We start from the raw sequence: 57,671 nt of genomic DNA on the forward strand, positions 1-57,671 counted from the left end.
CACACGCTGCTGGCCAGCAACGCATTCTCCCGTGGCATGCCGGAGCAGGGCGGTATCGCCCTGGCCGATGAGCTGCTGAAGTTGATCGAACTGCACGACGCGTCGAACATCGCGGCGGTCTTCGTTGAACCGATGGCCGGTTCCGCTGGCGTACTGGTTCCGCCTCAGGGTTACCTGAAGCGTCTGCGCGAGATCTGCGATCAGCACAACATCCTGCTGGTCTTCGACGAAGTGATTACCGGTTTCGGCCGCACCGGCTCGATGTTCGGCGCCGAGAGCTTTGGCGTGACCCCGGACCTGATGTGCATCGCCAAGCAAGTCACCAACGGCGCGATTCCGATGGGCGCAGTGATTGCCAGCTCCGAGATCTACCAGACCTTCATGAATCAGCCGACTCCGGAATACGCGGTGGAATTCCCCCACGGCTACACCTACTCGGCCCACCCGGTGGCGTGCGCCGCTGGCCTGGCGGCACTCGACCTGCTGCAAAAGGAAAACCTGGTGCAGAGCGTGGCCGAGGTTGCACCGCATTTCGAAAATGCCCTGCACGGTCTGAAAGGTTCGAAGAACGTCATCGACATCCGTAACTACGGCCTGGCCGGTGCGATCCAGATTGCGGCCCGTGACGGCGACGCCATCGTGCGTCCATTCGAAGCCGGCATGGCCCTATGGAAAGCCGGGTTCTACGTACGCTTCGGCGGCGACACCCTGCAGTTCGGCCCAACTTTCAACAGCAAGCCGCAAGACCTCGATCGTCTGTTCGACGCGGTTGGCGAAGTGCTGAACAAGCTCGACTGATTTTTCCCTCTATATATACCTGCGAATAACAGGCGCCCCATGCGGGCGTCTGTACACAAGAATTCAGGAGTTTTCGATGAGCGTTATCCCGCATTTGATCAATGGCGAACTGGTGACCGAGAACGGTCGCGCGGTTGATGTGTTCAACCCGTCCACCGGTCAGGCGATCCACAAGCTGCCGCTGGCCACCCGCGAAACCATTCAACACGCGATCGACGCCGCCAAGGCTGCGTTCCCGGCATGGCGCAACACCCCTCCGGCCAAACGTGCCCAGGTGATGTTCCGCTTCAAGCAACTGCTGGAGCAGAACGAAGCGCGTATCTCGCAATTGATCAGCGAAGAACACGGCAAGACCCTCGAAGACGCCGCCGGTGAACTGAAGCGCGGTATCGAGAACGTCGAGTTCGCCTGCGCCGCCCCGGAAATCCTCAAGGGCGAATACAGCCGCAACGTCGGCCCTAACATTGACGCCTGGTCGGACTTTCAGCCGCTGGGTGTGGTGGCCGGCATCACGCCATTCAACTTCCCGGCGATGGTCCCACTGTGGATGTACCCACTGGCGATCGTCTGCGGCAACTGCTTTATCCTCAAACCGTCCGAGCGTGACCCAAGCTCGACGCTGCTGATCGCCCAACTGCTGCTGGAAGCCGGTTTGCCGAAAGGCGTGCTGAGCGTGGTGCATGGCGACAAGACTGCAGTGGACGCGCTGATTGAAGCGCCGGAAGTCAAAGCGCTGAGCTTTGTTGGTTCGACGCCGATTGCCGAATACATCTATGCCGAAGGTACCAAGCGCGGCAAACGCGTTCAGGCACTGGGCGGCGCGAAGAACCATGCGGTGCTGATGCCGGATGCGGATCTGGACAACGCGGTCAGCGCGCTGATGGGCGCGGCCTACGGTTCTTGCGGTGAGCGCTGCATGGCGATTTCGGTCGCAGTGTGTGTCGGCGATCAGGTAGCGGATGCGCTGGTGGCGAAACTGGTTCCACAGATCAAGGCGCTGAAAATCGGTGCCGGCACTTCGTGTGGTCTGGACATGGGGCCACTGGTGACCGGTCAGGCGCGGGACAAGGTCAGTGGTTATGTTGATGACGGTGTGGCAGCGGGCGCGACCTTGGTGGTCGATGGTCGCGGCTTGAGCATTCCAGGTAACGAAGAGGGCTTCTTCCTCGGCGGCTGCCTGTTCGACAACGTTACCCCTGAAATGCGCATCTATAAGGAAGAGATCTTCGGGCCGGTGTTGTGCGTGGTTCGCGTCAACAGCCTGGAAGAGGCGATGAAGCTGATCAACGATCACGAATACGGTAACGGCACCTGCATCTTTACCCGTGACGGTGAAGCGGCGCGTCTGTTCTGCGACGAGATCGAAGTCGGCATGGTCGGCGTCAACGTACCGCTGCCGGTTCCGGTGGCTTACCACAGCTTCGGCGGCTGGAAGCGCTCGCTGTTCGGCGACCTGCATGCCTATGGCCCGGATGGTGTGCGCTTCTATACCCGTCGCAAGGCCATCACCCAGCGCTGGCCGCAGCGTGCGAGCCATGAGGCTTCGCAGTTCGCTTTCCCTAGCTTGTAAGTAGCAGGGCATGACAAAGGCCGACCTCTAGAGGTCGGCCTTCGTGTTTTCGGGTTTTTTTGACCGATATGACAGAAATGTGAAAAAAGCGGTTGACGGCAGATTCTGGAGGTCTATAATTCGCCCCACTTCCGGCGCAGTCGAAACGGAAAACTCCTTGAGATTCAACGAGTTACGCAGTTTTCGGCAGCGGCTTGCTTCAGTTCATCGAAGCCTGGAAGGAGTTGAAAGAGCGGTGATGTTTGGCTCTTTTGACGGTTCGATCTTCTCGGTCGAAAGCGGAGAAAAAGAGGTGTTGACAGCAGCGTGTAACGCTGTAGAATTCGCCTCCCGCTAACGAGAGATCGGAAGCGCAAGTGGTTGAAGTTGTTGAAGAATTCTTCGAAAACTTCTGAAAATAATCACTTGACAGCAAATGAGGCTGCTGTAGAATGCGCGCCTCGGTTGAGACGAAAGGTCTTAACCAACCGCTCTTTAACAACTGAATCAAGCAATTCGTGTGGGTGCTTGTGGAGTTAGACTGATAGTCAACAAGATTATCAGCATCACAAGTTACTCCGCGAGAAATCAAAGATGTAACCAACGATTGCTGAGCCAAGTTTAGGGTTTCTTAAAAACCCAAAGATGTTTGAACTGAAGAGTTTGATCATGGCTCAGATTGAACGCTGGCGGCAGGCCTAACACATGCAAGTCGAGCGGATGAAAGGAGCTTGCTCCTGGATTCAGCGGCGGACGGGTGAGTAATGCCTAGGAATCTGCCTGGTAGTGGGGGACAACGTTTCGAAAGGAACGCTAATACCGCATACGTCCTACGGGAGAAAGCAGGGGACCTTCGGGCCTTGCGCTATCAGATGAGCCTAGGTCGGATTAGCTAGTTGGTGAGGTAATGGCTCACCAAGGCGACGATCCGTAACTGGTCTGAGAGGATGATCAGTCACACTGGAACTGAGACACGGTCCAGACTCCTACGGGAGGCAGCAGTGGGGAATATTGGACAATGGGCGAAAGCCTGATCCAGCCATGCCGCGTGTGTGAAGAAGGTCTTCGGATTGTAAAGCACTTTAAGTTGGGAGGAAGGGTTGTAGATTAATACTCTGCAATTTTGACGTTACCGACAGAATAAGCACCGGCTAACTCTGTGCCAGCAGCCGCGGTAATACAGAGGGTGCAAGCGTTAATCGGAATTACTGGGCGTAAAGCGCGCGTAGGTGGTTTGTTAAGTTGGATGTGAAATCCCCGGGCTCAACCTGGGAACTGCATCCAAAACTGGCAAGCTAGAGTATGGTAGAGGGTGGTGGAATTTCCTGTGTAGCGGTGAAATGCGTAGATATAGGAAGGAACACCAGTGGCGAAGGCGACCACCTGGACTGATACTGACACTGAGGTGCGAAAGCGTGGGGAGCAAACAGGATTAGATACCCTGGTAGTCCACGCCGTAAACGATGTCAACTAGCCGTTGGGAGCCTTGAGCTCTTAGTGGCGCAGCTAACGCATTAAGTTGACCGCCTGGGGAGTACGGCCGCAAGGTTAAAACTCAAATGAATTGACGGGGGCCCGCACAAGCGGTGGAGCATGTGGTTTAATTCGAAGCAACGCGAAGAACCTTACCAGGCCTTGACATCCAATGAACTTTCCAGAGATGGATTGGTGCCTTCGGGAACATTGAGACAGGTGCTGCATGGCTGTCGTCAGCTCGTGTCGTGAGATGTTGGGTTAAGTCCCGTAACGAGCGCAACCCTTGTCCTTAGTTACCAGCACGTTATGGTGGGCACTCTAAGGAGACTGCCGGTGACAAACCGGAGGAAGGTGGGGATGACGTCAAGTCATCATGGCCCTTACGGCCTGGGCTACACACGTGCTACAATGGTCGGTACAGAGGGTTGCCAAGCCGCGAGGTGGAGCTAATCCCACAAAACCGATCGTAGTCCGGATCGCAGTCTGCAACTCGACTGCGTGAAGTCGGAATCGCTAGTAATCGCGAATCAGAATGTCGCGGTGAATACGTTCCCGGGCCTTGTACACACCGCCCGTCACACCATGGGAGTGGGTTGCACCAGAAGTAGCTAGTCTAACCTTCGGGAGGACGGTTACCACGGTGTGATTCATGACTGGGGTGAAGTCGTAACAAGGTAGCCGTAGGGGAACCTGCGGCTGGATCACCTCCTTAATCGACGACATCAGCTGCTCCATAAGTTCCCACACGAATTGCTTGATTCATGCGTTTGTAAAAGTGCAGAGCTAAATATTCGAATCGAATAATTAGCTCTGATCTTTTTCAGAATCGTTCTTTAAAAATTTGGGTATGTGATAGAAAGATAGACTGAACGTTACTTTCACTGGTAACGGATCAGGCTAAGGTAAAATTTGTGAGTGACTCTTAAGAGTTTTGCGAATTTTCGGCGAATGTCGTCTTCACAGTATAACCAGATTGCTTGGGGTTATATGGTCAAGTGAAGAAGCGCATACGGTGGATGCCTTGGCAGTCAGAGGCGATGAAAGACGTGGTAGCCTGCGAAAAGCTTCGGGGAGTCGGCAAACAGACTTTGATCCGGAGATGTCTGAATGGGGGAACCCAGCCATCATAAGATGGTTATCTTGTACTGAATACATAGGTGCAAGAGGCGAACCAGGGGAACTGAAACATCTAAGTACCCTGAGGAAAAGAAATCAACCGAGATTCCCTTAGTAGTGGCGAGCGAACGGGGACTAGCCCTTAAGTGGCTTTGAGATTAGCGGAACGCTCTGGAAAGTGCGGCCATAGTGGGTGATAGCCCTGTACGCGAAAGTCTCTTAGTCATGAAATCGAGTAGGACGGAGCACGAGAAACTTTGTCTGAATATGGGGGGACCATCCTCCAAGGCTAAATACTACTGACTGACCGATAGTGAACTAGTACCGTGAGGGAAAGGCGAAAAGAACCCCGGAGAGGGGAGTGAAATAGATCCTGAAACCGTATGCGTACAAGCAGTGGGAGCCCACTTTGTTGGGTGACTGCGTACCTTTTGTATAATGGGTCAGCGACTTATTTTCAGTGGCGAGCTTAACCGAATAGGGGAGGCGTAGCGAAAGCGAGTCTTAATAGGGCGTCTAGTCGCTGGGAATAGACCCGAAACCGGGCGATCTATCCATGGGCAGGTTGAAGGTTAGGTAACACTGACTGGAGGACCGAACCGACTACCGTTGAAAAGTTAGCGGATGACCTGTGGATCGGAGTGAAAGGCTAATCAAGCTCGGAGATAGCTGGTTCTCCTCGAAAGCTATTTAGGTAGCGCCTCATGTATCACTGTAGGGGGTAGAGCACTGTTTCGGCTAGGGGGTCATCCCGACTTACCAAACCGATGCAAACTCCGAATACCTACAAGTGCCGAGCATGGGAGACACACGGCGGGTGCTAACGTCCGTCGTGAAAAGGGAAACAACCCAGACCGTCAGCTAAGGTCCCAAAGTTATGGTTAAGTGGGAAACGATGTGGGAAGGCTTAGACAGCTAGGAGGTTGGCTTAGAAGCAGCCACCCTTTAAAGAAAGCGTAATAGCTCACTAGTCGAGTCGGCCTGCGCGGAAGATGTAACGGGGCTCAAACCATACACCGAAGCTACGGGTATCACGCAAGTGATGCGGTAGAGGAGCGTTCTGTAAGCCTGTGAAGGTGAGTTGAGAAGCTTGCTGGAGGTATCAGAAGTGCGAATGCTGACATGAGTAACGACAATGGGTGTGAAAAACACCCACGCCGAAAGACCAAGGTTTCCTGCGCAACGTTAATCGACGCAGGGTTAGTCGGTCCCTAAGGCGAGGCTGAAAAGCGTAGTCGATGGAAAACAGGTTAATATTCCTGTACTTCTGGTTATTGCGATGGAGGGACGGAGAAGGCTAGGCCAGCTTGGCGTTGGTTGTCCAAGTTTAAGGTGGTAGGCTGAGATCTTAGGTAAATCCGGGATCTTAAGGCCGAGAGCTGATGACGAGTTACCTTTTAGGTGACGAAGTGGTTGATGCCATGCTTCCAAGAAAAGCTTCTAAGCTTCAGGTAACCAGGAACCGTACCCCAAACCGACACAGGTGGTTGGGTAGAGAATACCAAGGCGCTTGAGAGAACTCGGGTGAAGGAACTAGGCAAAATGGCACCGTAACTTCGGGAGAAGGTGCGCCGGTGAGGGTGAAGGACTTGCTCCGTAAGCTCATGCCGGTCGAAGATACCAGGCCGCTGCGACTGTTTATTAAAAACACAGCACTCTGCAAACACGAAAGTGGACGTATAGGGTGTGACGCCTGCCCGGTGCCGGAAGGTTAATTGATGGGGTTAGCTAACGCGAAGCTCTTGATCGAAGCCCCGGTAAACGGCGGCCGTAACTATAACGGTCCTAAGGTAGCGAAATTCCTTGTCGGGTAAGTTCCGACCTGCACGAATGGCGTAACGATGGCGGCGCTGTCTCCACCCGAGACTCAGTGAAATTGAAATCGCTGTGAAGATGCAGTGTATCCGCGGCTAGACGGAAAGACCCCGTGAACCTTTACTATAGCTTTGCACTGGACTTTGAATTTGCTTGTGTAGGATAGGTGGGAGGCTTTGAAGCGTGGACGCCAGTTCGCGTGGAGCCATCCTTGAAATACCACCCTGGCAACTTTGAGGTTCTAACTCAGGTCCGTTATCCGGATCGAGGACAGTGTATGGTGGGTAGTTTGACTGGGGCGGTCTCCTCCTAAAGAGTAACGGAGGAGTACGAAGGTGCGCTCAGACCGGTCGGAAATCGGTCGTAGAGTATAAAGGCAAAAGCGCGCTTGACTGCGAGACAGACACGTCGAGCAGGTACGAAAGTAGGTCTTAGTGATCCGGTGGTTCTGTATGGAAGGGCCATCGCTCAACGGATAAAAGGTACTCCGGGGATAACAGGCTGATACCGCCCAAGAGTTCATATCGACGGCGGTGTTTGGCACCTCGATGTCGGCTCATCACATCCTGGGGCTGAAGCCGGTCCCAAGGGTATGGCTGTTCGCCATTTAAAGTGGTACGCGAGCTGGGTTTAGAACGTCGTGAGACAGTTCGGTCCCTATCTGCCGTGGACGTTTGAGATTTGAGAGGGGCTGCTCCTAGTACGAGAGGACCGGAGTGGACGAACCTCTGGTGTTCCGGTTGTCACGCCAGTGGCATTGCCGGGTAGCTATGTTCGGGAAAGATAACCGCTGAAAGCATCTAAGCGGGAAACTTGCCTCAAGATGAGATCTCACTGGAACCTTGAGTTCCCTGAAGGGCCGTCGAAGACTACGACGTTGATAGGTTGGGTGTGTAAGCGCTGTGAGGCGTTGAGCTAACCAATACTAATTGCCCGTGAGGCTTGACCATATAACACCCAAGCAATCTGCATGCTCGAAAGAGACCAGATTGCGGTGTGTGAAGACGCAATGAACCGAAAGTTCGCGATGCTCACAAAACACCTGTATCACATACCCGATTTGCTGAAGCGAGGCCAACCGGTCACGAGTCAGTACCCGAATTTCTTGACGACCATAGAGCGTTGGAACCACCTGATCCCATCCCGAACTCAGAAGTGAAACGATGCATCGCCGATGGTAGTGTGGGGTTTCCCCATGTGAGAGTAGGTCATCGTCAAGATTAAATTCCGAAACCCCAATTGCGAAAGCAGTTGGGGTTTTGTTTTGCCCGCAGGAAAGTTCCTACAGCATGCGGTAGGCCCTTCCGGCTGTCACAGCCTGCCGACAGTGCTAAGGTTCTGCCTTGGCTTTTGTACTTTTCCAAGGAAGCTTTTATGCCGGACGCCTCGTCCCTCAACGCTGCATTCATGGTGGTTCAGAGCAATAGCCTGGACGAGCTGCGCAGCCTGGTGGTCAGCATCATGCGGCGCTACCCATTGGCTCCCTTGGAGAACGAAATCGCTCTGGTCCAAAGCAACGGTATCGCCCAATGGCTCAAGCTGGCATTGGCAGAAGATCCTGAAGAGGACGATCTCGGTGGTTGCGGAATAGCCGCTGCCATCGATGTGCAGCTTCCAGGCAGTTTCATGTGGCAGCTCTACCGTATGGTGTTGGGCCGAGACGAAATCCCCGCCACATCCCTGCTCGACAAAGCTCCCCTGACCTGGCGGCTGATGCGCCTGTTGCCGCAAGTGATTGATCGCCCCCATTTCGAACCGCTACAACGCTTCCTCACCCATGACACCGACTTGCGCAAGCGCTACCAGTTGTCCGAGCGCCTGGCAGACCTGTTTGACCAATATCAGGTGTATCGGGCCGACTGGCTCGAAGATTGGGCCGAGGGCCGGCATCAGTTACGTAATGTTCGAGGCGAGATAAAGCCACTGCCTCCAGTCAGTTGCTGGCAGGCTGAACTGTGGCGTGCTCTTTTGGAAGATGTCGGTGAGCAAGGCATGGCCCAGAGCCGCGCCGGTGTTCATCAACGATTTATCGAGTGCATAAATTCCCTCGAACATGCACCAGCAGGACTACCCTCGCGGGTGATCGTGTTCGGTATATCCTCGTTGCCCGCCCAGGTGCTTGAAGCGTTGGCCGGACTCGCACGTTTCAGTCAGGTGCTGTTGTGTGTACACAACCCTTGCCGACACCACTGGGCCGATATCGTCGCCGACAAGGATCTGCTGCGTCATCAATACAAGCGTCAGAGCCGCAAGAACGGCATGCCGGTCGTACTCGATCCTGAAACGTTGCACCAACATGCTCATCCGCTGCTCGCCGCCTGGGGCAAGCAAGGCCGCGACTATATCAACCTGCTCGACAGTTACGATGACCCCAACAGCTATCGCGCGGCGTTTCGTGACGGGCGCATTGATCTGTTCAGCGAAAATCAGCCACATAACATGCTCAACCAACTTCAGGACGACATCCTCGAGTTGCGGCCACTCAATGAAACGCGTGAGCGCTGGCCTGCCGTTGACTTGACGCAGGATGGGTCGATCCGCTTCCACATAGCCCACAGTGCCCAGCGCGAAGTGGAAATCCTTCACGATCAGTTACTCGCACGCTTCAGCGCCAATCCAGATCTGCGCCCACGAGATGTAATTGTGATGGTGCCGGACATCGACAGCTATGCGCCGCATATCCGGGCGGTGTTCGGACAACTGGATCGACATGATCCACGCTTCATTCCATTTACCTTGGCCGACCAGGGCCAGCGGGGCCGCGATCCGTTGCTGATTGCTGTCGAGCACCTGCTGAAGCTGCCCGATAGTCGTTTCCCGGTGAGCGAGATCCTCGATCTGCTCGACGTCCCTGCGTTGCGCGCCCGATTTGGCGTACAAGAGCGTGATTTGCCTACTCTGCATCGCTGGATCGAAGGAGCAGGCGTGCGCTGGGGAATGAACGCCGGGCAACGTGCCGGCCTGGGCTTGCCGGATGAGCTTGAACAGAACAGCTGGCATTTCGGTTTGCGGCGGATGTTGTTGGGGTACGCAGTTGGCAGCTCCAGCGCCTGTGCCGGTATCGAACCCTACGATGAAATCGGTGGTCTGGATGCTGCGTTGATCGGTCCGTTGGTTGCCCTGCTCGATGCATTGGAACTGGCCCATCACGAACTCACTCAAGTCGCTCAGCCCAAGGTGTGGGGCCAGCGCCTGCAAATCCTGATGCAGCTGTTTTTCAAGGCCAGTAACGAGCACGACGATTATCTGCTCACGCAACTTGAGGAGTTGCGCGAAACCTGGCTGCAGACCTGTGAATCCGTTGGGTTGGTCGATGAATTGCCGCTGACGGTGGTTCGCGAAGCCTGGCTCGCGGGGCTGGATCAGGGGCGTCTGTCCCAGCGTTTTCTCGCCGGCGCAGTAAACTTTTGCACGCTGATGCCCATGCGGGCGATCCCGTTCAAGCTTGTCTGTTTGCTGGGGATGAACGATGGCGATTATCCCCGGGCGCAACCCCCGCTGGATTTCGACCTCATGGGCAGTGACTACCGGCCAGGGGACCGTTCCCGGCGTGAAGACGATCGCTATCTGTTGCTCGAGGCGCTCCTGTCTGCGCGCGATCAGCTGTACATCAGTTGGGTCGGACGCAGCATTCGCGACAACAGTGAACGGCCTGCTTCAGTGCTGATCGGGCAGTTGCGCGATCACCTCGCCAGTGGCTGGCGGTCGCTCGATGAGCATCAGGATCTGTTGACCTCCATGACCGAGGAGCATCCCCTGCAACCGTTCAGTTCGCGCTATTTCCATGAAGGCGATCAACTATTCAGTTATGCCCGTGAATGGCAGGTCTTGCACCAGGTGCATGCGCCACAACATGAGATGGAGCTACTCGCGCCCCATGTTCAGGAGGAGCCGCTGAGTCTGGCTCTTCTGCAGGATTTCTTGCGTAACCCGGTCCGGCACTTTTTTACGCAGCGCCTCAAAGTGTACTTCGAGGCCGCCGAGGCGCCCCTGGCTGACGAAGAACCGTTCGTGCTGGACGCATTGCAACGCTACACATTGAGCGACAGCCTGCTCGAAGCCGCACTCCGGCAGCCGGACAATATCAATCGGGCACTCGAAGATCAGGCGCGGCGTTTGCAAAACAGCGGATTGCTGCCCATGGCCGGCTTCGGCGAATGCCTGCAACGAGAGTTGATCGAGCCGTTACCGGACTTGCTGCAACGTTACCAACACCTTCTGGCGTTATGGCCGACACCATTGACCAGCGCGCTCCCGGTCAGTCTTGAGTTGCAGGGCGTGCGTGTTGAAGGCTGGCTCGCCGGTTTGCATCAACGCGCTGACGGTGGCGTGTTGTCGGTCACGACCATTCCCAACAGCATCGGCTCGATCAAAAGTCGAAAATGGCATCGGTTGATCAAGCCGTGGGTCAATCACCTGGTGGCCTGCGCCAGCGGACTTATCCTGACCACGGCACTGGTGGCGAGTGACGATACGCTGCTGCTTGAGCCGACGGAGAAGGACCGAGCGGTTCGTTTTCTGGGTGATCTGCTGCTCGCCTGGCAGGTCGGCATGCGCCAGCCGCTGCCGATCGCGGTCAAGACGGCCTTCGCCTGGCTTGCGCAGACTGATCCGCTCAAGGCTGAGGCGGCTGCCAGAAAAGCCTACGAAGGCGACGGCCAGACCAGTGACGGTGAGCGCCGTGAAAGCCCTGCGCTGTCACGCCAATTCGCTGACTTTGACGCATTGAGTGCCGACGAAACATTCTCCGGCTGGTGCGACGCGTTGTATCGCCCCCTGTTTGAAGTGCCATGGCGCTCGTTGGCCAGCGAAGGGGCACGCGCATGAGTACCAAAACACCGCTGGCTCTGGCCTTCCCGCTGCACGGCAGTCAACTCATCGAAGCCAGTGCCGGTACCGGCAAGACCTTTACCATTTCTGCTCTCTATCTGCGGCTGATCCTTGGCCACGGCGGCGAATCGAGCGGCTTCGGCCGTGAATTGCTGCCCCCGCAGATTCTTGTGGTGACCTTCACCGATGCCGCCACCAAGGAGCTGCGTGAAAGAATCCGTACGCGGCTGGCCGAGGCTGCACGGTTTTTCCGTGAAGAAACCCCGGCGCCGGATGGCTTGATTGCCGAGCTGCGCGAGCAGTTTGACCCGGCACAATGGCCCGGTTGCGCCAATCGCCTGGACATCGCCGCGCAATGGATGGATGAAGCGGCCGTCTCCACCATCCACAGTTGGTGCCAGCGCATGCTGCGCGAACACGCGTTCGACAGCGGCAGCCTGTTTACCCAGTCCCTGGAAACCGATCACAGCGATCTGCTCGGTGAAGTACTGCGCGATTACTGGCGACTGTTCTGTTACCCGATGCAGGGCGACGCGCTGAACTGGGTTCGCGCTAACTGGGGCGGGCCGGCAGCGTTGTTGCCACGAGTGCGCGGCCTGTTTGGCAGTGAGCGCGACAGTGATGACGGCAAGGTCCCCGCAGAGCTGATCGTCGAGTGTCTGCAAGAACGGCGTGCCGCGTTGCTCGAGCTGAAGATGCCGTGGCGTCAGTGGGCCGATGAGCTGCTGGTGATCTGTCACGAAGGCGTTGCGAGCAAAGCCGTCGACGGACGCAAGATGCAGGCGCGCTACTTCGAGCCCTGGTTCGAGAAACTCAAGGCGTGGGCCGAAGACGAGGCTATGGAACAACTGGACATCGGCACCGGTTTCACCCGATTGACCCCTGACGGAATGGCCGAAGCCTGGAAGGGCCAGGCACCGAGTCATCCGGGTCTCGATGCGATGCCGGGGCTCAAGTCGAGCCTCGACGCGCTTCCCACCCCCGATGCCGCCGTATTGCAACATGCGGCGAGATGGGTGGGCGCGCGTTTTGAGGAAGAGAAGCGTCGTCGTGCGGAAATGGGGTTCGACGACATGCTGTTGCGCCTCGATGCGGCGTTGCAATCCGACAGCGGCGAGCGCCTTGCTGCGGTGATCCGCGAGCAGTTTCCGGTTGCTCTGATCGATGAGTTTCAGGACACCGACCCGGTGCAATACCGGATTTTCGAGAGCATCTACCGCATCGAGGATAACAGTCCGGATACCGGTCTGTTCCTGATCGGTGACCCCAAGCAGGCGATCTACGCGTTCCGTGGCGCCGATATCTACACCTACCTGCGTGCGCGTCAGGCCACTGCCGGCCGCCTGCATACGCTGGGCACCAACTTCCGCTCCAGCCATGGCATGGTCAACGCGGTCAATCACGTATTCGAACGCGCCGAGTCCCGCGAGCAGGGACGCGGCGCGTTTTTGTTTCGGGAAAAAACCGGGGAAAACCCGGTGCCGTTCCAGCCTGTTGAGTCTCAGGGGCGCAAAGAGCGGCTGCAGATTGCCGGGCACGATGTCGCGGCACTGAATGTCTGGCACCTGTCGACGGAGCAGCCGCTGTCAGGCGCGGTCTATCGCCAGCAGTTGGCGGCGGCCTGTGCCAGCGAAATCACCGCGTTGCTCAATGGCGGGCAAGCCGGTGCGGCGGGATTTGTCCGCGACGGAGAAGACTTCAGAGGCTTGCGACCCTCTGACATTGCGATTCTGGTACGCGACGGCAAAGAGGCCCAAGCCGTACGCGCAGAACTCGCGGCCCGTGGCGTGCGCAGCGTTTACCTGTCGGACAAGGACTCGGTGTTCGCCGCCCAGGAAGCGCATGACCTGCTCTCCTGGCTCAAGGCCTGCGCGGAGCCGGATGTCGAGCGCTCTCTGAAGGCTGCGCTTGCCTGCATCACCCTCAATCTGCCGTTGGCTGAACTGGAACGTTTGAATCAGGACGAGTTGGTCTGGGAAGCCCGGGTCATGCAGTTTCGTGGCTATCGCGAACTGTGGCGCAAGCAAGGTGTGTTGCCGATGTTACGGCGCCTGCTGCACGACTTTCACCTGCCGCAGACCCTGATCGCACGCAGTGATGGCGAGCGGGTACTGACCAACCTTTTGCACTTGTCGGAACTGATGCAGCAGGCTGCCGCTGAGCTTGATGGCGAGCAAGCGCTGATTCGTCATCTGGCCGAGCTTCTGGCGTTGTCCGGTCAGGCCGGCGAAGAGCAGATATTGCGTCTGGAGAGTGACGAGCAACTGGTCAAGGTCGTGACCATTCACAAGTCCAAGGGGCTTGAGTATCCACTGGTGTTCCTGCCGTTCATCTGCTCGGCAAAACCGGTGGATGGCAGTCGCTTGCCGCTGCATTACCACGATGCCTCCGGCAAAGCCCAGGTGACACTGAAGCCGACCGCCGAATTGATCGCCCTGGCGGATGACGAGCGTCTGGCCGAGGACCTGCGTCTGCTCTACGTCGCCCTGACTCGCGCGCAGCATGCCTGCTGGCTGGGTGTCACGGACCTCAAGCGCGGTAACAACAACGGTTCGGTGCTTCATCTTTCGGCGCTTGGCTATCTGCTGGGTGGCGGCGCAAGGCTGGATGAGTCAACCGGTCTGAGCCGCTGGCTGCAGGATTTGCAACAGAACTGCACGGCCATCAGTTTGGGGGAGTTGCCTCAAGCCACTCAGGAGATCTACCGGCCCGAGCGCAACGAAGCGATCCTCAGCGCTACATTGGTGCCCAAGCGCAAGGCCAGCGAAAACTGGTGGATTGCCTCTTACAGTGCTTTGCGCATCAGTGACGTGTTGAGCGTGGGCAGCGATGAGGCGCCGGACAGTCCACAAGCGCAAAAGCTGTTTGATGATGAGCGCCTCGACCCGGATGCGCCACGCGAGATCGTCGCCGGTGGCGCCGATATTCATCGTTTTCCTCGCGGTCCGAATCCGGGAACCTTTCTTCATGGTCTGCTCGAATGGGCCGGAGACGAAGGTTTTGCCGTTCCTTTTGAAACGCTCAAGGATGCGATTGGCCGGCGCTGCAACCTGCGTGGTTGGGAGGGTTGGATCACCACCCTGAGTGATTGGCTGCAACACTTGCTCAAGTCGTCGCTGCCAGCAGGTGGCGGACAGCCTCCGGTGGTTCTCGAGCAACTGAAACAGTACCGCGTCGAGATGGAGTTCTGGTTCGCCAGCCACAAGGTCGATGTTCTCAAACTCGATGAGTGGGTGCGCCAGTACACCCACAACGGTGTGGCACGAGTGGCCGCCGAGCCAGTACAGCTCAACGGCATGTTCAAAGGCTTCATCGACCTGACTTTCGAACATGAAGGGCGCTACTACGTGGCCGACTACAAATCCAATTGGCTGGGTGTCGACGATGCGGCCTATACCGAGCAAGCCATGGAGCGCTCGATTCTCGACAACCGTTATGACCTGCAATACGTGTTGTATCTGCTGGCGTTGCATCGACAACTGAAGGCGCGGTTGCCTGACTACGATTACGATCGACATGTCGGTGGTGCGTTGTATGTGTTCCTGCGCGGGACCCGGGCAGACAGTCGCGGCGTGTATTTTGCGCGGCCGCCGCGCGAACTGATCGAGCGCCTGGATCGCCTTTTCCAGGGCAAGCCGGAACCCAAGGCCGAACCCGCATGGGAACAGGGAGTCCTGCTATGAGCCGTACCTTCGCCGATCTGTCATCGGCTATCGACAACCCGTCGAGCCTGGCGCCACTGACCAGTGCCTCGGATCTGCTGATCTTGCTTGATCGCTGGGTCGAGCGAGGCTGGCTTCGTTCGCTGGACAAGGCCTTTATCGGTTTTCTGTACGAACTCGCACCCCAGTCCGATCCACTGGTGTTGCTCGCTGCCGCACTGACCAGCCATCAACTGGGTCACGGACATGTCTGCCTCGACCTGTTCGAAACCCTCAAGGCCCCGGATTTCGCCCTGTCTTTACCTCCTGAAGGCGATGAGCAAAGTGATGTCTTGCTCCTGCCGTCGCAGCTGCTTGAAACGCTGGATGGCGCCCATTGGTGCAAGGTGCTGGCGAGCAGCGCTCTGGTTGCACTGGCTGCGGACAATAGCGAAGCGGCGCATCAGCGACCGTTGGTGCTGTCCGGCAAGCGTCTGTACCTGCGGCGCTACTGGGCCTATGAGCGGCGTATCGATGCGGCGTTACGCACACGTCTGGCCCAAGGCGAAACGCCGCCGGATGACTTGCCCCAGCGTCTCGATGAATTGTTCGGCCCCGCCAGGCCCGGAGCAGTGATCGACTGGCAGAAACTCGCCTGCGCGCTTGCCACTCGGGGAGCCTTCAGCATCATCACGGGCGGCCCGGGAACTGGCAAAACCACCACGGTGGTGCGTCTGCTCGCGCTGCTTCAGGCGCCGGCGGTGGAAGCCGGTCAGCCGTTGCGCATTCGTCTGGCGGCGCCCACGGGCAAGGCTGCTGCGCGGTTGACCGAGTCCATCAGCCAGCAAGTGCAGTCGCTGCAAGTCACCGAAGACGTGCGCGAGAAGATCCCCTGCGACGTGACCACTGTCCATCGTTTGTTGGGCAGCCGGCCCGGCACCCGACACTTCCGCCACCATGCCGGCAACCGCTTGCCGCTAGACGTGCTGGTGGTCGATGAAGCTTCCATGATCGACCTGGAAATGATGGCTAACCTGCTCGATGCGTTGCCGGCGCATGCGCGTCTGGTGTTGCTCGGTGACAAGGATCAACTCGCCTCCGTAGAGGCCGGGGCGGTGCTCGGCGATCTGTGCCGCGATGCCGAGGCAGGCTGGTACAACCCGCAGACCTGGCGGTGGCTGGAGTCGGTCAGTGGTGAGTCATTACAGGACAGTGGCCTGCACGAGGACCACGACGGCTCGCATCCTTTGGCTCAGCAACTGGTGATGTTGCGCCATTCCCGACGCTTCGGTGAAGGCAGCGGCATCGGTCAGCTGGCGCGGCGGGTCAATCAGCAGTTGCCGGAGGAGGCGCGCCAGTTGCTGGCGGCCGGTCACTATGATGACGTGTTTTCCCTGCCGCTCAAGGGCGAACACGATCACACGTTCGAGCGGCTGCTGCTCGACGGTCATGGGGAAGGTCCAAAGGGTTATCGCCACTATCTGAATATCCTGCGCCAACAACGCCCGCCAGCGGAAAGACCGCTGGAGCATCCGGACTGGATCAACTGGGCGCGGGAAGTGCTGCTGGCGTTCGACACCTTCCAGTTGTTGTGTGCTGTGCGCAAGGGGCCTTGGGGCGTTGAAGGGTTGAATCTGCGGATCACCGAAACGCTGGTCAAGGCACGCCTGATCGAGCATGACCAGCAATGGTACGAAGGCCGGCCGGTGCTGATGACGCGCAACGATTACGGTCTGGGTCTGATGAACGGCGATATTGGCATTGCCCTCAAGTTGCCCGAGCGCGAAGGCCCGGACGCCGGCAAACCGGTGCTGCGCGTGGCCTTTCCGCGTAACGACGGGCAGGGCGGTGTGCGTTTCGTGCTGCCGAGCCGGCTCAACGATGTGGAAACGGTGTACGCGATGACGGTGCACAAATCCCAGGGCTCCGAGTTCGCCCACACCGCGCTGATCCTGCCGGATGCCTTGAATCCGGTGTTGACCAAGGAATTGATCTATACCGGTATTACCCGGGCCAAACACTGGTTCACTTTGATCGAACCCCGGGCTGGCGTGTTTGAAGAGGCGGTGCAGCGCAAGGTCAAGCGCCTGAGCGGATTGATGCTGGAACTGGAGGAAGGTGGCAAGGTTCGGGAATGAAATAGCCTGATGTTCGGTGCCGATTACTGACCAACTGGTCAGCAGCTGCTGTCTCGCTGGTGTTACTCCGCTGTGCTATCGTTGCGGCATCATTTCGGTACGATCCAAGAGAATCCCTGCATGAAGGTGGCTGTCTGGGCGACAGAGCGCGTGGTTCGCTGCAAGCACGCATTGCTTGTCGGTCTGCTCTGTTTGCTGACCGGCGCCGCCATGGCGCAGGCACAGACGCCGGTGGGCATGGCCGAGCAGCGCGCCCAGTCGGTGACGCAGGTTGTGCTGGGCATCCTCAGTTACGCGCGCTGGCCGGTGGAACCCGCACAATTGCGCCTGTGCATCGTCGGCCCCACCGAATACACCGATGACCTGGTCAAAGGCACTACGCAAGCCACCGGTCGTCCGGTCGCTGTGCGCCGACTGCTGGCCGACAACCCGGCGATCGTCAGCGAATGCGATGCGGTGTACATCGGCAAACTCACCGCAGATGAACGCAGTCGGCTGTTCACCTCATTGATCGGCCATCCGGTGCTGAGCATCAGCGAAGGGGGCGATCAGTGCACGGTCGGCAGCCTGTTCTGCCTGCGGGTCGGCGATCAGCAGGTTTCCTTCGAGGTCAATCTCGACTCCGTCGCCCGCAGCGGTGTACGCATCCACCCGAGCGTACTGCAGTTGTCGCGCCGCAAACCGGCGGCACCATGAAGCTGTTTCGTTCCAGGAGCCGCCCGACACTGGGCTCGGTCATCGGCCGCGGCCATTTGATTGTCGCGCTGGTGGCCGTGACGATGGCCAGCGTGTCGCTGACCCTGCTGGGCGTTCTCGCGCTGCGGGTGTACGCCGATCACAACCTGCATCTGATTGCACGTTCGATCAGCTACACCGTGGAAGCGGCGGTGGTGTTCAACGATAAGGACGCCGCCACCGAAGCGCTGGCCTTGATCGCGTCCACCGAAGAGGTGGCGGATGCCCAGGTGTTCGACACACAGGGGCAGTTGCTGGCGCGTTGGCAGCGGCCCGAAAACGGTCTGTTTTCCCAACTGGAAATGCAGGCTGCCCGGACCATTCTGGAAAAGCCGATCAGCCTGCCGATCATGCATCAGGACCGTGAAATCGGGCGTATTCTGCTGGTCGGTCACGGCGGTAGCCTGATGCGCTTCTTGCTCAGCGGTCTGGCGGGGATCATTCTCTGCACCGCAATCAGTGCCTGGGTCGCGCTGTATCTGGCGCGCCGACAGCTGCGCAGCATTACCGGCCCGCTTCGCAGCCTCGCGGCGGTGGCCCACGCTGCCCGCAGCGAGCGAGCACTGGATCGCCGGGTACCGCCGGCGCAGATCGCCGAGCTCGACAACCTCGGCAACGACTTCAATGCCCTGCTCGATGAACTCGAATCCTGGCAGACCCATCTGCAAAGCGAGAACGAAACCCTCGCCCATCAGGCCAGCCACGACAGCCTCACCGGTTTGCCCAACCGGGCGTTTTTCGAGGGGCGATTGATTCGCGCCTTGCGCAACGCCGGCAAGCTCAATGAGCGGGTGGCGGTGCTGTTTCTCGACAGCGACCGCTTCAAAGGCATCAATGACAACTTCGGTCACGCCGCTGGCGACGCGGTGCTGGTGGCGGTCGCCAATCGGATCCGCGCGCAACTGCGTGAAGAGGATCTGGTGGCGCGGCTCGGCGGCGACGAGTTCGCCGTACTGCTCGCGCCGCTGCACAAGATCGAGGACGCCGAGCGCATTGCTGACAAGATTCTCGCCAGCATGGACATGCCCATCGCGCTGCCGGGGGATACCAGTGTGGTGACGTCGCTCAGTATCGGCATTGCGGTTTTCCCCGATCATGGCGCCACGCCAGGTGCCTTGCTCAACGCCGCCGACGCGGCGATGTATCAGGCCAAGCGCCTGTCGCGTGGCGCTCAATTCACTGCCGGGTCGGAGAGCCCGGTCGTCAATCTGCAAACCAGGAGCTGATTCCGTGTTCACATTTCCCGCTCGACTGTTTTCCGCCTTGCTGATGATCGCCGTACTGGCGCTGACCGGGTGCCAGACCGCACCGCAGAAAGGCCTGACCCCGGCGCAGATCGCCGTCCTCAAACAACAAGGCTTCGAAGCGACCGACGAGGGCTGGGAGTTTGGCCTGTCCGGCAAAGTGCTGTTTGGCAGCGATATCGAAAGCCTGAACAACCAGAGCACCGAAATCGTCGAACGCATCGGCAAGGCACTGCTCGGCGTCGGTATCGAGCGGGTGCGGGTCGACGGTCATACCGATGCCTCGGGCAAGGAAACCTACAACCAGCAACTGTCGCTGCGTCGGGCCAAAAGCGTGGCCAAAGTGCTGACCACCGTCGGCATGAAGCAAGAGAACATCCAGCTGCGCGGACTGGGCAGCAGCGAGCCGGTGGCGTCCAATGACACTACCGCCGGACGCACCGAGAATCGCCGGGTGTCGATTGTGGTCAGCGCCGATTAATCGGCAAACCGCATCTCGCGGGTCTGCCCCATCAGCAGACCCTGATTACGCTCGGTCACCTCACGGATGTAATCCCACAACAGGGTGATCCGCTTCAATTTCCTGAGATCCTCCCGGCAGTACATCCAGAACTGCCGGGTGATGTCGATTTCCTCGGGCAGCACCGGCAGCAGGCGCGGATCCTGCGCCGCGAGGAAGCACGGCAGAATCGCCAGTGAACGCCCTTGCTGCGCCGCGACGAACTGCGCGATGACGCTGGTGCTGCGCAGGTTTGCGCTGGCGCCGGGCAGCACGTTCGCCAGGTACAGCAGCTCCGAGCTGAACGCCAGGTCATCCACATAACTGATGAATTGATGCTTACCCAAGTCCGCAGGGCGGCGGATCGGCGGGTGTTGGTCGAGGTAGTCCTGGGTTGCGTAGAGCTGCAAGCGGTAGTCGCAGAGTTTGCAGCACACGTACGGGCCGTGCTCCGGGCGTTCCAAAGCGATGACGATATCGGCCTCGCGCTTGGACAGGCTGATGAAGTGCGGCAGCGGCAGGATGTCCACCGAGATCGCCGGGTAGGCGTCGACGAAGTGGCTCAGCTGCGGGGTGATGAAAAAACTGCCGAAACCTTCGGTGCAGCCCATGCGTACATGCCCGGAAAGTGCCACACCAGAGCCCGAGACCTGCTCGCAAGCCATGTGCAACGTGCTTTCAATCGACTCGGCATAGCCCAGCAAACGCTGGCCTTCAGTGGTCAGGACAAAACCGCTGGTGCGCGATTTTTCGAACAGCAACGTACCCAATGCCGCTTCCAGCGAACTGATGCGCCGCGACACGGTGGTGTAGTCCACCGCCAGGCGTTTGGCCGCAGTGCTGGCCTTGCGGGTGCGGGCGACTTCGAGGAAAAACTTCAGGTCGTCCCAGTTCAGCGACCCCAGGGAGGTGATGTTTTTTTGCATGATGGACGGGCTTATATGTGCGTTCTTATTAGAAGTTTGCACATCTATACTCCAAAAACAGTCCGACAACCAATTCGTGACACACGCCTCATCTCAAGGCGAACCCTTTCGCCTTGGCTCCTACGATAAAAACAAGTTTCGGAGACCAGCATGAACGCATCGCTTACGCCCAACGAAACCACGGTCCAGAAGGTCAAGCTGCTGATCGATGGCGAGTGGGTCGAATCGCAGACCACCGAATGGCACGACATCGTCAACCCGGCGACCCAGCAAGTGCTGGCCAAGGTTCCGTTCGCCACTGCCGCTGAAGTCGACGCCGCCATCAGTGCCGCGCACCGCGCGTTCCAGACCTGGAAACTGACCCCGATCGGCGCGCGCATGCGCATCATGCTCAAGCTGCAGGCACTGATCCGCGAGCACTCCAAGCGCATCGCCGTAGTGCTGAGCGCCGAGCAGGGCAAGACTATTGCCGACGCCGAGGGCGATATTTTCCGTGGCCTGGAAGTGGTCGAACACGCCTGTTCCATCGGCACCCTGCAAATGGGCGAGTTCGCCGAAAACGTGGCCGGTGGCGTCGATACCTACACCCTGCGCCAGCCAATCGGCGTGTGCGCCGGCATCACCCCGTTCAACTTCCCGGCGATGATTCCGCTGTGGATGTTCCCGATGGCCATCGCTTGCGGCAACACCTTCGTCTTGAAGCCTTCCGAGCAGGATCCACTGTCGACCATGCTCCTGGTGGAACTGGCGATCGAGGCCGGCGTTCCGGCCGGCGTGCTCAACGTGGTGCACGGTGGCAAGGACGTCGTCGATGGCCTGTGTACCCACAAGGACATCAAAGCCGTATCGTTCGTTGGTTCGACCGCGGTCGGTACGCACGTTTACGACCTGGCCGGCAAGCACGGCAAACGCGTGCAATCGATGATGGGTGCGAAGAACCATGCCGTCGTGCTGCCGGACGCCAATCGCGAGCAAGCGCTGAATGCCTTGGTCGGCGCCGGTTTCGGTGCGGCAGGGCAACGCTGCATGGCCACCTCGGTGGTGGTGCTGGTTGGTGCGGCGAAACAATGGCTGCCGGATCTGAAAGCGCTGGCGCAGAAACTCAAGGTCAACGCCGGCAGCGAGGCGGGCACCGATGTCGGCCCGGTGATCTCGAAGAAAGCCAAGGCGCGGATTCTCGATCTGATCGAAAGCGGCATCAAGGAAGGCGCCAAGCTTGAACTCGATGGTCGCGACATCAAGGTGCCGGGCTACGAACAAGGCAACTTCGTCGGCCCGACCCTGTTCTCGGGCGTGACCACTGACATGCAGATCTATACCCAGGAAATCTTCGGCCCGGTGCTGGTGGTGCTGGAAGTCGACACCCTCGATCAGGCCATCGCACTGGTCAACGCCAACCCGTTCGGCAACGGTACGGGCCTGTTCACCCAGAGCGGTGCGGCGGCGCGCAAATTCCAGACGGAAATCGACGTCGGCCAGGTCGGCATCAACATCCCGATTCCGGTGCCGGTGCCGTTCTTCAGCTTCACCGGTTCGCGCGGTTCGAAACTCGGCGACCTCGGCCCGTACGGCAAGCAAGTAGTGCAGTTCTACACCCAGACCAAAACGGTTACGGCGCGCTGGTTCGATGACGACAGCGTCAACGACGGCGTGAACACCACCATCAACCTGCGCTGAGGACTGGCCATGAAAATCGCATTTATCGGTCTGGGCAACATGGGCGCGCCGATGGCGCGCAACCTGATCAAGGCCGGCCATTCACTGAATCTGGTCGACCTGAACAAGACGGTGCTGGCGGAGCTTGAGCAACTGGGCGGCACTATCCGCGCCTCGGCCCGTGAGGCCGCCGAAGACGCCGAGCTGGTGATCACCATGCTCCCGGCAGCGGTGCATGTGCGCAGCGTCTGGCTCGGTGAGGACGGTGTGCTGGCCGGTATCGGCAAAGGCGTGCCGGCGGTGGATTGCAGCACCATCGATCCGCAAACCGCCCGCGATGTGGCCGCCGCTGCTGCCAAACAAGGCGTGGCCATGGCTGATGCACCGGTCTCCGGCGGCACTGGCGGCGCGACCGCCGGCACGCTGACCTTCATGGTCGGCGCCACTCCGGAACTGTTCGCCACCCTGCAACCGGTGCTGGCGCAGATGGGCCGCAACATCGTGCATTGCGGTGAAGTCGGCACCGGACAGATCGCCAAGATCTGCAACAACCTGCTGCTGGCGATCTCGATGGTCGGTGTCAGCGAAGCCATGGCGCTGGGCGATGCACTGGGGATCGACACCTCGGTGCTGGCCGGGATCATCAACAGCTCGACCGGGCGTTGCTGGAGTTCGGAAATGTACAACCCGTGGCCGGGCATCGTCGAAACGGCGCCAGCCTCGCGCGGGTATACCGGTGGGTTTGGTGCCGAACTGATGCTCAAGGATCTGGGGCTGGCGACCGAAGCGGCGCGTCAGGCGCACCAACCGGTGATGCTCGGTGCGGTGGCGCAACAGTTGTATCAGGCGATGAGCCAGCGCGGGGAGGGTGGCAAGGACTTCTCGGCGATTATCAACAGCTATTGCAAGCCACAGTAACTTGGACATCAATACTTTTTGTGGCAACGGAGACTTTGTGGTGAGGGGATTTATCCCCGATCGACTGTGTAGCAGTCGCAACCACTGAGCCTGCGTTTCAACTGACACAATGCGGGGGGGGCGCTTTGCGCCCATCGGGGATAAATCCCCTCGCCACAAATCTCACAGGCGCCACAACCATTGCGTCAGCCAGAATGCAGTAGGTGTTGCCGGGAAATCACGTCGGGTGGTTTCCCGGCTTTTTTTGCATCAGGCGAAGACGAAATATTTGCGTACGGTCTCGACCACTTCCCAGGTGCCTTTCATCCCCGGTTCAACCACGAAGATGTCGCCGGCTCGCAGGTGGATTGGCGCCATGCCGTCCGGGGTGATGATGCAGTAGCCTTCCTGGAAGTGGCAGTACTCCCACTTCACATAATCGACCCGCCACTTGCCCGGGGTGCAGATCCAGGTGCCCATGATCTTGCTGCCGTCTTCGCTGGTGTAAGCGTTGAGGTTGACGGTGTGCGGGTCACCTTCGAGTTTTTCCCATTTGCAGGCATCGAGTACCGGCAGCGGGTGGGTGTCGCGCAGAACGGTGATGGGGGCGGTCGCGGTCATGAGAACTCCGGGCAGTGGGCGGATGGCAAAGAAACCAACTCGCACCCTATAGCGCCCGGTTGCCGCTCAGTTGTCTGTGCTCGACATCGAGCTGCTCAGAAACGCGCAAACCGTCAAAGGTTTTCCAGCGGGCATTCGACCCGCGCCCGTTCAAGGTCGATTTCGAAACCTTCCAGTTGCGCGTATTGCCGCGTCAGCTCAGCGATGCTGCTGTTGATCTCGCGTTTTTTTGCCTCGATAGCCTGTTGGGCCAGATCCCATGGCATGGCCTCGCCATGATGCGCGGCAAAAATCGTCTGCAATTCCCGGAGCCTGAAGCCCATCTCTTTTGCGCATTTGATGAAGATCAGCAGTTCGATGCTTTGTTGGTCGTAGAGGCGATATTTACCTTGGCGCCGGGGCGTGGGCAGCAAACCGATCGACTCGTAGTGGCGAATGCTTTTGATGGTGGTGCCGGCACGTTGCGCGGCTTGGCCGATGTACATAAAAGTCCTTTTTCAATGTGAAACTGTGCGGCGCATTATCGGCAGACTTAGCGGCGGGCGATAGCGTGCGCCTGTTGCAGCCAGCGCTGGCGCTGCCGGTCGCTGGAGTCAAGCAGCGGGCCGAAGGTCAGCGTGCGCAGGGGGTTGATACCACAGAACTGCAGGGTGGTCTTGCGCACCTGATGCAGTCCCGGCATCCGGTAGATCCAGCGGTAATACCAGAGTGGCGTGTCCATCGTCACCAGCAAATGCGCGGTGCGCCCCTTGAGCAACTGATCGGGAAAGGGTTTGCCTTTTCGGTATTTGAAAGCGAATCCCGGCAGCAACACCCGATCAAAAAAACCTTTGAGCAGCGCTGGAATGCCGCCCCACCAGATCGGGTAGACCAGCGTCAGATGTTCGGCCCAAAGGATGTCGGATTGCGCGCGGCTCAAGTCTTCTTCCAGCGCTTGAACCTGTTGATACCCCTGGCGCAACACCGGGTCAAAAGCCATCTCTCCCAGGCGTAGCTGACGCACCTGGTGTCCGGCATCGAGCGCTGATTGTGCATAGCGCTCGGCGAGTGCGGCGCAGAAGCTCGTCGCGCCGGGATGGCCGAGAATCAGCAGAATGCGTTTGCCCATGGTCATGCTCCTTGCCGTTGAACGCCAAGGATGAAGTCTGCCCCTCAGGGGAGAGTCAAGGCTTGCAGCAAGGCTTTGGCATAACCGGGCAGGGCGCTGAAATCCCGGGCGCAGAGCATCAGCGTGCGGCGCGCCCATGGCTCGTTGAGGGTGATGCTGTTGAATGAGCGCGGCGTCGCGCGTTCAATGGCCGCCAGCGGCACGATGGCGAGGCCGGCGCCTCGGGCGACCATGCGCAGCACCCCTTCGAAACCGTCGGCGCGGATCCGCACCTGCATGCGCGAGCCGCTGTGCAGCGCCTGTTCTTCGAGGTAGATCGCCAGCGCGCTGTCGGTGCTCAGGCCGACAAAATCGTGATGCAGGGCGTCGCTGAAGCTGACTTCGGCGGCGTTGGCCAGTGGATGTTCCCGCGGCACGATCAGCACTAACGGATCATCGCGAAAGGGCTGAGTCTGTAAATCGGAGGTGTCCACTGCATCGGAGACGATGCCGATATCGGCTGCGCCCTGGCGCAAGGCGTGGATGATGCGGGCGCTGGGCAGTTCCTGCAGATCGATGTCGAGGTTGGGATGCTCGCGCAAAAAGTCCGCGAGCACTTCCGGCAGGTATTCGGTGATCGCCGTGGTGTTGCACAACAGTCGCACCTGTCCTTTGACGCCCTGCGCGTAGTCGGCCAGATCCTGCTGCATGCGTTCGGCCTGTTGCAGGAGGATGCGCGCGTGGTGGGCCAGTGCCTTGCCAGCGGGCGTCGGGCTCACGCCACGGCGGCCGCGATGCAGGAACTCGGTGCCCAGCGAGGCTTCCATGGCGCGAATGCGCGCACTGGCGGCGGCGAGCGAAAGATGGCTGCGGGCGGCGCCGGCGGTGATGTTGCCGGTGTCGAGGATGTGCAGGTAGAGGCGCAGGTCGGTGAGGTCGAAGTGCATGGGGCCGCCTGTGGTTGTTGTGGTGTCTGGGCGGGCCTCTTCGCGAGCAAGCCCGCTCCCACAGTGGATCAGTGGTGAATCCAAAACTGTGGGAGCGGGCTTGCTCGCGAAGGGGCCATCAGCCGCAACGCAATTAACAGCCTCTTGTACCGGCAGAGGCAGCCTCAGTATATGGCAGATTTTCAACGCACCCGCCAAAGCGCACAGTAGCGCCATGAACGCATTTGCAGACTTCTATCAAAACCTCGGCTTGGCTCTGTGCCTGCTGGTCATCGCCACTTTCATCATGGCCGGGCTGGTCAAAGGCGTAATCGGCCTGGGTCTGCCCACCGTCGCCATGGGCCTGCTTGGTCTGGCTATGGCGCCGTCACAGGCAGCCGCGCTGCTGATCATTCCGGCGACGCTGACCAATGTCTGGCAATTGGCGTTCGGCGGGCATCTGAAAGGGTTGCTTAAACGCCTGTGGCCGCTGTTGCTGATGATCTTCCTCGGCACCGCCGTCGGCACGTTGTCGATCGGCATGGCAGGCGGGCATTGGGTGGTGCGTGGGCTGGGCGCGGCGTTGCTGCTGTATGCGTTGAGCGGGTTGTTGCTGCCGACCCTGCAGGTCAATCCCCGGCATGAACCGTGGCTCGGCCCGCTGTGCGGGCTGATCACCGGGGTTATCACTTCGGCCACCGGTGTGTTCGTTATTCCGGCGGTGCCGTACCTGCAGGCGCTGGGTTTGAGTCGCGATGAACTGGTGCAGGCGCTGGGCCTGTCGTTCACCGTTTCGACCCTGGCGCTGGCCGGCGGCCTGTTCTGGCGCGGCGCACTGGGCAGTGGCGAATTGAGTGCCTCGCTGTTGGTGCTGATTCCCGCGATGCTGGGCATGTGGTTCGGCCAATGGTTGCGTCAGCGCATCAGCGCTGTGCTGTTCAAGCGGGTGTTCTTTATCGGACTGGGCGCGCTCGGCGCCCATTTGCTGATCAGCGGCTAGCCGACGAGGCGCTGAGCATGTCGATCCGACGGACATCGAAATCACGCTCCAGATACGTCATGCGGTTGTCGAAAAACTCGCGCATGTGCGGCAGATTCGAGTGCACGTCCAGGTGCGCCTGGCTTTCCCAGATCTCGTAGAAGATGAACAGCGTCGGGTCTTCCTTGTCGCGCAGCATGTGGTACTCGATGCAGCCTGGCTCGGCGCGGCTCGGCTCGACATAGGCGCGAAACAGCGCTTCGAAAGCCTCGGCTTTTTCCGGGCGGGTCTTGGCATGCAGGATGAAACCGTGGCGTTCACTCATCGAAACAACTCCTCAAATGCAGATGGCCGGGAATGCTATTGCAACAATCGGCATTCGATTCGTGCTTTTTGATCAAATGTATTTTGCGCCGACGCGGCTTATTCCGCGCGAGATGGATGGTTAACCTGCCGCCATTCGTTTTCCCATCTTTCTCCAGCCCAATGGCTGCGCGAGGCGTTCCGATGAAAAAAGTGTTGTTGCTCAATGGCGGCAAGAAATTCGCCCACTCCGACGGTCGTTACAACGCCACCCTGCACGAAACCGCGCTGAGCGTGCTGGATCGTGGCGGTCTGGATGTCAAAACCACGTTCATCGACGAGGGTTACGACGTCGCTGAAGAAGTGGCCAAATTCCTCTGGGCCGATGTGATCATTTATCAGATGCCGGGCTGGTGGATGGGCGCGCCGTGGACCGTGAAAAAGTACATCGACGAAGTCTTCACCGAAGGCCACGGCAGCCTCTATGCCAGCGATGGTCGGACCCGTTCCGATGCGTCGCAGAAGTACGGCAGCGGCGGCCTGATTCAGGGCAAGCAATACATGCTGTCGCTGACCTGGAACGCACCGCAGCAGGCGTTCGATGACCCGAGCGATTTCTTTGAAGCCAAAGGTGTGGATGCGGTGTATTTCCCGTTCCACAAGGCCAACGAGTTCTTGGGCATGAGCGGGTTGCCGACGTTCCTCTGTGTGGACGTGATGAAGCGCCCGAACATCGAGAATGATGTGGCGCGGTATGAGCAGCATCTGAAACAGGTGTTTGCTCTCAAGGCGTGAAGTGATTTCATGTGGTTACGGTTGTAACTGTGGTGAGGGTTTTAAATGTGGTGAGGGGATTCATCCCCGATGGGTCGCGCAGCGGCCCCCCGATCTTGATCTCGAAAAGCGGGGCCTGCTGCGCAGTCCATCGGGGATAAATCCCCTCGCCACAGGGGTGTTCTCTCTCCACAATGGATTTTGTGCTGACGATCAATAAGGGACACCCGTGAAAGCCAGATCCGATGAGTTGCAGATTTTCGTCTGCGTGATCGAGTGCGGTTCGATTTCCGCCGCTGCCGAGCAGGTCGGCCAGACCCCTTCGGCGGTCAGCCGCACACTGTCGCGGCTGGAAGCCAAGCTCGACACCACGCTGATCAACCGCACCACGCGGCGCATGGACCTGACCGAGGAGGGCAAGTATTTCTTCGAGCAGGCCAAGCTGATTCTCGATCAGATGGACGCCCTCGAAGAGCGACTGTCCTCACGCCAGCAAACCCCGTCCGGGCGCCTGCGAATCAACGCCGCGTCGCCCTTCATGCTGCACGCCATCGTGCCGTACATCGACGAATTCCGTGGCCTGTACCCGGACATCCAGCTCGAACTCAACAGCAATGACCTGATCATTGACCTGCTGGAACAAAGCACCGACGTCGCCATCCGCATCGGCACCCTTGCCGATTCGACCTTGCATGCGCGCTCGCTAGGTTGCAGCCCGTTGCTGATCGTCGCCAGTCCGGCGTATCTGGAAAAGCACGGCGCGCCGCAGCAGGTCGCCGACTTGAGTGACCACACCCTGCTCGGTTTCACCCACAACGAAGGCCTCAACCAGTGGCCTTTGCGCTACGTGCATGGCGACCGTTGGCCAATCACTCCGGCCATCAGCGCCTCCAGCGGCGAGACCGTGCGCCATCTGGCGCTGGAAGGCCAGGGCATTGCCTGCCTGTCGCACTTCATGACCATCGACGACATCCGCGCCGGGCGCCTCAAGGTGCTGCTGGCGGAATTCAACAGCGGTTATCGCCAGCCGATCAACGCGGTGTACTACCGGAACTCGCAACTGGCGCTGCGCATTCAGTGCTTCCTCGACTTCATCCAGAGCAAACTTGCGGCCTACGCCAGCGCCGATTTCAAGGGTTGATTCGTGATCCCTGCGCAACAGTGATTTGGGTGATCGCGGGTTTTTCCACCGGGGTTAGCGGTCGATACTCGCTGCATCACTTATTCACGCAGGGAGTTTCTCCATGAACGTATTCATCACCGGCGCTGCCGGATTCATCGGCGGTTCCATCGCCACCGGTCTGGTTCGGGCCGGCCACACCGTCACGGGTCTGGTGCGTAGCGCCGAACAGGCTGATGAGCTGATAGTACTGGGCATCACCCCGGTGATCGGCACCCTCGAAGACAGCACATTGCTGGCTGAACAGGCCCGCGCCGCCGATGCGGTGATCAACGCCGCCAGCAGCGACCATCGCGGCGCGGTCGAAGCGTTGCTCGATGCCCTGCGCGGTTCGAACAAAGTGTTCCTGCACACCAGCGGTTCGAGCATCGTCGGCGATGCCTCGGGCGGCAAGTCCAGCGACGTCATCTACTACGAAGACAACCTGCCGGAACCCACCGTCGACAAGGCTGCCCGTGTGGCCATCGACAACCTGATCCTCTCTGCCGCACAGGACGGCGTGAACTCGGCGGTGATCTGCAACACCCTGATCTACGGTCACAGCCTGGGCGTCAATCGCGACAGCGTGCAGTTGCCGCGTCTGCTCAAACAAGCGCGCAAAAGCGGCGTGGTGCGCCATGTCGGCACTGGCCAGAACATCTGGTCCAACGTGCACATCGAAGACGTCGTCGCCCTGTACCTGCTGGCGCTGACCAAAAACGTACCGGGTACCTTCTACTTCGTTGAAAGCGGTGAGGCCTCGTTCATCGACATGACCACTGCCATGGCTGAAGCGCTGAATCTCGGCGAACCACAAGACTGGCCACTGCAAGATGCCGAAGCCGAGTGGGGTTACGAAATGGCCAACTACGGCCTTGGCTCCAACAGCCGGGTACGCGGCAAACACGCCCGCGAACTGCTTGGCTGGGTACCGAAGCGTACGTCGGTGGTGGACTGGATTCGTAACGAGATGGTGTGAGCCCGCGCTACACCGTGTGAAGCCATTCGCGAGCAAGCTCGCTCCCACAGGTTGATGACCGCATTCTTGCTGAAGGAATGCAATCAAACTGTGGGAGCGGGCTTGCTCGCGAAAGCGGTGGATCAGTCGGCAGAGATCTTGAATGGGCAGCCGCCATCGCTGGCAAGCCAGCTCCCACAAGTTTTTGTGTTTGCCTGAGAACCATGTAAATCCCACCCCGCGATTTTCATTAATCGCGACAAGACATACCCAACAGCGACACGCCTTACCTCTCCACGAAAATTACTTTCATGGTGTTTGAAAACTCGATCTCGAAATGATTTATGAGTTTCATAACCCATTCGAACGTGACCCTTTCGAGGAGTACCGCATGACGCCTTCCTTCGGCTATTGGCTGCTGATGTATGCCGCCGTCGCCATCATCGCCCTGATCGTGCTGATCGCCCGCTACCGGCTCAACCCGTTCATCGTCATCACCCTGATTTCCATCGGTCTGGCGCTGGTGGCGGGGATGCCGCCGTCGGGCGTGGTGGGGGCGTATGAGGCCGGGGTGGGCAAGACGCTGGGGCATATTGCGCTGGTGGTGGCGCTGGGGACGATGCTTGGCAAGATGATGGCCGAGTCCGGTGGCGCGGAGCAGATGGCCCGCACCTTGATCGAAAAATTCGGCGAGAAGAACGCGCACTGGGCGATGGTCTGCATCGCGTTTCTGGTGGGGCTGCCGCTGTTCTTCGAAGTCGGTTTTGTGTTGCTGGTACCCATCGCCTTCACCGTGGCGCGGCGGGTGGGCGTGTCGATTCTGATGGTCGGCCTGCCGATGGTCGCCGGTCTGTCGGTGGTGCATGCGCTGGTGCCGCCGCACCCGGCGGCGATGCTCGCGGTGCAGGCGTATCAGGCCTCGATCGGGCAGACCTTGCTGTATGCGATTGCCATCGGCATTCCCACCGCAATCATCGCCGGGCCGCTGTACGCCAAATTCATCGTGCCGCGCATTCAGCTGCCGGCGGATAACCCGCTGGAAAAACAATTTCTCGACCGCGAACCGCGCGACAAGCTGCCGGGTTTCGGCATCACCATGGCGACCATTCTGTTGCCGGTGGTACTGATGCTGATCGGTGGCTGGGCCAACCTGATTTCCACGCCGGGCAGTGGTTTCAACCAGTTTCTGTTGTTCATCGGCAACTCGGTGATTGCGCTGTTGCTGGCAACCTTGCTGAGCTTCTGGACGTTGGGCATCGCTCAGGGTTTCAATCGTGAATCGATCCTCAAATTCACCAACGAGTGCCTGGCACCGACCGCCAGTATCACCTTGCTGGTCGGCGCCGGTGGCGGCCTGAACCGGATTCTGGTGGATGCCGGAGTCACCGATCAGATCGTCGGGCTGGCCCACGAATTTCACCTGTCGCCGCTGATCATGGGCTGGCTGTTCGCCGCGTTGATGCGGGTTGCCACCGGCTCGGCCACCGTCGCGATGACCACCGCGTCCGGCGTGGTCGCACCGGTGGCCATTGGTCTGGGTTATCCACACCCGGAATTGCTGGTGCTGGCGACCGGCGCCGGCTCGGTGATCTTTTCCCACGTCAACGACGGCGGCTTCTGGTTGATCAAGGAATACTTCAACATGACGGTCGCGCAGACGTTCAAGACCTGGACCGTGCTTGAGACCCTGATCTCGCTGGTCGCTTTCGCTCTGACCGTCGGCCTTTCTTATTTGCTGTAACCGGAGCCAGCCGCCATGGACATCCTTTATCAGATCCGCGCCCGTCAGGACTCCTTCAGCGCCGGCGAGGGCCGTATCGCCCGACTGATGCTCGACGATGTCGGTTTTGCCGCCTCTGCCAGCCTCGAAGAGCTGGCGCAACGGGCCGAAGTCAGCACCGCCACGTTGTCGCGTTTTGCCCGCACGGTGGGCTGTCGCGACCTGCGTGATCTGCGGCTGCAACTGGCTCAGGCCAGCGGCGTCGGCAGCCGTTTTCTCGACCCGGCGGGCACACCTGAACAGTCGGCGTTCTACGGCCAGATTGTCGGCGATATCGAAACCACGCTGCGCCAGCATCTGGCCGGGTTTGACGAATCGCGCTTCGCCGACGCGGTGAAAATGCTCGGCCAGGCGCGGATGATTCACGCGTTCGGCATGGGCGGCTGCTCGACCCTGTGCAGCGATGAATTGCAGGTACGCCTGGTGCGCCTCGGCTACCCGATTGCGGTGTGCCACGACGCGGTGATGATGCGCGTCACCGCTGCCAGCCTGAACGCCGAGCAAGTGCTGATCGTCTGCTCGCTGACCGGCATCACCCCGGAGCTTTTGGAAACTGTCGAGCTGGCGCGCAACTATGGCGCGCGCATTCTGGCCATCACCCGCGCCGACTCGCCGCTGGCCGAACTGGCCGACATCGTCCTGCCGCTGCAAGGCGCGGAAACCTCATTCATCTACAAACCGACGGCGGCGCGCTACGGCATGTTGCTCGCTATTGATGTGCTCGCCACCGAGCTGGCGCTGGCCAACCCTGAAGACAATCAAGAACGTCTGCGGCGGATCAAACTCGCCCTCGACGAATACCGTGGCGGCGACGATCACCTGCCGCTGGGAGACTGACATGCTGTACGACACGCTGATCCGCGACGCCACCGTCATCGATGGCAACAATACGCCCGGCTACCGTGCCGATGTGGCGATTCTCGACGGGCGCATCGAACGCATCGGCGACTTGCGCGATGCCAGTGCGACCGAAGAAATCGACGCCACCGGCCGCGTGCTCGCCCCGGGTTTCATCGACGTGCACACCCACGACGACACCGTGGTCATTCGCCAGCCGCAGATGCTGCCCAAGCTCAGCCAGGGCGTGACCACGGTGATTGTCGGCAACTGCGGGATCAGTGCTTCGCCGGTCAGTCTGAAAGGCGATCCGCCGGACCCGATGAACCTGCTCGGCAGCGCAGCGGCGTTCGTCTATCCACGTTTCAGCGATTACCGCGCCGCCGTCGAAGCGGCGAACACCACGTTAAACGTTGCCGCACTGGTCGGTCACACCGCACTGCGCAGCAATCACCTCGACGACCTGTTTCGCACTGCCACGCCAGACGAAATCGCCGCCATGCGTGAGCAACTGCGTGAAAGCCTTGAAGCCGGCGCGCTCGGTTTATCCACAGGCCTGGCCTACGCCAGCGCCTTTAACGCCTCCACCGACGAAGTGAAGCAACTGACCGAAGAACTGACCGCATTTGGCGCGGTGTACACCACCCACCTGCGCAGTGAGTTCGAGCCGGTGCTGGAGGCGATGGAGGAAGCGTTCAGCATCGGCCGTCACTCACAATCCCCGGTGATCATCTCCCACCTCAAATGCGCCGGTGTCGGTAATTGGGGGCGCAGTCCGCAGTTGCTCGCGGCGTTGGAGGAAGCAGCGAAAACCCAGCACGTAGGATGCGATTGCTATCCCTACGCGGCGAGTTCTTCGACGCTGGATCTGAAGCAGGTCACCGACGCCCACCGCATCACCATCACCTGGTCGACGCCGCATCCTGAAGTCAGCGGCCGCGACCTGATCGACATCGCCGCCGAATGGAACGTGCCACTGCACGACGCCGCCAAACGCCTGCAACCGGCGGGCGCGGTGTACTACGGCATGGACGAGGCGGACGTCCGAAAAATCCTCGCGCATCCGCTGTCGATGGTCGGTTCTGACGGACTGCCGGAAGACCCATTCCCGCATCCACGACTGTGGGGCGCTTTCCCACGAGTGCTCGGCCATTTCAGTCGCGATCTCGGTTTGTTTCCGCTGCACACGGCGGTACACAAGATGACCGGCCTGTCGGCGGCGCGGTTTGGCTTGAAAGAGCGCGGCGAGATTCGCGAGGGGCACTGGGCGGATCTGGTGTTGTTCGATCCTTTGACGGTGCGCGATGTGGCGGATTTCCATGATCCGCAGCGGGCGGCGCAGGGGATTGACGGGGTGTGGGTCAATGGCGTTTTGAGTTATCGCGATGGGCAGGCGAATGGTCGCCGGGAAGGGCGGTTTCTGGCGCGGGACGGGGATTTGCGCAACAACTTTCGCTGACGTTTCGCGGAGTGCGTCACAGTGGTGGCACATTGCAATTAAAGAAAGCCACCGCCAAGCCGAATTGCTGACATCCAGCCCGTCTACACTTTTGGGCCAAACAAGTCAGGGAGCACCCCATGAGCTTCGGCAAAACCACCCCGATCCTGCGGATCTTCGATGAAGACAAGGCGTTGGAGTTTTACGTCGACTTCCTCGGTTTCAAGATCGACTGGCAGCATCGTTTCGAAGCCAATTTCCCGCTGTATCTGCAGGTGTCCCGTGGCGAGTGCGTGCTGCACCTGTCCGAGCATCATGGCGATGCGACGCCGGGTTCGGCGTTGCGCATCGAGACCGATGAGCTGGAGGCGTTCCAGCAGCAACTGGTGGCCAAGGACTACAAGTTCTCGCACCCACAGATTCAGGCGATGCCGTGGGGCAGTCAGGACATGACGATTGCTGATCCGTTTGGTAATCGGTTGGTGTTTACCAACGCGATCAGTGTTTGAGCTGAGAAGAGCCCCTCACCCTAACCCTCTCCCAGAGGGAGAGGGGACTGACCGAGGTGTCTTGCGCTGTACATCGACCTGAATGATCCGCTGCGATTGTGCATTCACAGCAGTATTTTCAGGTCGGTGTGTCTCGCGAGCATCCCTCGATCGGCCCCCTCTCCCTCCGGGAGAGGGTTGGGGTGAGGGAAAAAGATTCACGCCATACAAAAAAGCCCGCTGCCAAACCACTAAGGTTTTGCCGCGGGCTTTTTCGTTACTCGGTTGGCACTAACTGATCCAGCACCCGATTGACGGCGATTTCCGCCACCATCACCACCTGAGCGATGCCTTGCAGGGTCTTGCGGTGTGAGCCTTCAAGCAGGCCGGCGAAGTCGTTGAGCATCACGGTGGCCGAGCCCAGGGTTTCGCTGGCGTCGGCCAGCAACGGTTCGGTGCCGCTGGCCGGGTTGGCCATGTAGAGACGATTGGGCTGGTACGGGGTGGCCATGATCGCGGGCCTCGGTGGGCCGAGGTAGTGGTCGAGGGCGCGCTCGGCGGCTTCGTGGAATTTCCTTGATTCGGGGGATTCGTAGGGGGAGGCCGCGTCGGTGGGCGGCGGGTTGGGTGTAACTTTGAACATTTGCCAGATCCTCATTGAGGGCTGGCCACCGTTTCCCTACTAAAAGAAATGGAGGCAGCCGTGCGCAGGTTAGTAGACCGGGGATCTGGGAAACCGGCGCGCCCGAGGGCGCCCTGCGCACAGCCACCATAACGTTCAGGCAAAGACCTGACTGTCTGATGAGCGATACGCCCCAAAAACCTCGGGCTACTAAACCCGATCACTGGAAATCAGTGACGGACTCAAGTTACCGACGGCCTCCGGGGCGCACAAGCCGGCGGATTCTGGCTTAGCCGTAGGTAGCGGCGCAAGGAATTGTAGGCAGTAGGGCGTAACACTGAGTGTCTTTAAACAGGCGTGCTGGAAAGTGTTTATTGCACTACAGGAGCGGAGGATTTGTCTGTCGGATTGAGGTGAGGCGACTGGCGCCTTCGCGAGCAAGCCCGCTCCCACAGTGGATCTTCAGTGAATGCAGATTTTGTGTACGACACAAATCCCCTGTGGGAGCGGGCTTGCTCGCGAAGAGGCCAGTCCCGTCATCCCCGATGCATCTGCCGAAACTCCCCGGGCGGCATCCCGCGCCGGCTCTTGAACGTACGATGAAACGACCGCGGTTCGGTAAACCCCAGATACTGCGCAATGTCCTGAATCGGCAACGTGCTGTTGAGCAAGTAATGCTCCGCCAGCTCCTGACGCAAATCATCAAGAATCTGCTGATACGACGTCCCCGCCTGATGCAACTGGCGCTGCAACGTGCGCACCGACACCGCGAGCTGCTCGGCCACCTGTTCCTTGCGCGGTAAGCCTTCCTTGAGCAACTGGCGCAGGATGCTTTTGACCCGTTGTTCCAGCGATGCATCCTCCAGCGTCGCCATCAAGCCCATCGCGTGTTCTTCCAGCGTACGCAGCAATTGCGCATCGGCCTGGCGCAGCGGTAATTGCAGATACGCCAACGGCACGATCAGCGCTGAATAGGCCTGCTCGAACAGCACTGGGCAATCGAAAAAAGCTTCGTACTGGGCTTGTGTGGTGTCAGCAGGACGCGGATGTTCCAGCCACACGGCGGCGGGCGACATCTGCGTGTCGGCGATCCAGCGTGCATATTGCAGCCAGGAGCCGAGGACGTTTTCCACCAGATGCCGGCGAATCCGCGGACGCTCGTAGCGGCAAGTCCAGATCAGGTGTACATGACCGTCCTGCACTTCGGCGCGGCTGACGCCCATGTCGCCCACCAGTTTTTCGAACGGCATGATCCGGCTCATGGCATCGCCCAGGGTCGCGCAGTTCATGGTGATGTAACCGAGCACGCTCCAGGAATTGGGCAGGACGAAATTGGCCGCGTTGAGACCAAACAGCGGATCGCCCGAGTGCTCGCAGAAATAATCGAGCAGGCGTTCATGGGTTTCGCCCGGCAGGCGCAGGCTGTTGTCGCTCAGTTGCTGCGCCTGCAATCCGGCTGCCGCCAACGCCGGCTCGATGGCCATGCCCAGTTGCTCGGCATGGCGCACGTATTTGAGCAGCGGCGGAACCGAGGTGAAGCCGAGCGATTGCATGATCCGAATCCCTTGATCAAGGCCTGCGTGAGCGAATGAATGCCTGAAAGGTAATTTGAAACCCCGACTAAAGTAAATGGCTGGCACTTGCGCGACGTTTGACTCAATTGGCTACTCGAACTGGCCGGATGCGACCGTGACACTTTTTGGCCGCTGACTAGTATGGAGGCCTGCCACATCACTGATCAGACTGCATAAGAAGGACACACGCATGCGACGCTGGAACGGCTGGGGAGAGGCAACCACGGTGGTCGAACTGCCGGCCCAGGGCGCGAGGTTTCTCCATGAACGACTGGGGGCCGGGCAGGTGTTGCCCGATGCCACGCTGGACGCGGCATTGGCGCGGGTGCCGCTCTCGCGGCTGGCGGCGCACACCTTGTACAGCGTCGACGCCCATGACCGTCTGCTGCACGCCCGGGGCCAGAGCCTGCCGGACTGGCTGGCGCTGCGCGAAGGTGCGCTGGGCAACTATCCCGATGCGGTGGCGTTTCCCGAAACCGCCGGGCAGATCCGTCAATTACTGGCGCTCGCCCATGAGCAGGACCTGTGCCTGATTCCCTACGGCGGCGGCACTTCGGTGGCCGGGCACATCAACCCGCCGGATTCGGCGCGGCCGGTGGTGACCGTGTCGCTGGCGCGGATGAATCGCCTGATCGACCTCGACGAGCAGAGCCAACTGGCGACGTTCGGCCCCGGCGCCAGTGGCCCGCAGGTGGAAAGTCAGCTGCGCGCTCGCGGCTATACGCTGGGGCATTTCCCGCAGTCGTGGGAGTTGTCGACGCTGGGCGGTTGGGTGGCCAGTCGCTCCAGCGGTCAGCAGTCGTTGCGCTACGGGCGCATCGAGCAATTGTTCGCTGGCGGCACCCTGGAAACTTTCGCCGGGCCGTTGGAAATTCCGACGTTCCCAGCCTCGGCGGCGGGGCCTGATCTGCGCGAAGTGGTGCTCGGTTGTGAGGGTCGTTTCGGAATCATTTCCGAGGTCAAAGTGCGGGTCAGTCCGCTGCCGGCCGATGAGCGTTTTTACGGAGTGTTCCTGCCCAGTTGGAGCAAGGCGCTGCAAGCGATTCGCCAATTGGCCCAGGCGCGGGTGCCGCTGTCGATGCTGCGCCTGTCGAACGCGGTGGAGACCGAAACCCAACTGGCGCTGTCTGGGCATCCGCAGCAAATCGCCTGGCTGGAAAAGTACCTGAGCCTGCGCGGTGCCGGTGAAGGCAAATGCCTGCTGACCTTCGGCGTGACCGGCAACCGTCGGCAAAACGCGCTGTCGCTGAGCCAGGCCCGCCGGCATCTGAAAGCCTTCGGTGGCGTGTTCACCGGCACCTTGCTCGGCAAGAAGTGGGCGCAGAACCGCTTCCGTTTCCCCTACCTGCGCGAGAACCTGTGGAACGCCGGTTATGTGGTCGACACCCTGGAAACCGCCACCGACTGGAGCAACGTCGACCACCTGCTCAACCTGATCGAAAACAGCCTGCGCGATGCCTTGGCAGCGCAGGGCGAGCGGGTGCATGTGTTCACCCATCTGTCCCACGTTTACGGCGAAGGCTCGAGCATCTACACCACTTACGTGTTTCGCCCGGCGGCGGATTATCCGGCGACGCTGGCGCGCTGGCAGGCACTCAAGCACGCGGCCAGCCAGACCATCGTCGACAACCACGGCACCATCAGCCACCAGCATGGGGTCGGCAAGGATCACGCGCCGTACCTGCCGCGCGAAAAAGGCGCACTCGCGATGGACACCTTGCAGGCGCTGAGCAAGCACTTCGATCCGGCCGGGCGCCTCAACCCCGGCACGCTGTTGCAGGAGTGACGGTCATGCACCCGGACTGGAACGCTGCGTGGCGCCAGCAAACCTTGCCGACATTGGCCGACGAAACCTGGGATCTGATCGTCATCGGCGGCGGCATCAGCGGTGCCGGCATCCTGCGCGAAGCGGCGCGGCGTGGCTGGCGTTGTCTGCTGCTGGAGCAACGGGATTTCGCTTGGGGCACCTCCAGCCGATCGTCGAAAATGGTTCATGGCGGTTTGCGTTACATCGCCAAGGGCCAGTGGCGCCTGACCCGCGATTCGGTGCGCGAGCGTCAGCGTCTGCTCGACGAAGCGCCGGGGCTGGTGGAGCCGATGAGTTTCATGATGCCGCACTATCGCGGTGGCTTTCCCGGGCCGCGTGTGTTCGGTGGCTTGTTGTCGGTGTACGACGCGTTGGCCGGACGCCGCAGCCATCGTTTTCATGACGCGCAGCAACTGCGTTTTCTGGCGCCGGGGGTGAAGGAAAATCACCTGCTCGGCGGCACCTGTTTTGTCGATGCGCTGACCGATGACGCGCGGCTGGTGATGCGCGTGTTAAGCGAAGCGCGAGCCGATGGCGCAGTGGTGCTCAACGGGGTGCGCGTCGAACATTTACTGCGCGAAGACGGCCGGGTGTGTGGAGTTCAGGTCGAAGATTGCGAGGCGGGCGGGTCGTTGCAACTGCGTTGCGGCGTGCTGGCGGTGGCGACGGGCGCGTGGGCTGAGCGTTTGCGTTTGCCCGAGGCACCGCGACAACTACGGCCATTGCGCGGCAGTCATCTGCTGCTGCCGGGCTGGCGTTTGCCGGTGGCGCAGGCCTTCACGTTTCTGCATGAGCGCGACCGTCGGCCAGTGTTCGTTTTTCCGTGGGAAGGGGCGACGGTGGTTGGCACCACCGACCTCGATCATCGCGAGAATCTGGACCAGAGCGCGAGCATCAGCGCTGACGAACTCGACTATCTGCTGGCGGCCTGCACGCAACAATTTCCAGGTGCCGAAGTGACGGCGAGCGATGTGCTGTCGACCTGGTCCGGCGTGCGTCCGGTGGTCGGCAGCACGGCGGGTGAACAGCAAGGCAAACCGTCGAATGAAACCCGTGAACATGTGCTGTGGCAGGAGCCGGGTTGCGTCACCCTGGCCGGCGGCAAACTGACGACGTTTCGCCCGCAAGCCATCGAAGTGCTCAAGGCCTGCGCCGACATGCTTGGCCGCGATTTCGAAGATGACGGCGCAGCGGTTTTTGCCGCTGTAGCGCCACTGCCGATCCCCGGACTCAGCCCGCAACAGGGGCGACGTCTGGCCGGACGCCACGGTCGCGACCTGCCGCGACTGGCGCAGTTGATCGACGAGTCGGGTCACGAAACGGTCGGCAACACCGACACCTTGTGGGCAGAGCTGGCCTTTGCCTGCGAAGCGGAAATGGTGCTGCACCTCGATGATCTGCTGCTGCGCCGCACCCGTCTGGGCCTGTTGCTGGCGCGCGGTGGTGAAGAATATTTCGCTGCCATCCGCCAACTCTGCCAGCCAAGACTGGGCTGGGACGATGCACACTGGCAGCAAGAGCTGCAGCGTTACCGGGCGTTGTGGCAACGCCATCACGGTCTGCCGGATGCCACGCCTTGATGCCCCTTGAAGAGAGCGCCATGGATAACCACTCGAACAAGCGCTACCTGCTGGCGATCGACAACGGCACCCAGAGCGTGCGCGCATTGCTCTTCGATTTGCAGGGCAATCTGCTGGGCAAAGGCAAGGTCGAGTTGCAGGCGTATTACTCGACGCAACCGGGCTGGGCCGAACAGGACCCGGAATATTATTGGGCGAAACTCGGCGAAGCCTGTCAGCAGGTATGGGCGCAAACCGGGATTGATCGCTCGCAGATTGCCGGCGTTTCACTGACCACTCAGCGCGGCACGGTGATCAACGTCGATGCTCAGGGCAAGCCGCTGCGCCCGGCGATTCTGTGGCTCGATCAGCGCCAGAGCGAAGTCGAGGGCGGGATCAAGGGGCCGTGGGGCTGGCTGTTCAAACTGGTCGGCGCGCAGGCCACCGTGGATTATTTTCGTGCTCAGGCCGAGGCCAACTGGATCGCCAGACACCAGCCTGAAGTATGGGCGGCGACCGACAAGTTTTTGCTGCTCTCGGGGTTTCTCACCCATCGTTTGTGTGGGCGCTTTGTCGACTCGGTGGGTTGTTGCGTCGGCTATCTGCCGTTCGACTTCAAGCGCCTGAAATGGGCCGCACCCAGTGACTGGAAATGGCAGGCGCTGGCGGTGCGTCCGGAGCAGTTGCCGACCTTGCACAAACCCGGTGAAACCCTTGGCTACATCAGCGCCGAAGCTAGCCGTCACACCGGGATTCCCGAGGGCTTGCCGCTGATTGCTGCGGGCGCTGACAAGGCCTGCGAAGTGGTCGGTTCCGGCGTGGTCGATGCGAGCACGGTGTGCCTGTCCTACGGCACCACCGCGACGATCACCAGCACCCGCTCGCGCTATCTGGAAATCGTCCCGCTGATCCCGCCGTACCCCTCGGCGGTGCCGGATCAGTACAACTGCGAGGTGATGATTTATCGCGGTTACTGGATGGTCAGCTGGTTCAAGAACGAGTTCGGCCTGCGCGAGATGCAGCAGGCCAAAGAGCAGGGCATTGAACCCGAGCAACTGTTCGATGCGCTGGTGAATGCGGTGCCGCCGGGATCGATGGGGCTGATGCTGCAACCGTACTGGTCGCCGGGGATTCGTGAGCCGGGTGTCGAAGCCAAGGGCGCGATGATCGGCTTCGGCGACGTGCACACCCGCGCGCACATTTACCGGGCGATTCTGGAAGGGCTGGCGTATGCGCTGCGCCAAGGCCTGGAGAACATCGAGAAGCGCTCGAAGGTGTCGGTCAAGCGTCTGCGCGTGGCCGGTGGCGGTTCGCAGAGTGATGCGGCGATGCAGCTGACGGCGAATATTTTTGGTCTGCCGGCGGAGCGTCCGCATGTGTACGAAGCGTCCGGGTTGGGCGCGGCGATCTGTTGTGCGGTGGGGTTGGGCTTGTATGCGGATTTCCCCACAGCAATCGCGGCGATGACGCGAGTGGGCACGGTGTTCACGCCGCAGCCCGAGGCGCAGCAAGTCTATGAGCGTTTGTACAACGAGGTGTACCTGCGCATGTATCGCCAGCTCAAGCCGTTGTATCAGAGCATCCGCAAAATCACCGGTTACCCCGCCTGACCAGACACCAGAAATCCCCTGTGGGAGCGGGCTTGCTCGCGAAGGCGGTGTGTCAGCTTGCACCTGTTTGACTGACCCACCGCCATCGCGAGCAGGCTCACTCCTACAGGGGGCGTGGTGATTCGCACATGGCGCTATCGGAGACTTTTTCTGGTGAGATCGGACAGTGTCAGCGCCGGGGGCGGTTGTTAGGCTCAACCCCCACAGCACCTCCAATAAGAATTAAAAGCAATGAAGCTGACCTTTCTCCTGTTGCTGCTTTGTGCAACAGCCCCGACGGCGTGGGGCTGGTCGAACCACACGGTGGGCAGCTATCTGGCGTTGCAGGAACTGCCGGCGCTGCGCGATGCGCCGCCGGTCGAAGTCGAGCCGCTGGAGCGTTTTCTCGCCGAGCAGTATCCGGCCGTGGTCGCGCTGCTGGAGCAACAGGAAAACTTCGCCCGTGAACACTTCACCCAGTACCCGCCGCGCCCCGACAATCTGAAGCTGCCCGCGGTGCCGGGCGACAATCTGCGCCACGATTTTCTCACGGCGTTGCGGCTCAATCCGCGCATTCATCTGGCGATGGTCATTCAGCCGCTGCCGGGTCAAGACATCCCCGAACGCGAACATCTCAGTGCCGGTCAAGTGATGGTCGAGCAGACGCTTTCGCCATGGAATCGTCAGCGTTTCATTCGCGTGGCGGACGGCGAAAAAGTTGCGCCGCTGGCGGTGCTGGCAAGCGCCGCCGACGAGCCGGATTACGGTCACGACATCAATCTGTTCAGCGACAACCCCGGCGAGGTCGGCGCGCTGTATGGCTTCGGCCCGCAGCCGTTTGGCGATGCGCGTTTTCAGTACAGCTCGCAGGCACCGTTCCACATGGGCTTCTTCCATGAAAGCGCGGTGGTGTATGCCGCTGCCGGATTTCTTCAGCGCAGTTGGCCGGATTGGCGCGCCTATCAGTACCTGGGGCTTGCGCGTTTGGCATTCGCCTCTGGCCATCCCTACTGGGGCTATCGGTTCCTCGGCTGGGGCGTGCATCACGTGCAGGACCTGACCCAGCCGTATCACGCCAAGCCATTGCCCGGGGTCGAACTGCCGAGTCTGTTGCTGCTGGAAGGCAAGGCGCTGGCCGGTTTTGCCGATGATAAAAAAGCCTCGATCGAACGGGTCGCCACCCGCCATATGGAAATCGAGAAGTATCAATCGACCTGGTTGCGCCGCGTGCTACGTGCCGGTCAGGCGCATCCGATGCTCGCGGCCTACGCCGATGTCGCTCAAGACCAACACTATCCGCCGTACTCGGTGGACTACTTGCGCGACGTGGTCAGCGCCGAGTCGGTCGAGGACTCGGCGGCGTTCGATGAAGCCATCGGTCAATGGCTGGAGACGGCTCCGGTGACCAGCGATTTCAGCAGCGGCAACCAGTTGCAGCGCGAGACCTTCGAGCATCCGGCACTCAATCAGCAGCTGTTCAAACTGCTCGGGCATTTCGGCGCGCACAGCCGGATTTATGTCCGTGCGGGACTGGCACCGTAGCCATCGCGGCCACACAAAAACAATAAGAACAAGGAGGAACCCATGATCAACACTCGATTGCGCCTCACCGGCGTGGCACTGCCCGGTGTCGGCCTGGCAGGGCTGCTGCAACTCTGCGCGGTGGATGCGCTGCAGGCTGCCGAGTTCAGCGTGCTGGACAATCAGGTCACCGGCTCGATCGACACGACCCTGTCCTATGGGCGTTTGTGGCGGGTGCAGGGCCGCGACAAGAATAACGATGACGTCAACACCAACGACGGCAATCGCAACTTCGACACCGGGCTGGTTTCCGAGGTGTACAAAATCACTTCGGAGCTGGAGGCCAACTACCAGAACTACGGGATGTTCCTGCGCGGCACGGCGTTCTACGACACCCAGTTGATGGACAAACGCAACGATTACTACCGCAACAACAACCCGTCGCAGCCGAGTCAGAGCTACCCGCAGGACGACCGCTTCACCAGCCAGACCCGCGACATCGCCGGCAGCCGGATCGAGATGCTCGACGCCTATGTCTACGGCAACTGGGACGTGGCGCAGATGCCGGTCACCGCGCGGGTCGGGCGTCAGGTGTTCAACTGGGGCGAGGGGATTTTCTATCGCGGCGGGATCAACACCACCAACCCGGTGGACGCGGCGAAATACCGTTTGCCCGGCGCCGAGGTCAAGGAAGTGCTGATGCCGGTGGAGGCCGTGAGCTTCAACATTGGCCTCAGCGATTCGTTGACCCTGGAGAGCTTCTACCAGACCAACCGGAAGGAAACCCGCATCGACCCGGTTGGCACTTTCTACTCACAGACCGACCTGTTCGCCGATGGCGGCAACACCGGTTACAACAACTTCAGCGGCACCGCGCTCGACACCCCGGTGCCGGGCTTCGGCAACGTTATCGGGCTGTACAGCGCACTGGGCAACAATCCGTTGCTCGGCCCGGCGCTGAAAAGCACCGGCCTGTACGCCAACGGTGTGACCCCGGCCTACGGCAACACGCTGAAAGTGGCGTCGATCGGCAAGGACTACAACGCGCGCAACGATGGTCAGTTTGGCTTTGCGTTTCGCTACATCGCCGAGGAGCTCAACAGCACCGAGTTCGGCCTGTATCTGGTCAACTACCACGCCAAGGAGCCGACCATCGCCGCTGATCTCGGTGGCTACAAAGGCATCGACATGAATGCCCTGACCAACATGCTCTCCAGCGTCGCTGGCAGTCAGGCCGGGGCGCTGGCTAACGGTCTGGCGACGGCCGATGTGATGGGCAACATTCAGGCGCATCGGCGTTATGCCGAAGACATCCGCATGTACGGTTTCAGCTTCAATACCACTTTGGGCCAGGCCTCGGTGTTCGGCGAGATTGCCTACCGGCCGAACCTGCCGATCGGCATCGCCGCGACTAACGACTTGATCGGCGATCTGGCCAACGGTGCCGCTGTGGCGGTGACCGGCAAGGCGATCAACGTCGGCGGGCAGATGGTCACCCTCGACAGCCAGATCAATAACGCCGAGCGCGTGGAGGCGTTCAACACCTCGCTGGGCAGCATCTACAACTTCGGCCCGACGCTGTCGTTCGACTCGATGTTCGGCATCTTCGAACTGGCCTCCGAACACCTGCGCGGCAGCAGTCTGCAATACACCGCCTACGACGGCAGCACGCGTTATTACGCCGGTACCGGCAACACCTCTTATGTCTCCGGCGGTGATCGTGATGATCAGGTCAACCGCAACTCCTACAGCTACACGGTGATGTTCAACGGCACCTGGAACGACGTGTACGCCGGGGTCAACGTCTCGCCTTACGTCGTCTACAAGGACGACTTCAAGGGCAACAGCTATCAAGCCGGCAACACCATCGACGGGCGTAAGGCCTACACCCTGGGGATCAAGGCCAACTACCAGAACAAGCTTGAAGCCGAGGTGCAATACACCAACTTCTGGGGCGGCGGACAGAACAACGGGATTCGCGACCGCGACAATGTCGGGTTCAATCTCAAGTATTTTCTTTGATATCCAGAACACAGGCGCACCCCCTTGTAGGAGTGAGCCTGCTCGCGATAGCGGATTTTCAGTCGCGGTAAATGTTGTCTGACACACCGCTATCGCGAGCAGGCTCACTCCTACAAGGGACTTGCGGTGATTCTCAGACCTCACTCCCATCTCGGAGATCGATCATGTTTTACGCATCACGATTCAGCAAAACCATGCTGGCGCTGGTTCTGGGCCTCACCGCCGGCAGCGCCCTCGCCGCCATCACCCCGCAACAAGCCGAACAACTGAAAACCACCCTCACGCCTATGGGCGCCGAGCGCGCGGGCAACGCCGCCGGCACCATTCCGGCCTGGACCGGCGGCATCACCCAGGCGCCCGCCGGCTACAAACCGGGCCAACATCACCCGGATCCATATGCGGCGGACAAGCCGTTGTTCACCATTACCAAGGCCAATCTCGACCAGTACAAGGCCCACCTCAGCCCCGGTCAGATTGCGCTGTTTAACAGCTACCCGGACACGTTCCAGATGCCGGTCTACCCGTCGCGTCGCTCTGGTTCGGCGCCGCAGTGGCTGTATGACAACACCCTGAAGAACGCGACCTCGGCCAAGCTGCTGGAGGGCGGCAGCGGATTCGCCGATGCCTACGGCGGCGTACCGTTCCCGGTGCCAAAGGACGGCATCGAAGTGCTGTGGAACCACATCACCCGTTATCGCGGAATCTACGTGGTACGTCGCGCATCCGAAGCGCCGGTGCAGCGCAACGGCAGCTTTGCCTTGGTCACCTCGCAGCAGGAAGCACTGTTCAACTTCTACCGTCCGGGCGGGCAGTACGCCGACCTGAAAAACATCCTGTTCTACTACCTCGCCTTCGTGAAAAGTCCGGCGCGGCTGGCCGGCGGTGCGGCGCTGGTGCACGAGATGCTCGATCAGCTCAAGGACCCGCGCCAGGCCTGGGTCTACGACGCCGGCCAACGCCGTGTGCGCCGCGCGCCGAACCTGGCATATGACACGCCGATCGCCTCATCCGATGGCCTGCGCACGGCGGACGATACCGACCTGTTCAACGGCTCGCCGGACCGCTACGACTGGAAGCTCAAGGGCAAGCAGGAAATCTACATTCCCTACAACAACTACAAGGTCGGCAGCCCGGACGTGAAGTACGCCCAACTGCTGACCCCCGGCCACCTCAACCCGCAATTCACCCGCTATGAGCTGCACCGCGTGTGGGTGGTTGAAGGCAACCTGAAACCGGGCGCGCGACATGTCTATTCCAAGCGCGTGCTGTTCCTCGACGAGGACAGCTGGGGCGCGGCGCTGGTTGATCAATACGATGGGCGAGGGGAGTTGTGGCGGGTGTCGATGGCCTACCTGAAAAACTTCTACGACCTGCCGACCACCTGGAGCGCACTGGACGTGTTCCACGACCTGCAGGCCCGCCGTTACTACGTGCAGAACCTCGATAACGAAGAAGCCTCCACCGTGGACTTCTCGCAACCGGTGCCGGAAGACGCGTATTTCATGCCCTCGGCGTTGCGCCAGCGCGGGACACGCTAGAGTCAGGCAACACGCGCACCGGCCTGCTGATCCAACGCAACCCCTGTAGGAGCGAGCCTGCTCGCGAATCGATCTTTCGTTCAGCGCAGAGGTGAAGGTCAGACGCGGAAATGGCTGACCATCTGCTGCAGTGAGAATGGCCGTTCGGAAGATTGCCCGGTGTGAGCCAGAACGGATGTGCTAGCCTGCAATCAATGATTTCATTGATTGCAGGAGGCGTCATGGCCAGCATCACCATTCGAAACCTTGACGAAAAGCTCAAGGAACAGTTGCGTATCACCGCTGCACACAACGGACACTCCATGGAAGAAGAGGCGCGCCTGATTCTCGGTCGAGCCTTGGCCACAGTTGATCGTGCCGGCGGACTTGGAAGCCGGATACGCAGCAGGTTCAGTGCAAACGGCGGAGTTGAACTTGAATTGCCGGAGCGCTCAGAGAAAGCCACCGGGGTGGATTTTTCTGAATGATAGTGCTCGATACCAACGTGCTTTCAGAGTTTATGCGTATCGAACCTGAAACCAGGGTGCTGGCCTGGGTTGATGCGCAGCCCGCCATGGATCTGGCCATCAGTGCGATAACGGTGGCTGAGATACTCCACGGCATCGCCCGACTTCCCTCAGGCAAGCGCAAACAGAATCTTCAAGCCCATGCGATGGCAATGTTCGAAGAGGATTTCGCCGGACGCATTTTGCCGTTCGATGCGCATGCCGCTGTCGAGTACGCGGCACTCGTCGCAGATTGCGAAGCAAAGGGACGGGCGGTGTCGATGGCTGATGCTCAGATAGCCGCAATTTGCCGGGCTCATGGCGCGGCAATCGCCACCCGTAACGTGAAGGACTTTCGGTTCTCGGGAGTGGAAGTGATGAATCCGTGGGAGGTGTGAGCGGTGGGGCAGTGAGTATGGGCTGACTGGACTGACGCCATCGCGAGCAGGCTCGCTCCTACAGGGGATTGGCGTTGTTCACATGATCTGTGTTCAACGCATTACCTGTGGGAGCGAGCCTACTCGCGAATCGATCTTCCGTTCAACGCAGAGGTGAAGATCAGACGCGGAAGTGGCTCACCATCTGCTGCAACTGACCACCCAGGCGTGCCAGTTCAACGCTGGACGCGGCGGTTTCATCACTGGCCGCGGCGGTCTGTTCCGACACGTCGCGCACGTTGATGATGCTGCGGCTGATTTCTTCGGCCACGGCGCTTTGCTGCTCGGCCGCGGCGGCGATCTGCTGGTTCATCGACTGGATGTTCGACACCGTGCGGGTGATGTTTTCCAGGGAGTCGCCAGCCTTGCGGGTCAGGGCCACGCTGCTGTCGGTCAGGGCGCGGCTGTTGTTCATCACCGCCGCCACTTGCTGGGTGCCGTTCTGCAGACCGGCGACCAGACCTTCGATTTCCTCGGTGGATTTCTGCGTGCGCTGGGCCAGACCACGGACTTCGTCGGCGACCACGGCAAACCCACGACCGGCTTCACCGGCACGCGCTGCTTCGATCGCGGCGTTGAGCGCGAGCAGGTTGGTCTGTTCGGCCACGGCTTTGATCACGTCCATGACGCTGCCGATCTTGTCGCTTTCCTGTTGCAGCACGCTCATGGCTTCAGTGGAACGCACCACTTCGCTGGCCAGACGCTCGATCTGCGCGATGGCTTCGTTGACCACCTTGTCGCCTTCACGGGCTTCGCCGTCAGCGGCGGCTGCGGCTTGCGAGGCTTCTTCGGCGTTGCGCGCGACTTCCTGCACAGTGGCGGTCATCTCGTGCATGGCGGTGGCCACCTGGTCGGTCTCGACCTTCTGGCTGTTGACACCGGCGCTGGTCTGCTCGGTCACGGCCGAGAGTTCTTCGGCGGCGCTGGCGATCTGGGTGACGCCGTCGCGGATGCCGCTGATCAGGTCGCGCAGGGTCACGCCCATGCGGGCGATGCCTTGTTGCAGCACGCCGAGTTCGTCGCGACGGGTGACCGTGACGTTCTGGGTCAGGTCGCCGCTGGCAATGCGCTCGACCACGGCCAAGGTTTCTTGCAGCGGACGGGTGATCTGACGGGTGATGATCACTGCGGCAATCACACCGACGAACAGCGCCAGCAGGGTGCTGATCAGCTGGAAGGTACGGGCCTGGGCGCTTTCGATGTCACGGCGGTCGAGCTGGATCTGGTACAGCTGCTCGCTGGTGTTGACGATCGCGGTGCCCTGATCGGTCATCTCTTTACGCGCCTGCACCGCTTCGCTGTTGGCGTTCTTGTAGGCCTGCAACGCGCTGCGGTAGTTGCTCAGGGCGGTTTCCAGCTGACGCAGGGCGTCTTGCTGGGTGGCGGCGAAATGCACGTTCAGTTGCTTGAGGCTGGCGATCGCTGCGTCCAGTTGGCCGACGGCTTTCTGCTCGGTTTCGGCGTTGGTGGTGGCGGTGTAGCCGCGCACTTCATAGCGCGCCAGGATGAACGCTTCCTTGGCCTGGGTGATGGCCTGGAACTGCTCGAAGCGCTGCTCGCTCATGTCCATTTGCTGCACGCGCTTGCTGATCGTTTCGATCAGGTTGTAAGCGGTGTCGGCGTTGGTGCCCATCACGTCGCGGGCGCTGTTGCCGGTACGGTAGGCGTTGCGCATCTTGTTCAGCGAGGTCTGGTATTCGGCGATAGTCGCGGCCTGCTCTTTCAGCAGTTTGACGTTTTCCGGGCTCTTGAACTTGTTGATCAGCGCCTGTTGTTGCGCGGCGAAGCTTTCGAGGGTGGTTTGTACATTCTGCGCGGCGGTTTCGTCGCCGTTGGTCAGCATGTATTGCAGGCGCACCACGCGCAGCTTGGTCAGGCCGGCATTGAGCTGGGTGATGTCGCTCATCCAGTTGCTGCGGTCAATCAGGCCGCCGAGGCTGGTCCAGCCCGTCAGGGCGAGGACGCAGGTCAGGGCCAGGACCAGGCCGAAGCCCAGGCCCAATTTCATGTTCACGCTGATGTTGCCGAACCAGCTATTCATCACAATTCCTCCAGGAACGTAGAGCTACTTGATCGTCGGTCAGGCTGGAAGATTGTTGTTTTTTTGAGCCAGCAAGGGTGTTAGCAGGTCTGTATCGGCCGCAAACACGAGAGCTGAAAGGTTTTTGTCCTACGGAATTTGTAACAAGGGCGCTTCAAGACTTTTTTCACATGCGTTTCACTCGCCACTTACGCCCGCTTCCTTACTCTCGCCGCATCGTATTGACTGTGATGCATGCCGACGAGGCGGCCCGATGTGGAGTTGAGACTGAGTCTGTTCGGCGTCAAACGCTCGATTTCCCTGAGCGGATTGGCCCGCTATCGCAATACCTGGGTGGTGCTCGGCGCGTCGCTGCTGGTGATTCCGCTGACACTGTGGCTGCTCGCCCCGGCGGCGGTGCCGGATCTGGCCCATGGCAATGTGTCCGGAGCCCGCGCGCTGGCGGCCGGGTGGGCCAAGGGCGACATGATTGTGCTGGTGCGTCACGTCGAGCGCTGCGATCACTCGCCGGCGCCGTGCCTGAGTGGCGACGACGGCATCACCGACCGCTCGCGCAGTGTTGCGGTCGGTGTCGGTGCACAGTTTGAGCATCTGGGCCTGAATAACGCTGACATCTACAACAGCCCGATGCTGCGCACGGTGCAGACCGCCGGTTACATGTTCAACCGCGCGGCCAGCGGCGAAGATTGGCTAATCAGCTGCAAGGGCCACATCCTGCAGGAAGCGCTGGCGCACAAGCTTGCGGGGCGCAACCTGATCCTGGTGACCCACAGCGAATGCATGGCGGAGCTGGAAAAGGACTTGAATACACCGGTTTCTGACCCTGGCTACGGTTCCTCACTGTTTGTGTCTGCCGCAAACAAAGCGGACCCGCGGGTGCTTGGCTTCATCGAAGCCTCCGACTGGCACTCGGTGAGCACTCGATGAACTGACGTTTGCCAAGCTTCAGCGCAAACAAAACCCGCCAGTGACGGCGGGTTTTTTATTGTCTGGCACGAAGGACGTCAGTAGCCGACGAAGTAATACGCCTGACGCCCGACCATCATGGTCTTGAGCACTTTGAGTGGTGCGGCGGGTTCGCGGTCTGCCGAGATCACCGCGACGTTCGACGGTGACGCGCTGAGGAAATCATGCAGTTGCGCGTCGGTGTCCAGCCCCTTGAGCACGCTTTGGGTGTAGAACACGCTGGCGCCGCCGACCCGTTCATTGGCCTGGAACAGTGCGACCTGCTGACCGTTGGCCTGCAAGCTCTGAATGTGTTCGGTCAACGGCAGGAACGACAACTCCTTGTCGGCGTTGGGCAGTGCCCACTGCGCGGCGCCGAGGTAGCTGGCGATCACCACCGTAAGCAGTCCTGCGGCAATCGCCTGACGATGACGGGCGACTTTTCCGATGAAGCGGTCGGTGGTTTCGCGCGCCTGCAAGCGCTCGAACAACACGCGCGCGTACTCCGCGGCGATCACGGCAGCCGCCGGGGTCATCGACATCAGGTAGACCGTGCGCTTGCTTGAGGCCAGGGTCAGCATGATGAACTGCGCAACGATCCACAGGCTGAAAAACAGCAGGTAACGGTTGGCCTTCAGATCCTTGCGGAAATGCCATAGGCCCAGGTACACCAGAATGTTCCAAGGCAGAAACGCTTCCGGCAGTTTGGCCAGATAGTAATAGAACGGCTCATAATGCCCGGCCTCGACGAACGAGCCGCTGAAGCGCCCGACGCTGTTGGTCAGCAGCACTTCAGCGACGGCGTGCGAACCACCGCGCTGGTAAAGCACGGCGAGCCAGATCAGCAACGGAATCAGGCCCACTGCCGTGAGCAGGCCAGGACGCAGCCAGGCGCCGATCTTCAGGCGTTTGTCGATCAGGTTATCAGCCAGCAGGTAGGCGAAAATCACCACCCCCGGCATCGCCAGACCGAGCACACCCTTGCTCAAAGTGGCGATAGCGATCCCGACGATAAACAGCAGCGAGTTACCGGCGCTCGGTGCGCGTTGTGCCTGAAAGAACGCCAGCAGCGCCGTGGTCACGCCGAGCGCCAGCAGCGCATCTTCGCCGACCCCGCGCACGTTGCTCCAGTAGCTGGCCATGGTCGCCAGCAGAATCCCCGCCGTCCACGCGACCGCTTTTGGCCGGCCGAAGCGGCGCAGCATGCCGTACAGCAGCATCACGCTGAGCACCCCGGCCACCGCCGACGCCAGCCGCACCGCCCATGGCGAAACACCGAACACGCGCATGGCGCCGGCGTCCAGCCACAGGCTCAGCGGTGGCTTTTCCAGAAACGGTTCGCCGAACAGGCGCGGCGTCACCCAGTCATCGTCCAGATGCATCTCCATGGCGATCCCGGCGACCCGGGCCTCGGTAGAGCCTTGCAACTGGTGGTTACCCAAAGCGAAAAAAAACAGCAGGGCGGCGAGTAGAAACAGTGAAGTGGCGGCACGCGGCATGGGTTTCAGGCAACCGGAAAGGGCAGGAGCCTTGAGCATACTTCGCCAATGCTTAACAAATTGTGAAACTCACGCCAGTTGACGCGACCAACGCTTCTCCGGCGTTTCAAACAGCGGATTGACCAGCGCCGTCAGCACATGGTCCTGCCAGCGCTCGGCGATATTCAGGTACGCCTTGGCGTAGCCCTCGCGCTCGAAACCCAGGCGCTCCAGCAATCGCGCACTGCGCTCGTTACCGGGCATGTAGTTGGCCATGATCCGGTGCAGGTTCTGCGTGTCGAACATATAGCCGATGCCAGCCTCCAGACCTTCCTGCATCAGGCCCTGACCCTGATGCGCGTGATCAATGTGATAACCCAGATAACAGGCCTGAAACGCGCCGCGAATGATCCCGCTGAAATTGCACGCGCCGATCATCTGTTGGCCATCCGGCGTCAGCAGGGCGAAATGCATCGCCAGCCCGGCCTCGAAAGCACTGGCCTGAACTTCAAGGCGTCGACGAATCTGTTCGGTAGAAAAGTATTCGGTGGTGCGAATCGGCGACCAGGGGGCGAGATGGCGCTGGTTGCGTGAATAGAAGTCACTTTCCAGCTCGGCCTGTTCCGGGGCGAGGATGGCGAGCGTCAGGCGTTGGCAGGGCAGGCTCAGCAGTGACATCGGCGGCTCCGGTGGGCAGGGTTGAGGGACAGGATTGCCTAGGAGATGGAAAAAAACAAACCGCGCTGGCGCTCTGTAAATTTCTTTGGTTGAGTGCACAGGGTTATCGACTGCGGAATTTCCGGGATTGGAGGAACAAGCAATGGAATTTGCATTGACGGTGAACGGGTTGGCGCTGCGTGTTCGGGCGCCGGCACCAGCGCTGGTCGCTCCGGTGCGCGAGGCGCTGAACGCCAGTTACCGCGAGCATGCGCCTTTTCTCGAGTGGGCGGTTGAACACACCAGTGAGGAGCGGGCGCTGTCGTCCATGCTGCGAGCAAGGGATGATTTCGCCAGCGAGACCGGTGAGCGGCGCCTATTCATCGTGACTGAAGACGGACAAGCCGTCGTTGGCTGCATCGGCCTGGTGCCGCGTCGGCGCAAGCGTTATGTCGTCGGTTATTGGGCCAACAGCGCGTTTGCCGGCAAGGGCTACATGCGCGAAGTACTGCAGCAACTGGTCAGGCGCCTGCCTGAGTTCACCTTTTACCTGACCACATCGTCGGCCAACAGCCGCAGTCAGCGTCTGGCTGAAGCGGCGGGGTTTGCGCTGATCAGGGTTCACCCACAGGCGCGGCAATTGCAGCAGCGCGGCGTGCAGGACACTTGGGTGTATCGCTTCGGCAGCAAATGCCAGGCAAAAAAAAGCCCGCGGGAGAGCGCGGGCGAACCGTAGTTTCTTGAATGAGCGAGCGGACTGTACCGTGTTGATCGAACGGGGGCAGTGAAGAAAAATTCATCTCGGCGGCGACCGCTCTGCAACGCCTCAGGGCAGATGATCCGCGGCGAAATCGGCTTCCGAACGCGCCGTCAGCCGGCCCTTGCGGCAGGCCTGCTGAAAGCGTTCGAAGTCGCGCTCGTTCTGCGCGGTGTAACTGCGGGCGTATTTGAACAAAGCGTCGGCCAAGGCATCGCCCTTGCCGATGTAACCACTGATCAGCGCAGCGTTGCCTGTGGCTTTGGCGTGCGCCCGTGCCAATGCGCGGCCACAGACCCGGGCATAGGCGGCGAAGGTGTCGGCGTCGAAGTTTTCCAGCTCGGCCGAGATCTTCATGTCGCGCAACTGCCGCACATAAAAATGCCGACCATTGGGGCCGGTGGTCCAGCCGAGAAACAGATCGCTCGCCGACTGCATCAAGCGCTGCCCTTCGACCACCCGCTGACCTTCATGACGCGTGCGGGACTTGGCCTTCACATAGTCGGCGAGTACCGAGCGCCGCGCCTCCTTGAACTGCAGGAACAACGGAAATTCCTGATCGTCGGTCAGCAGCGCCACCAGACAGCGGGTGCCGACACTGCCCACGCCGACCACTTTGAACGCCAGATCCTGCACGTGAAACCGCGAGAGCAATTCCCGCCGGTCAGCCTGCAGCGTGGTGCGATAGTCACGCATGAACGTATCGAACAACGGCCGCCAGTCCGCCAGCCGCAACCAGTCATCATCGGCGTCGAGCAGCGTGGTGTTCTTGTGCAGGTGGAAAATCTCCGGCAAATCGTCACGAATGACCAGCCGCCCGTTGGCGTGGCGCTCACTGATTTTCGGCAGCAACTGGGCGTGGGTGCGCCGTTCGGCTTTATCAACTGCACGCTGCACATGCTCCAGCGCACTCTTGCGCGCCTGATCGAGCAAATCTTCGTACTTGATCGATTCGTACCAGGTTTCCAGCGCACTCTGCTCGGCGCACTCCAGCATCGTCGCCTGATAGGCGCCGACCATCTGCCGACACACGTCTTCCTCAACCGACTCGCCATGGCGCAAATCCCGCGCCGCCACCACGAAACTCGCAGCCAGCCGCTTCACATCCCATTCCCAAGGCCCGGGATGAGCCTCGTCGAAATCGTTGACGCTGAACAACAGATTGCGCTCCGGCGTGGCAAACCCGCCGAAATTCATCAAATGTGCGTCACCGCAGATTGGCCCGACCAGCCCCATGTTCTCGGTGCTCGACAGATCATGTGCCTGCACCAGCGCATTGCCACGGAAGAACGTGAAGGGCGACACCAGCATGCGTCCGTAACGCAGTTCCACCAGCGAGGCGACGCGGCCCTGACTGGAGGCCTTGATCAGCGGGATCGGATCGCGGTTCATCTTTCCGGTGGTGGCCTGGGCGCTGCGCGAGCATTTCTTGCGGGCGTCCTTGCCTTGCTTCATGCGAGTTTGGAGGGTGGTCATGGGGGCTCGTCGTGGCAGTGGGGGCGGTGTGAGTGTAGAAGTGGTTCAGGGGTTTATCTGCCGGCGACACTGAGCGATGTCACTTCTGAACTCCGTCACTTTGTCCTCGTGCCAGATCCAGCATCGTTATTAACCAGCTTCAGAGACAAATCGTACTTGGCCACTTCATTACGCCGGGCGGCGTTGCGCATGAGGTAGACCTGAACCGTGTACTCGCCATCGCCGGGCAGTGGACCGAGAAAGTGATTGCCCATGATCGAGCCGTTGAACAGCGCGTAATCGGCACCCTTGGCGAGGATGTTGAAGTAAGCGGAGGTGTTGGACGGTTTGAAGTCGACGGTCAGTATCTGGCCGGCCTTGGCGTTGAATGTGTACTGCGCGGTCTGGTCCCCCTTGATCGACTGTTTGCGCTGGATGCTGTCGGCACTGGTTGTGAACGCGATCGGCTCGACGCGCACGGTGGGGGCGTCGGCCGCATGGACGGACAAGGAAATCAGCGCGGCCAGCGCTACGGCAATCCAGCTTTTCATCTTCAACTCCATTGCATCTCGATGTTCGCAGCATAGAGCCTGCTTCGAGCGACCGCCCAGAGATTGCGCGGATTAAATGTTGCTGGATTTGAGCACAAGCCAGAGATGATGTTCGCTGACACGAATCAGCTGTTCACATAATTCTCACCTGATTTTTGCCATGATAGGTGCTGGTATTCCATCGGCTCCAGCGAGTGATCCCAGCATGAATGTGAGCGTTCTCCACGCATTGATTGCGGCGGCGCTGTTTGGCGCCAGTACGCCTCTCGCCAAACTGTTGGGGGTACAGGTTTCGCCGATTCTGCTGGCCGGGTTGCTCTATCTCGGTAGCGGTCTGGGCTTGACCGCCCTGCGTTTTGTCCGCGATCGTGGCTGGAAGCCCTCCGGGCTCGGCACCGGTGAATGGCCATGGCTGCTCGGCGCCATCGGCTTCGGCGGAGTGCTGGCGCCGGTGGCGCTGATGTTCGGTCTGACCCGAACGTCCGGCGCGAGCGCGTCACTGATGCTCAACCTCGAATCAGTGCTCACGGCGCTGCTGGCGTGGGTGGTGTTCAAGGAAAATGCCGACCGACGAATCGTGATCGGCATGCTCGCCATCGTCGCCGGTGGCGTCGTGCTGTCCTGGCCACAAGAGGCCGTCTCGGCGCAAGACTGGAGCGGCCCGTTGGCCGTGGCCTTCGCCTGCTTTTGCTGGGCCATCGACAACAACCTGACCCGTAAAGTCTCGGCCTCGGACGCACTGTTCATCGCCGGCAGCAAAGGCCTGGTGGCGGGGCTGGTCAACTGCACACTGGCCCTGTTCATCGGCACCCAACTACCCGCCGCCACCTCGCTGGTGCCGATCATGCTGGTCGGCTTTCTCGGCTACGGCGTCAGCCTGGTAATGTTCGTCCTCGCCCTGCGCGGCCTCGGCAGCGCGCGCACCGGCGCCTACTTTTCCACCGCACCGTTTCTCGGCGCAGGCATCTCGATTCTGCTGCTCGGCGAGTCGATATCGCTGATGTTTCTGCTCGCAGCGGCGTTAATGGCCGTGGGGGTATGGATTCATCTGATGGAAAACCATGTTCATGAGCATCAGCACGAACCGCTTGAGCATGATCATCGGCATACACACGATGAGCATCATCAACATACGCATGGGTTTGAGTGGGATGGGGTGGAGCCGCATAGCCATCCGCATGTGCACATGCCGATGCGGCACAGTCATGTGCATTTTCCGGATGTGCATCATCGGCATGGGCATTGATTGAAACTCTGAAGTCTGTCGATTGATGTCATTGTGATATCGTCTCTGTCGATTTCTTCAGTCTTTCATTCGAGTCATTCCATGAAACCAATTTTCCTGCTGTTGCCCATTGCGGCCCTTTTTTCTGCTTTCAGCGTTGCCGCTGCACCTTCGCCGGTGGCGTCGTTTGCCGCTTGTGACGATCATTCCCTGGCAGTCGTGCAATCACCTTTGTTCAAGGATCTGGTGCCGAGCACTGTCGAAAATGGCCAGATCAAATTGTCCGGCGGCACCAAGAGCGATATGGGGCAGCGCTGGATGTTCGCCAAGCCGGTCGAAATTGACGGCATGTCGTTGACCGGCTTCTACGCCGAAGATACAGACCTGATGGGCACTCGCATCATCAGTTGGGGGTTCTACGCCAAACAGACGCCGAATGAACTCCACACCCAGTTGGAAAAAGCGGGCGGGCCGCGTATGGACATGTCGCAGGGACTCTACGCACGCGCGGAAATCTGGTCCCACGGCAAATCCAACTGGCAGCCGGAAGACCCATCCGCAACGGCGGGCAAGCTGGTTGTCGACAGTGCCGAGCGCGTGTTCCTGATCGAGCCTGCTCCGCAAGAGCTGACGACTGGCAGCAAGGGGATGTTTACCTGCTCGATTCAAGGCAAGGTCAATGAGGCAATGCTCAAATCCAGCCGCCCGGATCTGATCAGCGCGGTTCATTGATTTTGA

43 protein-coding genes, 3 rRNA genes and 1 pseudogene (1 of these 47 cut by a window edge) are annotated in these 57,671 nt (G+C 60.2%); 33 read left to right on the top strand and 14 right to left on the bottom strand.

The genetic code is table 11. The features are described 5' to 3' along the window. The 11 genes from E4T63_RS03585 to E4T63_RS03640 all read left to right on the top strand — a co-directional run. A protein-coding gene (locus E4T63_RS03585) for an aspartate aminotransferase family protein (protein WP_095138240.1) crosses the window boundary here: on the top strand, positions 1–798 show its 3' portion. 552 nt of this gene lie to the left of the window's left edge; the window shows 798 of its 1,350 coding nt (coding positions 553–1,350); its start codon lies off the left edge, out of view; its stop codon occupies positions 796–798. Positions 799–874: 76 nt separating this feature from the next. Further along, complete coding sequence (locus tag E4T63_RS03590; RefSeq protein ID WP_041067919.1) at positions 875–2,368, top strand: CoA-acylating methylmalonate-semialdehyde dehydrogenase; 1,494 nt, start codon at positions 875–877, stop codon at positions 2,366–2,368. A 630-nt stretch (positions 2,369–2,998) separates the two neighbouring features. After that, positions 2,999–4,535: ribosomal RNA gene (locus E4T63_RS03600) — 16S ribosomal RNA — on the top strand. A gap of 277 nt (positions 4,536–4,812) precedes the next feature. After that, positions 4,813–7,704, top strand: a 23S ribosomal RNA gene (locus E4T63_RS03605). A 154-nt stretch (positions 7,705–7,858) separates the two neighbouring features. Beyond that, positions 7,859–7,974 (top strand): 5S ribosomal RNA (rrf, locus tag E4T63_RS03610). The 16S, 23S and 5S rRNA genes sit together here, the layout of an rRNA operon. Positions 7,975–8,128: 154 nt before the next feature. Beyond that, positions 8,129–11,581, top strand: a complete 3,453-nt coding sequence (gene recC, locus E4T63_RS03615) for an exodeoxyribonuclease V subunit gamma (RefSeq protein ID WP_135294904.1) — start codon at positions 8,129–8,131, stop codon at positions 11,579–11,581. Further along, on the top strand, positions 11,578–15,267 hold the full coding sequence (recB, locus tag E4T63_RS03620) for an exodeoxyribonuclease V subunit beta (protein ID WP_135294905.1): 3,690 nt from the start codon (positions 11,578–11,580) through the stop codon (positions 15,265–15,267). Before recC ends, recB begins: the two co-directional genes overlap by 4 nt. Next, positions 15,264–17,363, top strand: a complete 2,100-nt coding sequence (recD, locus tag E4T63_RS03625) for an exodeoxyribonuclease V subunit alpha (RefSeq protein ID WP_135294906.1) — start codon at positions 15,264–15,266, stop codon at positions 17,361–17,363. The genes recB and recD overlap by 4 nt, the downstream gene beginning before the upstream one ends. Before the next feature lie 120 nt (positions 17,364–17,483). After that, entirely contained in the window at positions 17,484–18,059 is a 576-nt protein-coding gene (locus tag E4T63_RS03630; RefSeq protein ID WP_027614152.1) for a YfiR family protein, read from the top strand. Continuing rightward, complete coding sequence (locus E4T63_RS03635) at positions 18,056–19,324, top strand: diguanylate cyclase domain-containing protein (RefSeq protein WP_135294907.1); 1,269 nt, start codon at positions 18,056–18,058, stop codon at positions 19,322–19,324. Before E4T63_RS03630 ends, E4T63_RS03635 begins: the two co-directional genes overlap by 4 nt. Positions 19,325–19,367: 43 nt before the next feature. Beyond that, positions 19,368–19,823 carry an OmpA family protein gene (locus E4T63_RS03640; RefSeq protein ID WP_177416206.1) on the top strand — a complete coding sequence of 152 codons (456 nt, stop codon included), beginning with the start codon at positions 19,368–19,370 and terminating at the stop codon, positions 19,821–19,823. Here the strand turns inward: E4T63_RS03640 and E4T63_RS03645 are convergent. Then, entirely contained in the window at positions 19,820–20,767 is a 948-nt protein-coding gene (locus E4T63_RS03645) for a LysR family transcriptional regulator (RefSeq protein ID WP_007962101.1), read from the bottom strand. The two genes, E4T63_RS03640 and E4T63_RS03645, sit on opposite strands and share 4 nt — an antisense overlap. Positions 20,768–20,917: 150 nt before the next feature. Here E4T63_RS03645 and E4T63_RS03650 point away from each other — a divergent pair, with 150 nt between their 5' ends. Beyond that, positions 20,918–22,444, top strand: coding sequence for a CoA-acylating methylmalonate-semialdehyde dehydrogenase (locus E4T63_RS03650; protein ID WP_007962100.1), 1,527 nt, complete (start codon positions 20,918–20,920; stop codon positions 22,442–22,444). Positions 22,445–22,453: 9 nt separating this feature from the next. Next, the gene (gene mmsB / locus E4T63_RS03655; RefSeq protein WP_135294908.1) at positions 22,454–23,341 is read left to right on the top strand and encodes a 3-hydroxyisobutyrate dehydrogenase; all 888 of its coding nucleotides are present in this window, start codon (positions 22,454–22,456) and stop codon (positions 23,339–23,341) included. 249 nt (positions 23,342–23,590) lie between these two features. Here mmsB and E4T63_RS03660 read toward each other — a convergent pair whose 3' ends face one another. The 4 genes from E4T63_RS03660 to E4T63_RS03675 all read right to left on the bottom strand — a co-directional run bounded on the left by E4T63_RS03660 (position 23,591) and on the right by E4T63_RS03675 (position 25,975). Beyond that, a complete protein-coding gene (locus E4T63_RS03660) occupies positions 23,591–23,941 on the bottom strand; it encodes a cupin domain-containing protein (protein WP_003221437.1) in 351 nt (116 codons plus the stop codon). A gap of 113 nt (positions 23,942–24,054) precedes the next feature. Continuing rightward, positions 24,055–24,426: a MerR family transcriptional regulator gene (locus E4T63_RS03665; RefSeq protein ID WP_086793657.1), complete on the bottom strand. Its 372-nt coding sequence runs from the start codon at positions 24,424–24,426 to the stop codon at positions 24,055–24,057. A 47-nt stretch (positions 24,427–24,473) separates the two neighbouring features. Continuing rightward, the gene (locus E4T63_RS03670; protein ID WP_135294909.1) at positions 24,474–25,049 is read right to left on the bottom strand and encodes an NAD(P)H-dependent oxidoreductase; all 576 of its coding nucleotides are present in this window, start codon (positions 25,047–25,049) and stop codon (positions 24,474–24,476) included. A gap of 44 nt (positions 25,050–25,093) precedes the next feature. Then, on the bottom strand, positions 25,094–25,975 hold the full coding sequence (locus tag E4T63_RS03675) for a LysR substrate-binding domain-containing protein (protein ID WP_135294910.1): 882 nt from the start codon (positions 25,973–25,975) through the stop codon (positions 25,094–25,096). A gap of 214 nt (positions 25,976–26,189) precedes the next feature. Here E4T63_RS03675 and E4T63_RS03680 point away from each other — a divergent pair, with 214 nt between their 5' ends. Beyond that, a complete protein-coding gene (locus tag E4T63_RS03680) occupies positions 26,190–26,954 on the top strand; it encodes a sulfite exporter TauE/SafE family protein (RefSeq protein WP_098967098.1) in 765 nt (254 codons plus the stop codon). On the opposite strand, the gene E4T63_RS03685 is transcribed toward E4T63_RS03680, so the two are convergent. Next, a complete protein-coding gene (locus E4T63_RS03685) occupies positions 26,944–27,258 on the bottom strand; it encodes a putative quinol monooxygenase (protein WP_098967099.1) in 315 nt (104 codons plus the stop codon). The two genes, E4T63_RS03680 and E4T63_RS03685, sit on opposite strands and share 11 nt — an antisense overlap. A gap of 182 nt (positions 27,259–27,440) precedes the next feature. On the opposite strand from E4T63_RS03685, the gene E4T63_RS03690 reads away from it, so the two are divergent. From E4T63_RS03690 to E4T63_RS03720, 7 genes are all read left to right on the top strand, one after another. Further along, positions 27,441–28,031, top strand: a complete 591-nt coding sequence (locus tag E4T63_RS03690) for an NAD(P)H-dependent oxidoreductase (protein ID WP_098967101.1) — start codon at positions 27,441–27,443, stop codon at positions 28,029–28,031. 208 nt (positions 28,032–28,239) lie between these two features. Further along, positions 28,240–29,151 carry a LysR family transcriptional regulator gene (locus tag E4T63_RS03695; RefSeq protein WP_135294911.1) on the top strand — a complete coding sequence of 304 codons (912 nt, stop codon included), beginning with the start codon at positions 28,240–28,242 and terminating at the stop codon, positions 29,149–29,151. A 103-nt stretch (positions 29,152–29,254) separates the two neighbouring features. Beyond that, positions 29,255–30,148 (top strand): NAD-dependent epimerase/dehydratase family protein, encoded by an 894-nt coding sequence (locus tag E4T63_RS03700; protein WP_135294912.1) that lies wholly within the window; start codon positions 29,255–29,257, stop codon positions 30,146–30,148. A gap of 370 nt (positions 30,149–30,518) precedes the next feature. Then, positions 30,519–31,868: a GntP family permease gene (locus E4T63_RS03705; protein ID WP_135294913.1), complete on the top strand. Its 1,350-nt coding sequence runs from the start codon at positions 30,519–30,521 to the stop codon at positions 31,866–31,868. Positions 31,869–31,883: 15 nt separating this feature from the next. Further along, positions 31,884–32,744 (top strand): MurR/RpiR family transcriptional regulator, encoded by an 861-nt coding sequence (locus E4T63_RS03710; protein ID WP_115987650.1) that lies wholly within the window; start codon positions 31,884–31,886, stop codon positions 32,742–32,744. Position 32,745: 1 nt separating this feature from the next. Beyond that, positions 32,746–34,203, top strand: coding sequence for an N-acyl-D-amino-acid deacylase family protein (locus E4T63_RS03715; protein ID WP_135294914.1), 1,458 nt, complete (start codon positions 32,746–32,748; stop codon positions 34,201–34,203). Positions 34,204–34,322: 119 nt separating this feature from the next. Then, positions 34,323–34,691 (top strand): glyoxalase superfamily protein, encoded by a 369-nt coding sequence (locus tag E4T63_RS03720; RefSeq protein WP_135294915.1) that lies wholly within the window; start codon positions 34,323–34,325, stop codon positions 34,689–34,691. A 256-nt stretch (positions 34,692–34,947) separates the two neighbouring features. Here E4T63_RS03720 and E4T63_RS03725 read toward each other — a convergent pair whose 3' ends face one another. Both E4T63_RS03725 and gliR read right to left on the bottom strand, forming a co-directional pair. Next, positions 34,948–35,313, bottom strand: a complete 366-nt coding sequence (locus E4T63_RS03725) for a DUF6124 family protein (protein WP_098967109.1) — start codon at positions 35,311–35,313, stop codon at positions 34,948–34,950. A 515-nt stretch (positions 35,314–35,828) separates the two neighbouring features. Continuing rightward, positions 35,829–36,845 carry an AraC family transcriptional regulator GliR gene (gene gliR, locus E4T63_RS03730; RefSeq protein ID WP_098967111.1) on the bottom strand — a complete coding sequence of 339 codons (1,017 nt, stop codon included), beginning with the start codon at positions 36,843–36,845 and terminating at the stop codon, positions 35,829–35,831. 211 nt (positions 36,846–37,056) lie between these two features. Between gliR and E4T63_RS03735 the strand changes: the two genes are divergently transcribed. From E4T63_RS03735 to E4T63_RS03770, 8 genes are all read left to right on the top strand, one after another. Further along, positions 37,057–38,652, top strand: coding sequence for an FAD-binding oxidoreductase (locus tag E4T63_RS03735; RefSeq protein WP_135294916.1), 1,596 nt, complete (start codon positions 37,057–37,059; stop codon positions 38,650–38,652). A gap of 5 nt (positions 38,653–38,657) precedes the next feature. After that, positions 38,658–40,253: a glycerol-3-phosphate dehydrogenase/oxidase gene (locus E4T63_RS03740; RefSeq protein ID WP_135294917.1), complete on the top strand. Its 1,596-nt coding sequence runs from the start codon at positions 38,658–38,660 to the stop codon at positions 40,251–40,253. 20 nt (positions 40,254–40,273) lie between these two features. Beyond that, positions 40,274–41,842, top strand: a complete 1,569-nt coding sequence (locus tag E4T63_RS03745; RefSeq protein ID WP_135294918.1) for an FGGY-family carbohydrate kinase — start codon at positions 40,274–40,276, stop codon at positions 41,840–41,842. A gap of 231 nt (positions 41,843–42,073) precedes the next feature. Next, complete coding sequence (locus E4T63_RS03750; protein ID WP_135294919.1) at positions 42,074–43,363, top strand: phospholipase; 1,290 nt, start codon at positions 42,074–42,076, stop codon at positions 43,361–43,363. 42 nt (positions 43,364–43,405) lie between these two features. Beyond that, positions 43,406–45,364: a DUF1302 domain-containing protein gene (locus tag E4T63_RS03755; protein ID WP_135294920.1), complete on the top strand. Its 1,959-nt coding sequence runs from the start codon at positions 43,406–43,408 to the stop codon at positions 45,362–45,364. Between the two features lie 164 nt (positions 45,365–45,528). Continuing rightward, complete coding sequence (locus E4T63_RS03760) at positions 45,529–46,902, top strand: DUF1329 domain-containing protein (RefSeq protein WP_135294921.1); 1,374 nt, start codon at positions 45,529–45,531, stop codon at positions 46,900–46,902. Positions 46,903–47,123: 221 nt separating this feature from the next. Continuing rightward, positions 47,124–47,369, top strand: a complete 246-nt coding sequence (locus E4T63_RS03765; protein ID WP_098967122.1) for a FitA-like ribbon-helix-helix domain-containing protein — start codon at positions 47,124–47,126, stop codon at positions 47,367–47,369. Next, a complete protein-coding gene (locus tag E4T63_RS03770) occupies positions 47,366–47,785 on the top strand; it encodes a type II toxin-antitoxin system VapC family toxin (RefSeq protein ID WP_098967124.1) in 420 nt (139 codons plus the stop codon). The genes E4T63_RS03765 and E4T63_RS03770 overlap by 4 nt, the downstream gene beginning before the upstream one ends. Before the next feature lie 160 nt (positions 47,786–47,945). Here the strand turns inward: E4T63_RS03770 and E4T63_RS28910 are convergent, their stop codons facing one another. After that, on the bottom strand, positions 47,946–48,809 hold the full coding sequence (locus tag E4T63_RS28910) for a methyl-accepting chemotaxis protein (RefSeq protein WP_371260362.1): 864 nt from the start codon (positions 48,807–48,809) through the stop codon (positions 47,946–47,948). Positions 48,810–48,851: 42 nt separating this feature from the next. Then, positions 48,852–49,865: pseudogene (locus tag E4T63_RS28915) on the bottom strand (methyl-accepting chemotaxis protein); the annotation flags it as partial. Positions 49,866–50,120: 255 nt separating this feature from the next. Here E4T63_RS28915 and E4T63_RS03780 point away from each other — a divergent pair. Then, positions 50,121–50,792, top strand: coding sequence for a histidine phosphatase family protein (locus E4T63_RS03780; RefSeq protein WP_135294923.1), 672 nt, complete (start codon positions 50,121–50,123; stop codon positions 50,790–50,792). 77 nt (positions 50,793–50,869) lie between these two features. On the opposite strand, the gene E4T63_RS03785 is transcribed toward E4T63_RS03780, so the two are convergent. After that, positions 50,870–52,348: an ArnT family glycosyltransferase gene (locus E4T63_RS03785; protein WP_135294924.1), complete on the bottom strand. Its 1,479-nt coding sequence runs from the start codon at positions 52,346–52,348 to the stop codon at positions 50,870–50,872. A 30-nt stretch (positions 52,349–52,378) separates the two neighbouring features. Beyond that, positions 52,379–52,966, bottom strand: a complete 588-nt coding sequence (rimJ, locus tag E4T63_RS03790; RefSeq protein WP_135294925.1) for a ribosomal protein S5-alanine N-acetyltransferase — start codon at positions 52,964–52,966, stop codon at positions 52,379–52,381. 142 nt (positions 52,967–53,108) lie between these two features. Between rimJ and E4T63_RS03795 the strand changes: the two genes are divergently transcribed. Further along, on the top strand, positions 53,109–53,681 hold the full coding sequence (locus E4T63_RS03795; RefSeq protein WP_135294926.1) for a GNAT family N-acetyltransferase: 573 nt from the start codon (positions 53,109–53,111) through the stop codon (positions 53,679–53,681). A gap of 90 nt (positions 53,682–53,771) precedes the next feature. Here the strand turns inward: E4T63_RS03795 and E4T63_RS03800 are convergent, their stop codons facing one another. Together E4T63_RS03800 and E4T63_RS03805 are read right to left on the bottom strand one after the other, a co-directional pair. Next, positions 53,772–55,178, bottom strand: coding sequence for a DUF2252 domain-containing protein (locus E4T63_RS03800; protein ID WP_135294927.1), 1,407 nt, complete (start codon positions 55,176–55,178; stop codon positions 53,772–53,774). Positions 55,179–55,273: 95 nt separating this feature from the next. Then, complete coding sequence (locus E4T63_RS03805) at positions 55,274–55,708, bottom strand: hypothetical protein (RefSeq protein WP_098967134.1); 435 nt, start codon at positions 55,706–55,708, stop codon at positions 55,274–55,276. A 205-nt stretch (positions 55,709–55,913) separates the two neighbouring features. On the opposite strand from E4T63_RS03805, the gene E4T63_RS03810 reads away from it, so the two are divergent. Both E4T63_RS03810 and E4T63_RS03815 read left to right on the top strand, forming a co-directional pair. After that, positions 55,914–56,954, top strand: coding sequence for a DMT family transporter (locus tag E4T63_RS03810; RefSeq protein WP_135294928.1), 1,041 nt, complete (start codon positions 55,914–55,916; stop codon positions 56,952–56,954). Between the two features lie 33 nt (positions 56,955–56,987). Next, positions 56,988–57,665 carry a hypothetical protein gene (locus E4T63_RS03815; protein WP_245223421.1) on the top strand — a complete coding sequence of 226 codons (678 nt, stop codon included), beginning with the start codon at positions 56,988–56,990 and terminating at the stop codon, positions 57,663–57,665. Positions 57,666–57,671: the final 6 nt, after the last annotated feature.

This window comes from Pseudomonas fluorescens (genome assembly GCF_004683905.1).
Lineage (GTDB): Bacteria > Pseudomonadota > Gammaproteobacteria > Pseudomonadales > Pseudomonadaceae > Aquipseudomonas > Aquipseudomonas putida_A.

Coding starts and splice junctions, on each gene's coding strand:
- E4T63_RS03590 (WP_041067919.1), top strand. CDS start 875: ATGAGCGTTATCCCGCATTTGATCAATGGCGAACTGGTGACCGAGAAC.
- recC (WP_135294904.1), top strand. CDS start 8,129: ATGCCGGACGCCTCGTCCCTCAACGCTGCATTCATGGTGGTTCAGAGC.
- recB (WP_135294905.1), top strand. CDS start 11,578: ATGAGTACCAAAACACCGCTGGCTCTGGCCTTCCCGCTGCACGGCAGT.
- recD (WP_135294906.1), top strand. CDS start 15,264: ATGAGCCGTACCTTCGCCGATCTGTCATCGGCTATCGACAACCCGTCG.
- E4T63_RS03630 (WP_027614152.1), top strand. CDS start 17,484: ATGAAGGTGGCTGTCTGGGCGACAGAGCGCGTGGTTCGCTGCAAGCAC.
- E4T63_RS03635 (WP_135294907.1), top strand. CDS start 18,056: ATGAAGCTGTTTCGTTCCAGGAGCCGCCCGACACTGGGCTCGGTCATC.
- E4T63_RS03640 (WP_177416206.1), top strand. CDS start 19,368: ATGATCGCCGTACTGGCGCTGACCGGGTGCCAGACCGCACCGCAGAAA.
- E4T63_RS03645 (WP_007962101.1), bottom strand. CDS start 20,767: ATGCAAAAAAACATCACCTCCCTGGGGTCGCTGAACTGGGACGACCTG.
- E4T63_RS03650 (WP_007962100.1), top strand. CDS start 20,918: ATGAACGCATCGCTTACGCCCAACGAAACCACGGTCCAGAAGGTCAAG.
- mmsB (WP_135294908.1), top strand. CDS start 22,454: ATGAAAATCGCATTTATCGGTCTGGGCAACATGGGCGCGCCGATGGCG.
- E4T63_RS03660 (WP_003221437.1), bottom strand. CDS start 23,941: ATGACCGCGACCGCCCCCATCACCGTTCTGCGCGACACCCACCCGCTG.
- E4T63_RS03665 (WP_086793657.1), bottom strand. CDS start 24,426: ATGTACATCGGCCAAGCCGCGCAACGTGCCGGCACCACCATCAAAAGC.
- E4T63_RS03670 (WP_135294909.1), bottom strand. CDS start 25,049: ATGGGCAAACGCATTCTGCTGATTCTCGGCCATCCCGGCGCGACGAGC.
- E4T63_RS03675 (WP_135294910.1), bottom strand. CDS start 25,975: ATGCACTTCGACCTCACCGACCTGCGCCTCTACCTGCACATCCTCGAC.
- E4T63_RS03680 (WP_098967098.1), top strand. CDS start 26,190: ATGAACGCATTTGCAGACTTCTATCAAAACCTCGGCTTGGCTCTGTGC.
- E4T63_RS03685 (WP_098967099.1), bottom strand. CDS start 27,258: ATGAGTGAACGCCACGGTTTCATCCTGCATGCCAAGACCCGCCCGGAA.
- E4T63_RS03690 (WP_098967101.1), top strand. CDS start 27,441: ATGAAAAAAGTGTTGTTGCTCAATGGCGGCAAGAAATTCGCCCACTCC.
- E4T63_RS03700 (WP_135294912.1), top strand. CDS start 29,255: ATGAACGTATTCATCACCGGCGCTGCCGGATTCATCGGCGGTTCCATC.
- E4T63_RS03705 (WP_135294913.1), top strand. CDS start 30,519: ATGACGCCTTCCTTCGGCTATTGGCTGCTGATGTATGCCGCCGTCGCC.
- E4T63_RS03710 (WP_115987650.1), top strand. CDS start 31,884: ATGGACATCCTTTATCAGATCCGCGCCCGTCAGGACTCCTTCAGCGCC.
- E4T63_RS03715 (WP_135294914.1), top strand. CDS start 32,746: ATGCTGTACGACACGCTGATCCGCGACGCCACCGTCATCGATGGCAAC.
- E4T63_RS03720 (WP_135294915.1), top strand. CDS start 34,323: ATGAGCTTCGGCAAAACCACCCCGATCCTGCGGATCTTCGATGAAGAC.
- E4T63_RS03725 (WP_098967109.1), bottom strand. CDS start 35,313: ATGTTCAAAGTTACACCCAACCCGCCGCCCACCGACGCGGCCTCCCCC.
- gliR (WP_098967111.1), bottom strand. CDS start 36,845: ATGCAATCGCTCGGCTTCACCTCGGTTCCGCCGCTGCTCAAATACGTG.
- E4T63_RS03735 (WP_135294916.1), top strand. CDS start 37,057: ATGCGACGCTGGAACGGCTGGGGAGAGGCAACCACGGTGGTCGAACTG.
- E4T63_RS03740 (WP_135294917.1), top strand. CDS start 38,658: ATGCACCCGGACTGGAACGCTGCGTGGCGCCAGCAAACCTTGCCGACA.
- E4T63_RS03745 (WP_135294918.1), top strand. CDS start 40,274: ATGGATAACCACTCGAACAAGCGCTACCTGCTGGCGATCGACAACGGC.
- E4T63_RS03750 (WP_135294919.1), top strand. CDS start 42,074: ATGAAGCTGACCTTTCTCCTGTTGCTGCTTTGTGCAACAGCCCCGACG.
- E4T63_RS03755 (WP_135294920.1), top strand. CDS start 43,406: ATGATCAACACTCGATTGCGCCTCACCGGCGTGGCACTGCCCGGTGTC.
- E4T63_RS03760 (WP_135294921.1), top strand. CDS start 45,529: ATGTTTTACGCATCACGATTCAGCAAAACCATGCTGGCGCTGGTTCTG.
- E4T63_RS03765 (WP_098967122.1), top strand. CDS start 47,124: ATGGCCAGCATCACCATTCGAAACCTTGACGAAAAGCTCAAGGAACAG.
- E4T63_RS03770 (WP_098967124.1), top strand. CDS start 47,366: ATGATAGTGCTCGATACCAACGTGCTTTCAGAGTTTATGCGTATCGAA.
- E4T63_RS28910 (WP_371260362.1), bottom strand. CDS start 48,809: ATGGGCGTGACCCTGCGCGACCTGATCAGCGGCATCCGCGACGGCGTC.
- E4T63_RS03785 (WP_135294924.1), bottom strand. CDS start 52,348: ATGCTCAAGGCTCCTGCCCTTTCCGGTTGCCTGAAACCCATGCCGCGT.
- rimJ (WP_135294925.1), bottom strand. CDS start 52,966: ATGTCACTGCTGAGCCTGCCCTGCCAACGCCTGACGCTCGCCATCCTC.
- E4T63_RS03795 (WP_135294926.1), top strand. CDS start 53,109: ATGGAATTTGCATTGACGGTGAACGGGTTGGCGCTGCGTGTTCGGGCG.
- E4T63_RS03800 (WP_135294927.1), bottom strand. CDS start 55,178: ATGACCACCCTCCAAACTCGCATGAAGCAAGGCAAGGACGCCCGCAAG.
- E4T63_RS03805 (WP_098967134.1), bottom strand. CDS start 55,708: ATGAAAAGCTGGATTGCCGTAGCGCTGGCCGCGCTGATTTCCTTGTCC.
- E4T63_RS03810 (WP_135294928.1), top strand. CDS start 55,914: ATGAATGTGAGCGTTCTCCACGCATTGATTGCGGCGGCGCTGTTTGGC.